The organism is Arthrobacter sp. H5, from assembly GCF_000520595.1.
Lineage (GTDB): Bacteria > Actinomycetota > Actinomycetes > Actinomycetales > Micrococcaceae > Arthrobacter_D.
In genome coordinates, this window is record NZ_KI914978.1 from 262,232 (window position 1) to 319,902 (window position 57,671).

Annotated in this window: 45 protein-coding genes, 1 tRNA gene and 6 pseudogenes (1 of these 52 cut by a window edge); 18 read left to right on the forward strand and 34 right to left on the reverse strand. The window is 62.1% G+C overall.

Annotated features, from left to right (window positions below):
* The 5 genes from uvrC to Y708_RS0103050 form a co-directional block, all read right to left on the reverse strand.
* Positions 1-1,543, reverse strand: a 1,543-nt coding sequence (uvrC, locus tag Y708_RS22490; protein WP_035775033.1) for an excinuclease ABC subunit UvrC, incomplete at its 3' end; no start/stop codon positions are given.
* Positions 1,544-1,580: 37 nt separating this feature from the next.
* Positions 1,581-2,249, reverse strand: coding sequence for a lysophospholipid acyltransferase family protein (locus Y708_RS0103035; protein ID WP_028278784.1), 669 nt, complete (start codon positions 2,247-2,249; stop codon positions 1,581-1,583).
* Positions 2,236-2,946 carry an HAD hydrolase-like protein gene (locus tag Y708_RS0103040; protein WP_028278785.1) on the reverse strand — a complete coding sequence of 237 codons (711 nt, stop codon included), beginning with the start codon at positions 2,944-2,946 and terminating at the stop codon, positions 2,236-2,238. The genes Y708_RS0103035 and Y708_RS0103040 overlap by 14 nt, the downstream gene beginning before the upstream one ends.
* 67 nt (positions 2,947-3,013) lie before the next feature.
* The gene (gene uvrA / locus Y708_RS0103045) at positions 3,014-5,917 is read right to left on the reverse strand and encodes an excinuclease ABC subunit UvrA (RefSeq protein WP_028278786.1); all 2,904 of its coding nucleotides are present in this window, start codon (positions 5,915-5,917) and stop codon (positions 3,014-3,016) included.
* A 74-nt stretch (positions 5,918-5,991) separates the two neighbouring features.
* The gene (locus Y708_RS0103050) at positions 5,992-6,369 is read right to left on the reverse strand and encodes a GntR family transcriptional regulator (RefSeq protein WP_253905663.1); all 378 of its coding nucleotides are present in this window, start codon (positions 6,367-6,369) and stop codon (positions 5,992-5,994) included.
* Positions 6,370-6,466: 97 nt separating this feature from the next.
* On the opposite strand from Y708_RS0103050, the gene Y708_RS0103055 reads away from it, so the two are divergent.
* Positions 6,467-7,105 carry an MBL fold metallo-hydrolase gene (locus Y708_RS0103055; RefSeq protein WP_028278788.1) on the forward strand — a complete coding sequence of 213 codons (639 nt, stop codon included), beginning with the start codon at positions 6,467-6,469 and terminating at the stop codon, positions 7,103-7,105.
* Here Y708_RS0103055 and Y708_RS22495 read toward each other — a convergent pair.
* The gene (locus Y708_RS22495; RefSeq protein WP_035775035.1) at positions 7,091-7,879 is read right to left on the reverse strand and encodes a trans-aconitate 2-methyltransferase; all 789 of its coding nucleotides are present in this window, start codon (positions 7,877-7,879) and stop codon (positions 7,091-7,093) included. The genes Y708_RS0103055 and Y708_RS22495 overlap by 15 nt on opposite strands.
* A 42-nt stretch (positions 7,880-7,921) precedes the next feature.
* Between Y708_RS22495 and Y708_RS0103065 the strand changes: the two genes are divergently transcribed.
* Genes Y708_RS0103065 through Y708_RS0103075 form a run of 3 tightly spaced genes read left to right on the forward strand, consistent with a single transcriptional unit; the run spans position 7,922 to position 12,267 of the window.
* Complete coding sequence (locus tag Y708_RS0103065) at positions 7,922-10,453, forward strand: DEAD/DEAH box helicase (RefSeq protein ID WP_028278789.1); 2,532 nt, start codon at positions 7,922-7,924, stop codon at positions 10,451-10,453.
* Between the two features lie 21 nt (positions 10,454-10,474).
* Positions 10,475-10,957, forward strand: a complete 483-nt coding sequence (locus Y708_RS0103070; RefSeq protein ID WP_028278790.1) for a GNAT family N-acetyltransferase — start codon at positions 10,475-10,477, stop codon at positions 10,955-10,957.
* A gap of 41 nt (positions 10,958-10,998) precedes the next feature.
* Positions 10,999-12,267 carry an alpha/beta fold hydrolase gene (locus Y708_RS0103075; protein ID WP_051478524.1) on the forward strand — a complete coding sequence of 423 codons (1,269 nt, stop codon included), beginning with the start codon at positions 10,999-11,001 and terminating at the stop codon, positions 12,265-12,267.
* Positions 12,268-12,281: 14 nt separating this feature from the next.
* Here Y708_RS0103075 and Y708_RS0103080 read toward each other — a convergent pair whose 3' ends face one another.
* From Y708_RS0103080 to coaE, 4 genes are all read right to left on the reverse strand, one after another.
* The gene (locus Y708_RS0103080) at positions 12,282-13,322 is read right to left on the reverse strand and encodes a TerC family protein (RefSeq protein ID WP_035775112.1); all 1,041 of its coding nucleotides are present in this window, start codon (positions 13,320-13,322) and stop codon (positions 12,282-12,284) included.
* Between the two features lie 131 nt (positions 13,323-13,453).
* Positions 13,454-15,286, reverse strand: a complete 1,833-nt coding sequence (locus Y708_RS0103085; protein WP_028278793.1) for a hypothetical protein — start codon at positions 15,284-15,286, stop codon at positions 13,454-13,456.
* Between the two features lie 5 nt (positions 15,287-15,291).
* A complete protein-coding gene (uvrB, locus tag Y708_RS0103090) occupies positions 15,292-17,370 on the reverse strand; it encodes an excinuclease ABC subunit UvrB (protein ID WP_028278794.1) in 2,079 nt (692 codons plus the stop codon).
* 77 nt (positions 17,371-17,447) lie between these two features.
* Complete coding sequence (coaE, locus tag Y708_RS0103095) at positions 17,448-18,656, reverse strand: dephospho-CoA kinase (protein WP_028278795.1); 1,209 nt, start codon at positions 18,654-18,656, stop codon at positions 17,448-17,450.
* A gap of 44 nt (positions 18,657-18,700) precedes the next feature.
* On the opposite strand from coaE, the gene Y708_RS22500 reads away from it, so the two are divergent.
* Together Y708_RS22500 and Y708_RS0103105 are read left to right on the forward strand one after the other, a co-directional pair.
* On the forward strand, positions 18,701-19,384 hold the full coding sequence (locus Y708_RS22500; RefSeq protein WP_035775036.1) for an IMPACT family protein: 684 nt from the start codon (positions 18,701-18,703) through the stop codon (positions 19,382-19,384).
* Positions 19,377-20,510 carry a class I SAM-dependent methyltransferase gene (locus Y708_RS0103105; protein WP_028278796.1) on the forward strand — a complete coding sequence of 378 codons (1,134 nt, stop codon included), beginning with the start codon at positions 19,377-19,379 and terminating at the stop codon, positions 20,508-20,510. Before Y708_RS22500 ends, Y708_RS0103105 begins: the two co-directional genes overlap by 8 nt.
* Positions 20,511-20,579: 69 nt before the next feature.
* Here Y708_RS0103105 and rpsA read toward each other — a convergent pair whose 3' ends face one another.
* The 3 genes from rpsA to polA form a co-directional block, all read right to left on the reverse strand.
* Positions 20,580-22,070 carry a 30S ribosomal protein S1 gene (gene rpsA, locus Y708_RS0103110; RefSeq protein WP_028278797.1) on the reverse strand — a complete coding sequence of 497 codons (1,491 nt, stop codon included), beginning with the start codon at positions 22,068-22,070 and terminating at the stop codon, positions 20,580-20,582.
* 246 nt (positions 22,071-22,316) lie between these two features.
* Positions 22,317-23,630 carry a GNAT family N-acetyltransferase gene (locus tag Y708_RS0103115; RefSeq protein ID WP_028278798.1) on the reverse strand — a complete coding sequence of 438 codons (1,314 nt, stop codon included), beginning with the start codon at positions 23,628-23,630 and terminating at the stop codon, positions 22,317-22,319.
* Between the two features lie 42 nt (positions 23,631-23,672).
* A complete protein-coding gene (gene polA / locus Y708_RS0103120; protein WP_028278799.1) occupies positions 23,673-26,414 on the reverse strand; it encodes a DNA polymerase I in 2,742 nt (913 codons plus the stop codon).
* A 19-nt stretch (positions 26,415-26,433) separates the two neighbouring features.
* Between polA and Y708_RS0103125 the strand changes: the two genes are divergently transcribed.
* The 3 genes and pseudogenes from Y708_RS0103125 to Y708_RS0103135 all read left to right on the forward strand — a co-directional run bounded on the left by Y708_RS0103125 (position 26,434) and on the right by Y708_RS0103135 (position 28,230).
* Positions 26,434-26,922: a hotdog fold thioesterase gene (locus Y708_RS0103125; protein WP_028278800.1), complete on the forward strand. Its 489-nt coding sequence runs from the start codon at positions 26,434-26,436 to the stop codon at positions 26,920-26,922.
* Positions 26,923-26,949: 27 nt separating this feature from the next.
* Positions 26,950-27,578 (forward strand): annotated as a pseudogene (locus tag Y708_RS22505) (alpha/beta family hydrolase).
* Positions 27,579-27,609: 31 nt separating this feature from the next.
* A complete protein-coding gene (locus tag Y708_RS0103135; RefSeq protein ID WP_028278801.1) occupies positions 27,610-28,230 on the forward strand; it encodes an L-threonylcarbamoyladenylate synthase in 621 nt (206 codons plus the stop codon).
* 40 nt (positions 28,231-28,270) lie between these two features.
* Here the strand turns inward: Y708_RS0103135 and Y708_RS0103140 are convergent, their stop codons facing one another.
* Positions 28,271-29,257, reverse strand: coding sequence for a glycosyltransferase family protein (locus Y708_RS0103140; protein WP_216699713.1), 987 nt, complete (start codon positions 29,255-29,257; stop codon positions 28,271-28,273).
* A 63-nt stretch (positions 29,258-29,320) separates the two neighbouring features.
* Between Y708_RS0103140 and Y708_RS22510 the strand changes: the two genes are divergently transcribed.
* Positions 29,321-29,680, forward strand: coding sequence for a hypothetical protein (locus tag Y708_RS22510; RefSeq protein WP_155853642.1), 360 nt, complete (start codon positions 29,321-29,323; stop codon positions 29,678-29,680).
* Between the two features lie 267 nt (positions 29,681-29,947).
* Here the strand turns inward: Y708_RS22510 and Y708_RS0103145 are convergent, their stop codons facing one another.
* Both Y708_RS0103145 and Y708_RS0103150 read right to left on the reverse strand, forming a co-directional pair.
* Complete coding sequence (locus Y708_RS0103145; protein ID WP_028278803.1) at positions 29,948-31,660, reverse strand: ABC1 kinase family protein; 1,713 nt, start codon at positions 31,658-31,660, stop codon at positions 29,948-29,950.
* Between the two features lie 5 nt (positions 31,661-31,665).
* Positions 31,666-32,208, reverse strand: coding sequence for a PadR family transcriptional regulator (locus tag Y708_RS0103150; protein WP_028278804.1), 543 nt, complete (start codon positions 32,206-32,208; stop codon positions 31,666-31,668).
* Between the two features lie 1,319 nt (positions 32,209-33,527).
* Between Y708_RS0103150 and Y708_RS22515 the strand changes: the two genes are divergently transcribed.
* A complete protein-coding gene (locus Y708_RS22515) occupies positions 33,528-34,739 on the forward strand; it encodes a cation:proton antiporter (protein WP_253905664.1) in 1,212 nt (403 codons plus the stop codon).
* 437 nt (positions 34,740-35,176) lie between these two features.
* Here the strand turns inward: Y708_RS22515 and Y708_RS0103170 are convergent, their stop codons facing one another.
* The 3 genes from Y708_RS0103170 to Y708_RS0103180 form a co-directional block, all read right to left on the reverse strand.
* Positions 35,177-35,545 (reverse strand): type II toxin-antitoxin system death-on-curing family toxin, encoded by a 369-nt coding sequence (locus tag Y708_RS0103170; RefSeq protein WP_028278805.1) that lies wholly within the window; start codon positions 35,543-35,545, stop codon positions 35,177-35,179.
* A complete protein-coding gene (locus Y708_RS0103175; protein ID WP_253905665.1) occupies positions 35,542-35,748 on the reverse strand; it encodes a ribbon-helix-helix protein, CopG family in 207 nt (68 codons plus the stop codon). Before Y708_RS0103175 ends, Y708_RS0103170 begins: the two co-directional genes overlap by 4 nt.
* 74 nt (positions 35,749-35,822) lie before the next feature.
* The gene (locus Y708_RS0103180; protein WP_028278807.1) at positions 35,823-36,110 is read right to left on the reverse strand and encodes a hypothetical protein; all 288 of its coding nucleotides are present in this window, start codon (positions 36,108-36,110) and stop codon (positions 35,823-35,825) included.
* Between the two features lie 1,442 nt (positions 36,111-37,552).
* Between Y708_RS0103180 and Y708_RS0103195 the strand changes: the two genes are divergently transcribed.
* The 3 genes from Y708_RS0103195 to Y708_RS0103205 are packed head-to-tail and all read left to right on the forward strand — an operon-like array spanning position 37,553 to position 39,739.
* Positions 37,553-38,008: a pyridoxal-phosphate dependent enzyme gene (locus Y708_RS0103195; protein WP_216699714.1), complete on the forward strand. Its 456-nt coding sequence runs from the start codon at positions 37,553-37,555 to the stop codon at positions 38,006-38,008.
* Entirely contained in the window at positions 38,001-38,717 is a 717-nt protein-coding gene (locus Y708_RS0103200) for a cysteate racemase (protein WP_035775040.1), read from the forward strand. Before Y708_RS0103195 ends, Y708_RS0103200 begins: the two co-directional genes overlap by 8 nt.
* A 2-nt stretch (positions 38,718-38,719) precedes the next feature.
* Complete coding sequence (locus Y708_RS0103205) at positions 38,720-39,739, forward strand: YeiH family protein (RefSeq protein ID WP_051478501.1); 1,020 nt, start codon at positions 38,720-38,722, stop codon at positions 39,737-39,739.
* Here the strand turns inward: Y708_RS0103205 and Y708_RS28010 are convergent.
* The 3 pseudogenes from Y708_RS28010 to Y708_RS30720 form a co-directional block, all read right to left on the reverse strand.
* Positions 39,723-39,936: pseudogene (locus Y708_RS28010) on the reverse strand (hypothetical protein); the annotation flags it as partial. The gene Y708_RS0103205 and the pseudogene Y708_RS28010 sit on opposite strands and share 17 nt — an antisense overlap.
* A 132-nt stretch (positions 39,937-40,068) precedes the next feature.
* Positions 40,069-40,263 (reverse strand): annotated as a pseudogene (locus tag Y708_RS30715) (transposase); the annotation flags it as partial.
* Between the two features lie 5 nt (positions 40,264-40,268).
* Positions 40,269-40,430, reverse strand: a pseudogene (locus Y708_RS30720) (ISL3 family transposase); the annotation flags it as partial.
* Positions 40,431-40,569: 139 nt separating this feature from the next.
* Here Y708_RS30720 and Y708_RS30305 point away from each other — a divergent pair.
* The 3 genes and pseudogenes from Y708_RS30305 to Y708_RS0103230 form a co-directional block, all read left to right on the forward strand.
* A pseudogene (locus Y708_RS30305) lies at positions 40,570-40,757 on the forward strand (IS256 family transposase); the annotation flags it as partial.
* 52 nt (positions 40,758-40,809) lie between these two features.
* Positions 40,810-41,247 (forward strand): helix-turn-helix domain-containing protein, encoded by a 438-nt coding sequence (locus Y708_RS30310; RefSeq protein ID WP_028278814.1) that lies wholly within the window; start codon positions 40,810-40,812, stop codon positions 41,245-41,247.
* Positions 41,205-41,420 (forward strand): annotated as a pseudogene (locus Y708_RS0103230) (transposase); the annotation flags it as partial. The gene Y708_RS30310 and the pseudogene Y708_RS0103230, both read left to right, overlap by 43 nt.
* 440 nt (positions 41,421-41,860) lie before the next feature.
* Here the strand turns inward: Y708_RS0103230 and Y708_RS0103235 are convergent.
* Positions 41,861-41,942 (reverse strand) — tRNA-Leu (locus Y708_RS0103235).
* Between the two features lie 149 nt (positions 41,943-42,091).
* Here Y708_RS0103235 and Y708_RS0103240 point away from each other — a divergent pair.
* Complete coding sequence (locus tag Y708_RS0103240; RefSeq protein WP_028278816.1) at positions 42,092-42,694, forward strand: ANTAR domain-containing response regulator; 603 nt, start codon at positions 42,092-42,094, stop codon at positions 42,692-42,694.
* A 90-nt stretch (positions 42,695-42,784) separates the two neighbouring features.
* Here the strand turns inward: Y708_RS0103240 and pyk are convergent, their stop codons facing one another.
* The 11 genes from pyk to hisI all read right to left on the reverse strand — a co-directional run.
* Positions 42,785-44,278: a pyruvate kinase gene (gene pyk, locus Y708_RS0103245; protein ID WP_028278817.1), complete on the reverse strand. Its 1,494-nt coding sequence runs from the start codon at positions 44,276-44,278 to the stop codon at positions 42,785-42,787.
* Between the two features lie 73 nt (positions 44,279-44,351).
* Positions 44,352-45,809 carry a glutamate synthase subunit beta gene (locus tag Y708_RS0103250; protein ID WP_028278818.1) on the reverse strand — a complete coding sequence of 486 codons (1,458 nt, stop codon included), beginning with the start codon at positions 45,807-45,809 and terminating at the stop codon, positions 44,352-44,354.
* Positions 45,802-50,397 carry a glutamate synthase large subunit gene (gltB, locus tag Y708_RS0103255; protein WP_028278819.1) on the reverse strand — a complete coding sequence of 1,532 codons (4,596 nt, stop codon included), beginning with the start codon at positions 50,395-50,397 and terminating at the stop codon, positions 45,802-45,804. Before gltB ends, Y708_RS0103250 begins: the two co-directional genes overlap by 8 nt.
* A gap of 269 nt (positions 50,398-50,666) precedes the next feature.
* Positions 50,667-51,806, reverse strand: coding sequence for a prolipoprotein diacylglyceryl transferase (gene lgt / locus Y708_RS22530; protein WP_081746438.1), 1,140 nt, complete (start codon positions 51,804-51,806; stop codon positions 50,667-50,669).
* Positions 51,807-51,808: 2 nt separating this feature from the next.
* Positions 51,809-52,609 (reverse strand): tryptophan synthase subunit alpha, encoded by an 801-nt coding sequence (gene trpA / locus Y708_RS0103265; RefSeq protein ID WP_028278820.1) that lies wholly within the window; start codon positions 52,607-52,609, stop codon positions 51,809-51,811.
* The gene (gene trpB / locus Y708_RS30725) at positions 52,606-53,940 is read right to left on the reverse strand and encodes a tryptophan synthase subunit beta (protein WP_028278821.1); all 1,335 of its coding nucleotides are present in this window, start codon (positions 53,938-53,940) and stop codon (positions 52,606-52,608) included. The genes trpA and trpB overlap by 4 nt, the downstream gene beginning before the upstream one ends.
* Before the next feature lie 60 nt (positions 53,941-54,000).
* Complete coding sequence (trpC, locus tag Y708_RS30730; RefSeq protein WP_028278822.1) at positions 54,001-54,822, reverse strand: indole-3-glycerol phosphate synthase TrpC; 822 nt, start codon at positions 54,820-54,822, stop codon at positions 54,001-54,003.
* A complete protein-coding gene (locus tag Y708_RS0103280; protein WP_028278823.1) occupies positions 54,822-55,130 on the reverse strand; it encodes an HGxxPAAW family protein in 309 nt (102 codons plus the stop codon). Before Y708_RS0103280 ends, trpC begins: the two co-directional genes overlap by 1 nt.
* Before the next feature lie 75 nt (positions 55,131-55,205).
* Positions 55,206-55,805, reverse strand: coding sequence for a Trp biosynthesis-associated membrane protein (locus Y708_RS0103285; protein ID WP_028278824.1), 600 nt, complete (start codon positions 55,803-55,805; stop codon positions 55,206-55,208).
* Positions 55,806-55,807: 2 nt separating this feature from the next.
* Positions 55,808-57,373 (reverse strand): anthranilate synthase component I, encoded by a 1,566-nt coding sequence (locus Y708_RS0103290; RefSeq protein ID WP_028278825.1) that lies wholly within the window; start codon positions 57,371-57,373, stop codon positions 55,808-55,810.
* A gap of 10 nt (positions 57,374-57,383) precedes the next feature.
* Positions 57,384-57,671 carry the 3' portion of a phosphoribosyl-AMP cyclohydrolase gene (gene hisI / locus Y708_RS0103295; RefSeq protein WP_035775042.1) on the reverse strand. Its footprint extends 114 nt past the window's final position, so only the last 288 of its 402 coding nucleotides appear in the window; its start codon lies beyond the right edge, outside the window; the stop codon is at positions 57,384-57,386.

Sequence of the window (57,671 nt, forward strand, 5' to 3'; positions counted from 1 at the left end):
GCGGCTGGCCGCCGTCGACCACCACGAGGTTGGGCGGGTACGCGAACCTGTGCCGCGCCGCGGGCGTGGTGGTGTCGGCGACAGGCGCGCCGCCGTCGTCGTCGTCCGCGTTCTCCGAAGGCCGTGAAACAGGGAGATCGCGCTCGGCCAAGTAGTTGCGGAAGCGGCGGTAAATAACGTCATACATCGAAGCCGTGTCATCGCGCGCAGCCTCGCCGGAGATGGAGAACCTGCGGTAGTCGGCCTTGCGGGGCAGCCCATCCTCCACCACCACCATCGAGGCCACAACGTTGGTGCCCTGCACATGGGAGATGTCGTAGCACTCTATCCGCATCAGCGGAAGAGGCAGCTCCAGTGCCTCCTGGAGCTCCTGCAGCGCGGCGGAGCGGGTGGTGATGTCGCCGGCCCGCCGGCTCTTATGCAGCCGCAGCGAATCCGCCGCATTGTGCTGGACGGTACCGAGCAGGGTTGCCTTGTCACCGCGCTGAGGTACCCGGATGTCCACCCGCGCACCGCGCAGACCACGCAGCCACTGGCGCATCTGCTCATCATTGCTGGGCAGGGTGGGAACCAGGATCTCGCGGGGAATCCGGTTGTTGCTGCTGCTCCCTTCACCATAAACCTGCTGCAGGAGATGTTCCACGAGGTCGGCGGTGCTCATGTCCTCGACCTTCTCAACCACCCAACCGCGCTGACCGCGGATCCTGCCGCCGCGGACGTGGAATACCTGGGCCGCGGCCTCCAGCTCGTCCTCGTCGAGGGCAAAGATGTCCGCATCAGTGTCCTCGCTCAGTACTACGGTATTGCGCTCGAAGACCCGCTTGAGCGCAGCAATATCGTCGCGCGTCCGGGCGGCCGACTCATAGTCGAGCTCCGCCACGGCGTCCGCCATCTGCTCCTCGAGCTGCCGGATGAACCTGCCGGCCTGACCGGACATAAAGTCGCAGAACTCACCTGCGAGTGCCCGGTGGTCCTCGGGCGAGATGCGGCCCACACACGGTGCGGAGCATTTGTCGATGTAGCCGAGCAGGCAGGGGCGGCCCGACCGTTCAGCCCGCTTGAAGACACCGCTACTGCAGGTGCGCACCGGGAACACCCTCAGCAGGGTATCAACGGTTTCACGGATGGCCTTCGCCGGATAAAACGGACCGAAATACCGGGTGTCCTTCCTCCGGTCCCCCCTCATGACCTGCACTCGGGGAAACTTCTCGCCGAGTGTTACGGCCAGATAGGGGTAGGACTTGTCGTCGCGGAACATCACGTTGAAGCGCGGATTGAATTCCTTGATCCAGGTGTATTCCAGCTGGAGCGCCTCAAGCTCGCTGCCCACCACAGTCCACTCGACACCGGCCGCGGTATGAACCATTGCCCGGGTTCGCGGCATCAACCCCTGTGGACTGGCGAAATATGAGCTGAGACGTGAGCGGAGGTTTTTCGCCTTGCCCACGTAGACAACCCGGCCGTGTTCGTCCCGGAACCTGTACACGCCGGGGCCCTGAGGAATTTCACCGGCCTTGGGCCGATAGGTTGCTGGATTTGCCACCCGTCCATCCTATCCGCGCAGGGTGTGTGGGCCCTGACTACTCGATGATCTTGCTCTGGTTGTAGCTGCTGGAACGCTCCTGGCCGGAAAGTTCTGCGATGGCATCCATGATGTGGTCGGTTGCCTGCCGCCGCGCAGGCAGCGAATGGTCGGGACCGGTTTTCGCGAACGTCAGCGGAGTACCGATTTTCATGGTGAAGTGCTGTGGCCTTACCCGGTTTCGTCCGGCCGGCTGAAGGTTCTCCGTTCCGATCAGTCCTACAGGTATCACCGGAGCTCCCGTGGTCAGCGCAAGCCACCCCACACCGGTGCGGCCGCGGTACAGGACCCCGTCCCTGGAACGGGTTCCCTCCGGGTAGATTCCGACCCCGCTTCCCTCCTCGAGCAAGCCGAGCAGCGTTTTCAGCGCCTGGACACTGGCGGCCTGCTGGCCCCGCTCCACGGGAATTGAACCGACGCCCTCGAAGAAGGACCTCATCAACCTGCCCTTGACGCCGGTTCCAGTGAAATACTCTGCCTTGGCGAAGAAGGCGACCGGCCTCGGCATCAGGGCCTGCACTAGTACGCTGTCAAGAAATGACAGATGGTTCGGTGCGACAATAATCGGGCCTGCGGCGGGAACGTTTTCCAACCCCTCGACGGTTGGACGGCACAATCCGGCAATCAGACCGCGCGTGCTGCTCCGTGTGAGGTCATAGACGCCCATGCGCCACCGCCTGTTTGGCGGCGACCGCAGCGGCCGTGGAAACTGCGGACGGCAGTTGGTCAGCGCGGTCGACGACGGCGTCGGCGCCGGCCGCGGTCAGCTCATCGATTGTGCCGAATCCCCAGGTGACCGCCACGCAGGGCAGGCTATTCGCCTTGGCCCCGGCGATGTCGTGCGACCGGTCTCCCACCATGACCGCAGCGTCGAAACGGCCACGGTGTTGGGCCAGGGCAGCGGCAATAATGGTGGTCTTGCCTTGCAAAGCGGCGGCCTCCCGCTCGTCACGGGGAGACCCATGGACCGAGTGGAACAGTTTGGTCATTCCCTGGACATCCAGCAGCTCAAGCGCCAGCCACTCCGGCTTCTGGGTTGCCACGGCAACGGGGTGACCCTGGTTCCGCAGGGCGCCGATCACGTTAATAATCCCAGGGTACGGCCTGCTCGCCGCCATGCCCGTGGACCTGTAATCCTGCCGGTAGAGACCAATCACCTCATCCAGCCGGTCCTCCGGCACTCCCGCAATATCCTTCAGTGAGCGCACCCGCGAGGGCCCCACCATGCGCTGCAGCTCCCGGTCGGCGGGAACGCGGAGTCCGCACGCACGCAGGGCCGCTGAAATTCCACCCGTGATGGCGCCGGCCGGATCGACCAGGGTGCCGTCAAGGTCGAACAAGGTCAGCAGGCGGGAATTCTTCACCGGCCAAGTTTCCCACAGGCGCTGTCCTGGAAAAAACCAGCATGCGCCGTAAGGAATACTTCTCGGCTTATCGACTCAATGTCTCCGCGAGGAATGTGCCCGTGTAACTGCTGCGGGACTTGGCAACCTGCTCGGGTGTCCCCGTCGCTATGATTTCGCCGCCGCCTGAACCGCCGTCCGGGCCCAGGTCAATCACCCAGTCGGCGCTCTTGATGACATCGAGGTTGTGCTCAATGGTGATTACCGTGTTGCCTTTCTCCACGAGGCCCTGCAGCACCAGCAGCAACTTCCGGATGTCCTCAAAATGCAGTCCGGTGGTGGGCTCGTCCAGGACGTAGATGCTCCGGCCATTGGAGCGTTTCTGCAGTTCGCTGGCAAGTTTGACGCGCTGCGCCTCCCCTCCCGACAACGTGGTGGCGGGCTGCCCCAGCCTTACATAGCCCAAGCCAACCTCCACCAGGGTATTGAGATGGCGTGCGATCGGCGTAAAAGCCGCAAAGAATTCCGCACCTTCCTCAATAGGCATATTGAGCACATCCGCAATGGTTTTACCCTTGTAATGGACTTCAAGGGTCTCGCGGTTGTAGCGCGCACCGTGGCACACTTCGCAGGGCACGTAGACGTCCGGCAGGAAGTTCATTTCGATCTTCAAGGTGCCGTCGCCCGAGCACGCTTCGCAGCGGCCGCCCTTGACGTTGAAGGAGAACCTGCCGGGCAGGTATCCACGGACCTTGGCCTCATTGGTTTCCGCGAAGAGCTTCCGGATGTTGTCAAAGACGCCCGTGTACGTGGCGGGGTTCGAGCGGGGCGTCCGGCCGATCGGGCCCTGGTCGACGTGGATGACCTTATCAAGGTGCTCCAGACCGTCGATGCGCTTGTGCCGTCCGGCGACCTGCTTGGCGCCGTTGAGTTTGTTGGCCAGCACCTTGTACAAGATCTCGTTGACCAGGGTCGATTTGCCCGATCCGCTCACTCCAGTGACGGCGGTCAGTACACCAAGAGGAAAGGAAGCGTCCACGCCCTTGAGGTTGTGTTCGCGTGCTCCAACCACCTTCACCTGCCGCGACTTATCGATTTTTCGCCGCTTCGACGGAACGTCGATTGAACGCCGTCCCGACAGATAATCGCCGGTGATGGATCGCTTGTTCTTCAGCAGATCTTCCAGTGACCCTGAATGGACTACTTCGCCGCCGTGTTCGCCGGCTCCCGGGCCGATGTCCACAATCCAGTCGGCTTCCTGAATGGTGTCCTCATCATGCTCGACGACGATCAGCGTGTTGCCGAGGTTCCTCAGCCTGGTGAGGGTCTCGATCAGGCGCCGGTTGTCCCGCTGGTGCAACCCGATGGAGGGTTCATCCAGCACGTAGAGCACACCGACCAGGCCGGAGCCGATTTGGGTGGCCAACCTGATGCGCTGGGCCTCGCCGCCGGACAACGTTCCGGAGGCGCGCTCGAGATTGAGATACTCCAGGCCGACGTCGAGCAGGAACCGAAGGCGTGCCTGGATCTCCTTCAGCACCTGGCTTGCGATGTGCGCTTCACGTCCGGTCAGGACGAGGTTGTTCAGGAAGTCGCTGCACTCGCGCATGGGCATGGCCGCGACCTCTGCGATGGACCGGCCATTGATGAGCACCGACAACGACGCAGGGTTGAGCCGCGCTCCACCGCACTCAGGGCAGGGGATCTGCCGCATGTACTCCTCGTAGCGGTCCCGTGCGTGGTCGGACTCGGTTTCGAGATGCTTGCGGTGAATGTACTGGACAGCACCTTCGAAGCCGGTGCTGTATTTGCGCTCGCGCCCAAACCGGTTGCGGTACTGCACCACCACCTTGTGGTCCCGGCCGTAAAGCGCTGCCTCGCGTGCCCTGTCGGGGAGCTTGCGCCACGGCGCATCCATGGAGAAGTTGAGCTCCTTGGAGAGTCCTTCGAGGAGCCTGGTCCAGTACTCCAGCGTTGCCGTTCCCAGCGACCACGGGGCAATGGCGCCCTCGGCCAGGCTGAGGTCGGGGTTGGGTACCACCAGTTCCTCATCGACCTCCAGTTTGGTGCCGATTCCGGTGCACTTGGGGCAAGCTCCGAAAGGGTTGTTGAACGAAAATGAGCGTGGTTCAATCTCGTCAATGGCAAGGGGGTGTTCATTGGGGCAGGCGAGGTTCTCGGAGAAGGCCCTGATCCGCTTGGAGTCGTCCTCCGGCAGATCGACGAAGTCCGCCAGTACGCGTCCCTCGGCAAGTTTGAGTGCTGTTTCGATCGAGTCGGTCAGCCGTTGCCGCACGCCGTCCTTGACGGCAAGCCGGTCAACAATGACCTCAATGGTGTGTTTGAACTGCTTTTTCAGCTTGGGCGGCTCGGTGAGTTGAACCACTTCTCCGTCCACGCGTGCGCGGGAGTAACCCTTGGCTGAAAGATCCTGAAAGAGGTCAGCGAACTCTCCCTTGCGGCCGCGCACCACCGGGGCAAGAATCTGGAAACGGGTTCCCCCGTCCAACTCCATCAGCTGATCCACAATCTGCTGCGGAGTCTGCCGGGCCACCGGTTCACCACAGACGGGGCAGTGTGGGCGCCCCACACGCGCCCACAACAGACGCATGTAGTCATAGATCTCGGTAATGGTGCCCACTGTGGAGCGGGGGTTCTTATTGGTGGACTTCTGGTCAATGGACACGGCTGGGGACAGCCCCTCGATGAAATCAACATCGGGTTTGTCCACCTGGCCAAGGAACTGCCGGGCGTAGGCGGATAATGACTCCACGTACCGCCGCTGACCCTCGGCGAAGATGGTGTCAAAGGCCAACGATGATTTCCCCGAGCCGGACAGGCCCGTGAAAACGATCATGGCATCGCGCGGCAGATCGAGGTCCACATTGCGGAGGTTGTGCTCGCGCGCTCCCTTGACGATCAGTCGGGAGAGGTCCTGTGGGAGTTTTGCGGGTTCGGAAAAACCGGAATCCAACGAGGTTGCAATAGACACGGATTCACTCTAATGGAAATCCTGTTCGAATACATATTCGATTGCATGTTTCCCGGCGTGTCCCGCCGTGATGTTCACCGTCGGCGCAGCGCCGCCCGCACATACGACACTGCTTCGTCCTCGGTGATTCCGTTGGCCTTGATTAAACGGGCATACTCCGCTGCGCCCTCGGCAGCCTTTCGCCGCGCCTCGTCACCGGCTGCAGCCACGACCGTTCCCGCCCTCGACCGGGTGACCACAATCTGTGCGTGTTCCAACTCCCGGTATGCCCTGGCCACTGTGTTCACCGCGACGCCAAGATGACCGGCGAGGGTCCTTACCGGAGGAAGGCGTGTGCCTACCGGCAAGGACCCGTCATTGGCGGCGTCCAGGATCTGAACCCGCAACTGCTCGTACGGGGGAACGGAGCTGGCCTGGTCAATCCGCAGCCATCTCATCACATCGGTGTTCACGGTGACGCTCCTGGCAACGGCGGACGGGTTCACACATTCTGTCACGCGCCGCGGATGTTCTCTATGGAACGCGTCCGGTTCTGCGTAAACTGGCCGGATGCATGACCTCTCCAGTATCACCATCCGGTCTATCTCGGTAAGCGACATGGACAACAACGTCTACCTCATCACTGCCAAAGCCTCCGGCGCACAGGTACTGATCGACGCTGCCGATAACGCTCCAGCGATTCTTGAGCTGCTGGCCCAGGGTGCGGGCGACACTCAAGCAGACGCGAAACCCGCGCTCATCATCACAACCCACTCGCATTGGGACCATGTGAGGGCGCTGGCCGCCGTCATCGAACACACCGGTGCCCGCACTGCTGCAGGCCTGGCGGACGTGCCGGACATCAATGTGCCAACGGATATTCCGCTTGAGCACGGCGACATCGGCAACTTCGAGGGGTTTGACCTGGAGGCGATAGCGCTGCGCGGCCACACGCCGGGATCCATCGCGCTGCTCTACCGCGACCCTGACGGGCCGGCTCACCTGTTCACCGGTGACTCGCTATTTCCCGGCGGCGTGGGCAACACCAACGGCGATCAGCACCGCTTCGAGTCCCTGTACAACGACGTCGTCGAGCGGCTCTTCAACGTCCTGCCCGATGACACTGTGGTGCACCCCGGCCACGGCAAGCCCACCACGCTCGGCGCCGAACGGCCCTCTTTGGCCGAATGGAAATCACGCGGCTGGTAGGGCTTTGCAGCCAACCGCAAAGATGCGGCGGAACGGGAAGAGGGTTCCCTCCGGCTCCGACGGATAGGCCTCGCTCAACAGCGCTGAGTAGCGGGCTTCAAACTCGGGCGCCTCGGCTGCAGACAGAGCCTCAAGTACGGGACGCAGGCCTGTGCCGCGCACCCACTCCAGTACCGGGTCACTCCCCTGCAGCACGTGCTGGTAGGTCGTTTCCCACGCGTCGGCCTCCAAGCCGGCCGCGCGCATGAGGCGTAGGTAGTCGCCCGGCTCGCTCACGGCGTCGTCGTGCCTTAACACCCCGGCCAGCCGTGGGGCCCAGCGCTCCGACTCCGCAAGTCCGCGCATCAGCGCGTGCGACGGTGACCGGAAATTCCCCGGAACCTGCAGTGCAAGCCAGGCGCCCGGTTCCAGCACCTGCGTCCAGGACTGGATCATCTTCTGGTGCCCGGGCACCCACTGCAGAAGGGCATTGGAGACGACGACGCCGGTGCCCGGTTCGGGCGAATAATCGCCGACATCACCGACAGTGAATGCCAGGTTTGGCGGCGCGTCTTCGAGCGCTTTGGCACGCTCAATCATGTGGGGTGAGGAATCGATGCCCAGCACCTCCGCGTCCGGCCAGCGGCGGGCAAGTACTGCCGTAAGCTCCCCCGGGCCGCAGCCCAAGTCCACTACCTTCGCAGGTGTTGCATGCCCGATCCTCCCTACCAGGTCGAAGAACGGCCTGGACCGGTGATCTGAAAACAGTGCATATTGAGCTGGATCCCATCGCATGATTTCAGCCTAACCAACAGACAGCGGATAGGCTGAAGACACATGAGAATCCAAGAACACCTTCCCCTGTCCGGCGCCGGCGATGAGCAGGCAGACGCCGTCTATGGCGCATTCCTTGAGTGGGCAACCGGAGAGGGCCTCACGTTGTACCCGGCTCAAGATGAAGCCGTGTTGGAGCTGGTTTCCGGCAATAACGTCATCCTCGCCACACCTACGGGATCCGGTAAATCCCTGGTGGCCGTCGCCGCCCATTTCCATGCCGTCGCCCAGGGCCGCCGGAGCTACTACACGGCACCGATCAAGGCCCTGGTCTCCGAAAAGTTCTTTGCCCTGTGCGCGACGTTCGGCGCCGAGAACGTTGGCATGATTACCGGAGACTCAGGCGTCAACCAGGATGCCCCCATCATTTGCTGCACAGCGGAGATCCTCGCCAACATCGCCCTCCGCGAGGGTGCGGCAGCGGACGTGGGCACGGTCATCATGGACGAGTTCCATTTCTATTCAGATCCGCAGCGCGGCTGGGCCTGGCAGGTGCCGCTGCTCGAGCTGCCGCAGGCGCAGTTCCTGATCATGTCCGCAACCCTGGGAGACGTGGAACGGTTCGAGAAGGAACTCAGCGACCGCACCGGGCAGGAAACCAGCACGGTCAGCTCCGCCGAGCGGCCCATTCCCCTGAACTTCTACTATGCCGAAACAACCATCCAGGAAACGCTTGAGGAACTGCTCACCACCCATCAGGCTCCTGTCTATGTGGTGCACTTCAGCCAGGCCGAGGCGATCGAGCGCGCTCAGAACCTCATGAGCGTCAATGTCTGCAGCCGGGAGGAGAAGGACCGGATTGCGGAACTCATTGCCTCCTTCCGGTTCTCCTCCGGATTTGGCAAGACACTGAACCGTCTGGTTCGCCATGGCATCGGCGTACATCATGCCGGCATGCTGCCCAAGTACCGGCGGCTGGTGGAGCAGCTGGCCCAGGCCGGGCTGCTGAAAGTGATCTGCGGAACCGACACGCTGGGCGTCGGCATCAACGTCCCCATCCGCACCGTTTTGATCACCGCGCTGAGCAAGTACGACGGCGTCCGCACCCGCCTGCTCAACGTGAGGGAATTCCATCAGATCGCCGGACGCGCGGGGCGCGCAGGCTACGACACGGCGGGGACCGTCGTCGTGCAGGCACCCGACCACGTAGTGGAGAACACCAAGTCGATGGCTAAGGCCGTTGCCAAGTTCGGCGACGACCAGAAGAAGCTACGGCAGGTGGTCCGGAAGAAGCCGCCCACCGGATTTGTATCGTGGGGGAAGCCAACCTATGACCGGCTGGTTGAAGGTACCCCCGAACCGTTGACCTCCAGCTTCGCCGTGAGCCATTCAATGCTGCTGAACCTGCTGGAGCGGCCCGGCAACCCTTTCTCGGCGGCGCAGCGTCTCCTGAATGAGAACCACGAGCCGCGCTCCTCACAGCTGTCCCTTACCCGCCGGGCGCTTGGCATCTATCGATCGCTGGTCACGGCCGGAATTGTCGAACGTCTTCCTGAACCGGACGCCGATGGCCGCAACATCCGGCTGAAAGTGCATCTCCAGGCAAACTTCGCCCTCAACCAGCCGCTGTCCCCGTTTGCGCTGGCCAGCTTGGAACTGCTTGACCCGGAGAGCCCGTCCTACGCACTCGACGTCGTCTCAGTGGTGGAAGCGACACTGGAGAAACCGCGTCAGGTGCTCAACGCGCAGGAAAAGAAGGCACGCGGCGAAGCGATCGGGGCCATGAAGGCCGACGGCGTCGATTACGACCAGCGGATGGTGCGGCTGGAGGAAATCACCTACCCGCAGCCGCTGGCCGAGCTGTTGTTCCAGGCCTTCGAGACCTACCGGTCGGGGGCGCCCTGGCTTGGCGATTTTGAGTTGAGCCCCAAGTCTGTGGTCCGCGACATGTACGAACGGGCCATGAACTTCGGCGAGTACATCGCTTTCTACGCGCTCTCCCGCTCCGAGGGCATTCTGCTCCGCTACCTGGCGGACTGCTACAAGGCCCTCCGCCAGACCGTTCCCACGGAAGCGCTGCGCGAAGACCTCACCGATATCATCGAGTGGCTCGGCGAACTGATCCGGCAGGTCGACTCCAGCCTCCTGGACGAATGGGAGCAGCTGGCCGCCGGCGTGTCGGCCGGCGACGTGCACGACGTCGACCTGCCGCCTGAACCGGACTCAGTCACCTCCAACGAGAGGGCCTTCCGCGTGATGGTGCGCAACGAAATGTTCCAGCGGGTCAGGCTCTTCGCAGACGAAAAGGACGTCGCGTTGGGAGAGCTCGACGAAGCCTCGGGCTGGAACGCCGACCGCTGGGCGGAAGCGATGGACGGCTATTTCGACGAGCACGAAGACATCGACGACGGACCCGATGCCCGCGGACCCGCCCTCCTGATGATCGAGAAGCTCCCGGGCAGCTGGAAGGTGCGGCAGATCTTCAAGGATCCACGCGCCCACCACGACTGGGGCATCAACGCAGTCATCGACCTCGCGGCCTCCGACGAGGCCAGCGTGCCCGTGGTCACCATCACCGGCGTTGGTGGGCCCTGATCCCTCGATAGTGTTAAGCGCATGACTATCCGTGAAGCCCGTCCCGAAGATCTCCCCGTCATCCTTCAGCTGATCCACGACCTCGCGATCTATGAGAAGGAACCGGACGCAGTCAGAAACACACCCGAGTGTCTCGAACGGGCACTCTTCGGCGCCAATCCCAGCGTCTTCGCCCATGTTGCCGAGACCGGCGAAGGAATCCAGGGGTTTGCCCTCTGGTTCCTGAACTACTCAACCTGGGAGGGCGTCAACGGCATCCACCTTGAAGATCTTTATGTCCGCCCGGAGGGACGCGGCGCCGGCCACGGCAGGGCGCTACTGCAGGAGCTTGCCCGCATCGCCGCCGAACGCGGCTATGCCAGGGTCGAATGGTCGGTGCTGAACTGGAACGAACCCTCCATCGGTTTCTACCGGAGCCTCGGCGCCGCCCCGCAGGATGAGTGGACCACCTACCGGCTGACCGGCGCTGCCCTGGCCGGCTTCGCGGGAACGGCCACGGCGTGAGCGGGCCGTCCGACCTGTACCGCGCGGACCCAACGTATGTGATGCGTGGTGTCCGCACCACCGGTCACCACTTCACGGTGCCTCTGGACCACGCGCGTAAAGAGGGCGGGACGATCGAGGTCTTTGCACGTGAGTACACATCAACCGATCACGACGACGGCGTCCTCCCCGCACTGCCCTGGCTCCTCTTCCTCCAGGGCGGCCCCGGCGGCCGCGGCAACCGGGTCACGCAGCTCACCGGATGGATGAAGGCTGCTGCACGCCACTTCCGCGTACTGATGCTTGACCAGCGTGGAACGGGTTTGTCCACGGCTGCTGACGCGCTCACTCTGGCGGCCCGTGGCGGACCTGAGGAGCAGGCCGCTTACCTCGCCCACTTCCGGGCGGATTCGATTGTCGCCGATGCCGAAATCATCCGGCAATCGCTGGGGTCCCCGCCGTGGACAATCTTCGGACAGAGTTTTGGCGGGTTCTGTGCGCTGAGCTATCTTTCTTTTGCGCCGGAGGGGTTGGCACGGGCACTCATCACAGGCGGTCTGGCACCGTTGAGCGGCTCCCCCGACCGCGTATACCGGGAGACCTTCCAGCGTGTCGCGGCGCGCAACCGGAAGTACTTCGACAAGTATCCCGAGGACCGCCTGGTCGTTAGCCGGATAGCCGGCCATCTGGACAACGTCACAGAAAACCTGCCCACCGGTGAACGGCTGACCACCCGGCGGTTTCAGATGGTTGGGGCCTATCTGGGCGGGAACGCGCGCATCGACGGCCTGCATTACCTCCTGGAGGATGCCTTTGTTGATACTGCAGCCGGGCCGAGGCTCTCACACACCTTCCTGGATCAGGTTGGTGCACTTGTCAGCAGATCCTCCAACCCGTTGTACGCGCTGATGCATGAGTCGATTTACTGTCAGGACCAGGCATCCAACTGGTCGGCCGACCGAGTGCTCCGTGAGTTCCCGGAGTTCCTGCCAACCGCAGCCAGTCCCCTGCTCACCGGCGAAATGGTGTACCCGTGGTACTTCGACGAGGACCCCGCGCTGCTGCCGCTAAAGGAAACCGCTGAGGTTCTGGCCGCAAAGTCGGATTGGGGACCGCTGTACAGTGCAGAGGCGCTGAGACGCAACACCGTTCCAGCGGCAGCAGCCGTCTACACAAATGACATCTACGTGGACCGGGATCTGTCCCTTGAAACTGCAGCTGCGGTCAAGGGCCTGCAGGTCTGGGAGACAGATGAGTTCCACCACGATGGCATCAGCGACGACGGCGAGGCCATCTTCAACCGACTGCTGCGAATGACCGGCTGGCAGTAGACGGGATCCCGGAATCAGCTCTCGACGTCGGCGTCCGAGGCGCGGGACTTCCTGCTATCCTCCGCCAACTGGGCATCGACTGCAGTCTGCTTTGCCTTGGGGCTGAGAAGGCTCGCGACAACCGCGACCACAATGATCCCGATGATGACTCCGAGGGACGTGAACGTGTCAATCACGGGAACCCACTCGATGTGCTCACCGCCGTTGATGAACGGCAGCTCATTCTCATGCATGGCGTGGAAGATGAGCTTGATGCCGATGAATGCCAAGATCAGTGAAAGTGCGTGCTTCAGGTAGATAAGGCGCGTCATCAAACCACCCAGCAGGAAGTACAGCTGGCGCAGTCCCATGAGGGCGAAGATGTTGGCGGTAAAGACAATGAAGGGGCTCTGCGTCAGGCCGAAGATCGCCGGAATCGAGTCGACCGCGAACAGCAGGTCGGTGAGACCAATCGTCACGAAAACGATCAGCATGGGGGTGAAGACCTTCTTGCCGTCCACCACGGTCCGGATCTTGCCGCCGTCGTACTTCTCCGACATTGGCAGCACCCTGCGCAGTCGGGCGATCAGCGCGTTTTCTGTGTGCTCTTCGTCCTCACCGGAGTCCTTGGCCTGCTGGTAGGCCGTCCAGAGCAGGAAAGCACCGAAGATGTAGAAGATCCAGCTGAAGTTGCTGATGAGCGCGGCGCCAAGCAGGATGAAGATTCCGCGCAGAATGAGGGCGATGATGATGCCCACCATGAGAACTTCCTGCTGATACTTCCTTGGCACCGAGAACCGCGCCATGATGATGATGAAGACAAACAGATTATCGATGCTCAGGCTGTATTCGGTCACCCAGCCTGCCACGAACTGTCCACCGAATTCAGCTCCGGTGAAGTAGAACATCAACCCAGCGAAGATCAGCGCCAGGGAGACGTAGAACGTGACCCAGAGTCCGGCTTCTTTCATGGATGGCTCGTGTGGACGCTTCACCACCAGGAGCAGGTCGAAGAGGAGCACAAGTCCGAGGACAATAAAGGTGCCTATTTCAAAGGCAAGGGGTAATTCCAGCACAGGAGGCCTTTCGGAGGGTACGGCGATTGCGCGCAAGTCTCTCCGCCGCTTCCATTGACAGGTGCGACGGCTACGCCCGGCAGATCTTCGATGGCCTGCGTGTTGACGTTCGTAGCGCTGAGGATACTCCCCTACGTCCCGTTCATCTTACCCGTGCTTCGCGTGGATCCGGAAATAGGCTCTTGCCTGGACAATCGGCGAACGTGCTCGACCAGCTTCGGCTCGGTCCAGTAATCCGAGTGGGACCGCACCGTTCCATCCTCCCGCGGATCGTGGAGCCTCCGGTTGTCCGCTCCCGGCACGGGGGTACCGATGGGGTCTGTGGTGCGCCAGAAATTCACCCACGATGCGCTCCCTTCCGCAACCCCCCGGAACAGTGCGGGAGTGAAGGTGTCGGGAAAGAACCGGCGGTAGAGCGAGGACAACGGCGATCCTGCGGTGACGAGGTGCGGCCCTGGCTGCGCGGTCCGGCCATCCTCCCCCGCGTGCGCGATCAGCCAGGCGCAGATCGCTGACCCCTGGCTGTGCGCCACCAGCACCAACCGGTGCGGGGCGTGCCGCGCTGCTACCTGGCCTATACCGGCCACCGCCGCATCACGGTAGGAAGCGCCCGCAAGCGGATGATGCCTGACGGGCCAGAAACCCGCGACGTCCGCCACCTTGCCCAATACCTCCCGCACCGGACGAAGCTGGCCCAGCAGGATCACCAGAATGACTGCGGCACCGGCGAACTGAAGCACAAGAATGGCCAGCGCCAACCATGGGCCGCCCAAACGCCCCTCTCCCAGCACGACGGCGGCGCCCACAGCAGCCGTCGCCAGCCCCGTTGCCACGGGAAGGATGAGGGGGATCAACCGCGGTGCGGCAGCGGCAACGGCATGCCACCAACGTCCGCGGGCAGCTTTGCCCTGCGGCAGTGGAGGCAGCCCGGGAGAGCGGGTGGCCACGAGCACGACGGCGGCTGCCACCACGGTGGTCAGCACCACGATCAGTGCGAGGAAGGGAAAAAGGTCCAGCCTGCTGTCGCCTGCTTCACGTGGATTGTCATACGCAAGCAGGATCCCAACGCCCGCGGCGCGTTCTGTCTGCTCGGCTCCGAACAGTCCTGTCACGTAGCCAAGCATGTTGTCCACGATCATTCTCACGAGCGCTGTGACTGTGTGCATCAGCAGAACCGCAACGATCAGCAGCACCCCACCGGTGACTCCGGGCGCCCGCAGACGCCGCCGCTTCCCGGCGGCGCAGTACCGGACGGCCAGAACAATCGCCGCCATCGTTGCGAGCACCGTACTGGCAGCTATCCACAACGCCATCGCATCAAGGTGGGCTGTCCCGCCGGTCGGGTCAGCCACCGAGGGCCAGCCGTGCCATTGAACGCGGGCGGGTTTCAACCAGGCGAGCAGGCCGCCGGTGATTGCAACAGCCGCGATGTGGGCTGCGAGCAGGGCTAATCCGTCTGTCTGCCCGACCTGCGCCCGCACTACGGTCAACCGCCGATAGACCATCCAGCCGATCAACAGCGACGCCGCGGCAAGGGGAATGAGGCTGTGGCCGGCCGGCAGCGCTGTATACCGAAGGACGGTCTCTACCAGCACCACTATCCAGGCCAGCTGCGAGACTGTGAGGATCAATCCCACAAATACGACGGCGGACCGCAACAGGGCCGAGCCGCCGCCCGGAAGGGACCCTGTCTGGTTGGAGGAGGTCATGTGCCCTGCAACGTTGGCCAGCGTGAAGGGAAAAGCGAAATACCAGAGAAATCCGGCCTGGTTGCGGTTGGACCGTGACCAGTTGATGATCCGCAGCTCGTGGTCGGGCACGGGCGGCGGCTCGGCTACCTGCACCCAGTCGTTGACGGTGCGCTCGGCCGGCAGGCCAAGGCTGGTGGAGTAATCGTGGTCACCCACGCCGTGGACACGGATCTCGGTCAGCGGCGTCGGCCCTTCCGGCCTGGGATCAGTCATCCCGCTCAGGCGTGTCCGGCCGACTGCATCTGCCGAAGTTCCTTTTTCAGATCCCCCACCTCGTCACGGAGCCGCGCAGCCAATTCAAAGTGCAGGTCCGACGCCGCCGAGTGCATTTGGGCCGTCAACTGTTCGATGAGGTCGGTGAGATCCTCCGCCGGAACAGCTGCCAGTCCGTCGTGGCGGACGGGCGTCCGGCCTTTGCCCTTGCGCTTCTTGCCCGACTCCTCCAGCAACGCCCGGGTATCGGCGTCCTCCTGTGCGATGGAGTCGGTGATGTCGGCGATACGCTTCCGCAAAGGCTGGGGATCCACCCCGTGCTTCTGGTTGTACGCCACCTGGATGGCGCGGCGACGGTTGGTCTCATCGATGGCCTTGGCCATGGAATCGGTGATCCGGTCCGCGTACATGTGCACCTCACCGGAGACGTTACGGGCTGCGCGCCCGATGGTCTGGATGAGCGAGGTGGCGCTGCGGAGAAATCCCTCCTTGTCAGCGTCGAGGATGCTCACCAGTGACACCTCGGGCAGGTCCAGGCCTTCACGAAGAAGGTTGATGCCCACCAGGACGTCGAAGGTGCCGAGCCTCAGCTCCCTGAGCAGCTCAACCCGGCGCAGCGTGTCCACATCGGAGTGAAGATACTCCACCTTGACACCGTGCTCCAGCAGGTACCCGGTGAGGTCCTCGGCCATCCGCTTGGTCAGCGTTGTCACGAGCACGCGCTCGTTCTTCTCGACGCGTGTTCGTATTTCCCCCAGGAGATCGTCGATCTGGCCCTTGCTCGGCTTGACGATGACTTCGGGGTCCACCAGGCCCGTGGGCCGAATGATCTGCTGAACGTAACCGTCGGATTTTCCCAGCTCATATTTGCCCGGGGTTGCCGACAGGTAGACCGTCTGACCGATGCGCTCCAGGAACTCATCCCACTTCAACGGACGGTTGTCCATGGCGGAGGGAAGCCGGAAACCGTGATCGACCAAGGTCCGTTTGCGGGACATATCACCCTCATACATGGCGCCGATCTGTGGAATGGTCACGTGTGATTCGTCCACCACCAACAGGAAGTCATCCGGAAAGTAATCGAGTAGGCAGTGGGACGCGGAACCCGAGCCGCGGCCGTCGATGTGGCGCGAGTAGTTCTCGATGCCGTTGCAGAAACCCATCTCCTGCATCATCTCAAGGTCATAGGTGGTGCGCATGCGCAACCGCTGCGCTTCCACAAGCTTATTCTGGGACTCAAGCTCCTGGAGGCGTACCCGCAATTCATCCTCGATCTGCTTGACCGCGCGGTTCATCCGTTCGGGTCCGGCCACGTAGTGGGACGCCGGGAAGACATACATTTCCGTCTCTTCCCGGACAATCTCACCGGTCAGGGGATGGAGGGTGTAGATCTTCTCGACCTCATCGCCGAAAAACTCGATCCGGAGCGCAAGTTCCTCATACATCGGAATGATCTCGACGGTATCTCCGCGCACACGGAAGGTTCCCCGATGGAAGTCCATGTCATTGCGGGTGTACTGCATAGACACAAACTTCCGCAGCAGATCATCCCTGTTCATGGTGTCACCCCGCTTAAGAGTGACCATGCCGGCAACGTACTCCTCGGGAGTTCCCAGGCCATAGATGCAGGAGACAGTGGCCACCACAATGACATCCCTGCGGGTCAGGAGCGCATTAGTTGCAGAGTGCCTTAGCCGCTCAACTTCCTCATTAACGGAGGAGTCCTTTTCGATGAAGGTGTCCGTCTGCGGGACGTAGGCCTCCGGCTGGTAATAGTCGTAATAGGAGACGAAATACTCAACGGCGTTATTAGGCAACAGTTCACGGAATTCGTTGGCCAACTGGGCTGCGAGGGTCTTGTTCTGAACCATGACCAGGGTTGGCCGCTGGATCTGCTCGATCAGCCACGCCGTCGTCGCGCTTTTACCTGTGCCCGTGGCGCCCAGCAACACAACGTCTTTCTCGCCCGCGTTGACGCGCTCGCTGAGTTCGGCGATGGCGGCCGGTTGGTCGCCGGCGGGCTTGAAGTCGCTGATGACCTCGAACGGTGCCACCACACGGTTGATATCCTGCGCAAGACTCATGGATAAAACGTTAGTCCCTTCCGCGGACAGCCAGTGTCCTCAATGGAGGTTATTCTCGCGAAGCGGAACAGCCGCGCCTAATCGCGGGGCGCCATCCAGCCGGTATCGGCGATCCAGCGGGAGAGCCTGGGGTCAGCGAACTCAGTAAACCAGGCTTCCTTGCACGCAGCGTAGCCGGCGGTCCGTGCATCCTGGGCATGCAGGCCGGCACAGCGTTGCTTCTCCGCGAGATACGCCGCCGTCATCCCCGGTGCGGCACGGAGCCAGTCGCGAAAGGACAGCGCGTACCTCCAGCCGGGCGAGTTCAGTACCCGCACGTGCAGGTTCACGGGGCGCCCCGGGTCTGCGTTGCAGTGAAGTCTTTTTCCCCACTCGGACGGATCCGGGTGGGCGGGTTTGGGGTCGTCCCGCCAGATACCGGGCAGCCGGGGAAATCCGGCGCCAGCGAGTGCATTGTCCAGGGCATCGGCGTCCTCCAGGGAAGCAACGGTGAGTTGGAGATCGATCACGTCCTTCGCGGCCAGGTACGGAACCGCCGTGGACCCGATGTGGTCCACCCGCAGCACCCGCTCATCAATCCGCAGCAAGCGGTCCGCGAGCCTCCCGGCTTCCGCGGGCCAGGCTGAAAGCGGTCCCGTGAGGACGGGGCCGCCCGCACGGTCGGCCGGCTTCGCCGTAAGGAGGTTGGCGTTGAAGGGGGCAAGCCGCTCCGCCCACAGCGTGTCCACGGCATCAAAAAGATCGTCCGGTCCGGACGAATTGTCCAGCACCACATCAGCAGCCGCGTTCCGGGTGGCCCGGTCCGTCTGTGCTGCGATCCGGGCACCGGCGTCCTCGGCGCTCATCCCGCGCACGCCGGTCATCCGGGTGATCCGTTGCTCATCCGGTGCGTCGACCACCACCACCAGATGGAACCGGTTGCCCTGCCCGGTCTCAACGAGCAGCGGAATGTCCTGGACCACCACGGCGTCGCGCGGCGCCGCCAATGTCCTTTCCAATGCCAGGGCGCGTACCAGCGGGTGAATGATTCGGTTGAGTCTTTCGCGTTTCTCACTGCTGCCAAAAACCAAAGCTCCCAGCGCCGCACGGTCCAGTCCGCCGTCGTCGTCGTTCACTATTCCGGCTCCGAACTCCTTGGCTACGGCGCGCAGGCCCATCGTGCCGGGCTCCACAACCTCGCGGGCAAGCATGTCCGCGTCAATCACCACCGCACCGAGTTCCTCTAACCGCGTGGCGGCCAGCGATTTTCCTGCGGCTATCCCACCGGTGAGGCCTACTGTCAGCATGGTTCCCAGCCTAAGCCAGACGGACGCGCGGCTACACTTGTGCGGTGACCGGAACCGTCAGCCCGCACGAGTACACAACAGTAAAGTCACCATCAGAGTCCCAACACAGGCGCGAGCTGGAAGTGCGGCGTTCGCGCTTCATCGCGGTGGTTCAACACGTGTCCACCGTTGAAGAGGCCCGCGGTCAGTTGGCGGAACTCCGCCGGGAGTTCCACGACGCCCGGCACCTCTGCAGCGCGTATGTCATCGGTCCCCGTCGGGAGATCCAGCGGTCCCATGATGACGGCGAACCGTCCGGTACTGCGGGAGCACCCATGCTGGAGGCCGTCCTCAAACGTGTTACCCGGGCTGGCAGGACAGATCTCAGCGATGTTGCGGTGGTAGTTGTCCGCTATTTTGGCGGCGTCCTGCTGGGAGCTGGAGGGCTTGTGCGCGCATACTCGGAGTCCGTCTCCCGGGCGCTGGATTCGGCTCCATTTGTCCGGAGGCGGCTTCAACAGGTCTTGGACATCAAGGTCCCGCACGCCGACGCGGGGAGGCTTGAGCACAGCCTCCGTTCGACCGGTATTGAAATCATCGGTCATGCCTACGGTCACTCGGTCACGATCTCAGTCGCTGTCCCTGCGTCCGCGCCCGGGGTCAGCGGATTCGAGGCGCGGCTGGCGTCGTTGACCGCCGGAGCACGGACGGCAGAGCGTACCAGCGTGAGGTGGGTGGACAGTGCCTGATTTTTCCTTCGATTTCCTGCGTCGGCGGCCGGACGTCGAGGCGCTCAACCTGTCTGCCTGGGACGCCGCCGACGAACTCCTGCTCGACACCGCTGCCGGTGCCATTCGTGAGCGGCCGGACGCCGTCGTCGTTATGGGAGACCGCTACGGCGCGCTCACACTTGGCGCTCACGCCCTCCATGGTGCGGTGAGCGTGCGTACGCACCAGGATGGGCTTTCGGGCGTCCTCGCACTGCAGGCCAACGCAGCGGCCATCGGCCTGAGCGGTGAGTATGCGCATCATCCGCTGGGTCCCGGGCTGCTGGAAGACGCGAGGACCGTATTGCTGCAACTCCCCCGCTCGCTCGACGAACTGGACGAGGCCGCCTGGCACATAGCGCGCTGGGCGCATCCCGACGTCACCGTGCTTGCCGGAGGCCGGACCAAGCATATGAACCTATCCATGAACGGTGTCCTTCAGCGGCACTTTGGAACCGTGACCGCAGGACTGGCGCGTAGGAAGGCGCGAATCGTCACCGCACAGATACCGATAACGACGCCGCACAGCGGCTTCCCTGCCACCGCGCGCCATGAGGTGGGGCTGGCAGGACCACTGACACTGTGTGCCTACGGCGGAACGTTTGGCGGGCCGGCGCTCGATCCTGGGACCAGGTTCCTGTTGCCCTTCCTGGCTGGCGCGAAACCGGTGCCCAACGCCATCGATCTGGGTTCCGGCAACGGAACCATTGCGGTGTTCCTGGCACTGAGCCGTCCTGAACTCCGGGTGCGCGCCTCCGACCAATCCGCCTCCGCGGTGCAGTCGACCCGCGCCACCGCTGCCGCGAACGGCGTGGCTGACCGCGTAACAGCCGTGCAGGACGATGCGCTTGCGGGAATGCCCGATGCATCGGCAGGACTGATTGTGCTCAATCCCCCATTTCATCTGGGGAACACGGTGCACGCCGGCATCGCGCACAAACTGTTCGCAGATGCGGGACGGGTCCTGGAGCCCGCAGGGGAATTATGGACCGTATGGAACAGTCTGCTGCGCTATCGGCCGGTCCTCGAAAAGCTGGTCGGACCCACCCGGCAGGTTGGACGAAATCCGAAGTTCACCGTGATGGTGTCAACCAAACCCCCCTTATGATCGCAGGCGCGGACGCGAAAGGACCCCCACCACTGTGGCGGGGGTCCTTTCGGTAAACCGAAGCTGGCCTTAGTTGCCGGTCAGCTTCTCGCGCAGTGCGGCGAGTGCCTCATCGGAAGCAAGCGTTCCCGAGCCGGCGTTATTGTCACTGGTGTTCTCCGCTGCAACAGGCTCCGAGGAGTAGCTGGTGGCATTGGATTCAACCGGCTCGTTGGCGGCAGCGGCGTCGTCGGACGCGTGCTGCACAACCTGCTTCTTGTGGGCTTCCCAACGGGACTGGGCCTCAGCGTACTGAGCTTCCCAGGCGGCGCGCTGAGTGTCGTAGCCTTCAAGCCATTCGTTGGACTCAGGATCGAAGCCCTCGGGGTACTTGTAGTTGCCTTCTTCGTCGTACTCGGCAGCCATACCGTAGAGAGCAGGATCGAACTCGGTGCTGTCGGCGTCGACACCCTCGTTGGCCTGCTTGAGGGACAGCGAGATCCGGCGGCGCTCGAGGTCGATGTCGATGACCTTGACGAACAGTTCGTCTCCAACCGAGACAACCTGTTCTGCCAGCTCCACGTGGCGCACAGCCAGTTCGGAAATGTGCACCAGCCCTTCGATGCCGTCTTCGACGCGGACAAACGCACCGAACGGGACCAGCTTGGTGACCTTACCCGGAACAACCTGACCCAGCGCGTGTGTGCGGGCGAAGGTCTGCCAAGGATCTTCCTGGGTGGCCTTCAGCGACAGCGAAACGCGCTCGCGGTCCAGGTCAACCTCAAGAACCTCGACGGTGACTTCCTGGCCAACTTCGACAACCTCTGACGGGTGGTCGATGTGCTTCCAGGACAGTTCCGAAACGTGGACGAGGCCGTCTACGCCACCAAGGTCCACGAAGGCACCGAAGTTGACGATCGAGGACACAACGCCTGGACGAACCTGTCCTTTTTCCAGCTTATTGAGGAACGTGGAACGAACCTCGGACTGGGTCTGCTCAAGCCAGGCACGGCGGGACAGCACAACGTTGTTGCGGTTCTTGTCCAGCTCGATGATCTTCGCTTCGATCTGCTGGCCGATGTACGGAGCAAGATCGCGTACGCGACGCATTTCCACCAGCGAGGCGGGAAGGAAGCCGCGGAGGCCGATGTCGAGGATAAGTCCACCCTTGACGACCTCGATGACGGTACCGGTGACAACACCGTCTTCTTCCTTGACCTTCTCGATGTCGCCCCAGGCACGCTCGTACTGCGCGCGCTTCTTGGACAGGATCAGGCGGCCTTCTTTGTCTTCCTTGGTGAGTACAAGGGCTTCGACCTGATCGCCGACGGAGACAACGTCTCCGGGATCAACATCGTGCTTGATGGACAGCTCACGGGAAGGAATGACACCCTCGGTCTTGTAACCGATGTCGAGCAGAACTTCGTCGCGGTCAACCTTGACTACCGTTCCTTCAACGAGGTCTCCGTCGTTGAAGTACTTGATGGTGGCGTCAATGGCTGCGAGGAAGTCCTCAGCGGTGCCGATGTCGTTGATCGCGACCTGCGGTGCACCTGGCTTCTCGGTGGTGGTGATGGTCATGTAGTTGGGACTCCGTTGTGGATGTTTAGTTGATCCGGTTCTTCGACTCCGCGCAGATAACACAAAAATATGTGTAAAACCGCATGGAACCTGTCCGGAAGTGGACAAATGGAAACTAATTGAAATATGTGCGCTCCGAGCACGGCATACAGCCTTCCGTGCGCATGACACGCCCGTCCAGTCTAGCCTTTCTGGACAAGCAAGGTCAAAGCTGCCGACAAACCAGGTCGCAGGCCCGGCTCACCGTTAGAAATGAGTGATGCAGTACGGTGCCCGGGCAGCGTTGAACAGTGAGTCCAGCGTTTCCAAAGCCCCGGGTATGGACGGCGTTATGTGGCCCGCAACAGCGAGGGTGGATGCGCTCACACCGCCCAGATACATGGAACCGAGCGCTGCAACGTCCATGGTTGCGTCGGTCGACGAACCCGTGTCGAGCCTGTGGACTGACGCACCGCCATCGGACACCGACAACGTGAAAGCGCCTTCGGAATGAGCCAGTGTGTCCTTAACGGTGAACGATACAGCGCCGTCGACTGCGAAGCCCCGTGCTTCCAGTGCCTTCACCGGATCAAGGATGCGCAGCCACAACACATCCTCATCGCCCGTCACCTTGTGGCTACGCCGGTCAGCCAGCGCCCAGGGCAGCGGGTCATCCGCAGCGGCCAGACCGAAAGTCACGCGCTCCACAAGGTCAATGGAACCGAGGTAACGCCACAGTTCCAGGTAGGCGGCATCGGTCGCTGCCACCAGGTCAACCACCTTCATGGTGTATGGCTGGGTCTCCCAGCCCGCGAATTTGTAGGACACGTAGCCGTCGGGTTGGCCGTCGTCGTCGTAGTGGACCGCCGTCCGTACCGCCTTGTCCTCTTTGGGCCGCTCGTCTCCCCACACGCCGGCCGCCCGGCGCGGATAGGAATACTGGCGGCCGATCGAACCCAGGGTCCGCTCATGGAAGCGGGCAAAAACGTCAGTCGACAGCCCGACGACGGCACTGGCCTCCACCACGTCGATCCGTCCGTAGGCGGGCGGCAGGACAGCGAACCGCTCACGCACGTCCACTTCAACGTTTCGGGTGAGAGTTGCGGCGCCGAAACCGAACCGGCCATAAATCGTGGCCTCCGACGCAGTGAGCGCGGCGATGGCCAGCCCGTTATCCGCGGCGGTCTGCAGGTCCTCCGTCATCATGCGGCGCAGCAGTCCGCGGCGCCGATGAGTGGGCCGAACGGTGACGGCGGTGACCAAATGGGTGTCCACCAGTCTGCCGCGGCCAACGTTGAGGGTGTTGACCATGGTGCCGTAGGTGGCCACCGGCACGTCCACGTCCCAGCGGTGCGGGCCGCCGTCGTCGTCGTACGCGCCCCACAAGGTCCGGTGGTCCGCCGCGTGGGCGGCCGCATAAGCAGGAATGTCTTCCGCTTCGGCACGGGCTTCGTGGAAGCCGAAGCCTACTGCCTCAAACCACTTGGCCAACCGGCCGGTGGCGCTGTGGTCCGTGTCCGGTGCCACGGTGAACTTGTCGATGCGGATGGATGAGCCTGGCTGCAGTATTTCTGTGGTCACAACCCACCAGCCTAGTAGTTTCCCAACCGTTCCGGCTACGCCCTAGTGGGCGGCCTCATGCCAGCTGGCTCCCGTGCCCACCGACACGTCCAGCGGAACCGAAAGCTCCGCAGCTCCAGCCATCTGCGCACGGACCAGCTTCTCCACCGTTTCCCGTTCACCGGCCGCTATTTCGAGGACCAGTTCGTCATGGACCTGCAGCAGCATGCGCGAGGAGAGTCCCTGCGCACGCAATTCACGCTCCACGCCCAGCATTGCCTTCTTGATGATGTCGGCGGCGGACCCCTGGATGGGTGCGTTAAGCGCCGCCCGCTCGGCCATCTCACGGAGCTGCCGGTTGTCGCTGGAAAGGTCCGGGAGATAGCGGCGGCGGCCTTCGATGGTGGAGGTGAAACCGTCCTTGCGCGCCTGCTCGACCACCCCCCGCAGATAGTCACGCACCGAACCGAAACGGTCAAAATACTCGCGCATCAGCGTGCGCGCCTCATCCACTGAAATGGCCAGCTGCTTGGACAGGCCAAACGAGCTCAGTCCATAGACCAGCCCATAGGACATGGCTTTGACCTTGGAACGCATGGCGTTGGTGACATGCTCCGGAGCCACACCGAAGATGTGCGAGCCGACAAAGCGGTGCAGGTCCTCCCCCTCCTTGAAGGCCTGAATCAGGCCGTCATCCCCGGACAGGTGGGCCATGATGCGCATTTCGATCTGCGAATAGTCCGCCGTCATCAGACAGTCGAAACCCGCGCCCACCACAAAAACCTCGCGGATGCGGCGTCCCTCATCCGACCGGACCGGAATGTTCTGCAGATTGGGGTTCATGGACGACAGCCTGCCCGTGGCGGCAATGGTCTGCACATACGTGGTGTGGATGCGGCCATCCTCCGCGACGGATTTGCGCAGGCCCTCGACCGTCTGGCGCAGTTTCGATGCGTCGCGGTGCGCAAGCAACTGCTCCAGGAACGGGTGTCCCGTCTTGACGATGAGGTCCGTCAGCGCATCCGCGTCAGTCGAATAGCCGGTCTTGATCTTTTTAGTCTTGGGGAGCTCCAATTCGTCGAAAAGTACCGCCTGAAGCTGCTTGGGCGACCCCAGGTTGATTTCCTTGCCGATAATCCGGAAGGCTTCGGCGCTGGTTGACGCCATGGTCGCCGAAAAATCGTCGAATAGACGGTCCAGACTGTCTGCCGCGACGGCGATTCCGGTGAGCTCCATCTCTGCCAGCACCTCTGACAAAGGCAGCTCCAGCCCACCGAGCAGCTGGTTGGCTCCGCGTTCCACCAATTGTCCGGCGAAGTGTTCGCTCAATTGCAGGGCGGCAAAGGCCTTAACGACGGCAGGACCGGCAAGGTCCGGCTCCACCAAATCGAGGGCCAACTGGCCGCCAGTGGCGACAGCGGGGCCCGGCACCGTGAGCCGGAGGTGGTACTGACTGAGCTCCGCAAGATCATAACTGCGCCGATCCGGCTGGATCAGATACCCGGAGATGGCTGTGTCATCCACCTCCCCGGCAAGCTTGAACCCACGGGCGGAGAGCAACTTGTAGGACGCTTTGAAGTCGTGGACAACCTTGGGCGCGTCGAGGTCCTCCAGCCAGCCGGCCAGTACCCGCTCCGCCGCGGCGTCAAGTGATTCCAACCGCACATAAGCGGCAGCGGTGGAGGTTACCAAAGCCAGCCCGACGACGTCGTCCGCTCCCGTGGTTGCCTGCGTCACCAGCTGGACGGCCGTCAACGCCTGATTGGTGGTGTTCAGCCAGCTGGTCAGCGCGGCGGCGTCCTCCGGGAAAACATGCTCCGGCGGCGCCAGCTCATCATGGTTGGACTCTTCCTCCGACTCTCCGAAGAGGTCGAACAGTCTTTTGCGCAGGATGGTGAATTGCAGCGCGTCAAAGAGCTCCTCGACAGCATCGCGGTCGGGCTGCCGGAACACCATGGCATCCAGGTCAACCGGAAGCTCCAGATCGGTGAGCAAGTGATTGAGCCGGCGGTTTCGTTTGACGCTGTCGATGTTCTCCCGCAGCGCGTCGCCGACCTTGCCGCCGATGGCATCAAGGTTCTCAAGGATGCCATCCAGGCCACCATAGAGTTTGATCCACTTGGCTGCCGTCTTGGGGCCAACCCCTGGAACGCCCGGCAGGTTGTCAGCGCTCTCCCCCACCAGCGCCGCCAGATCAGAGTACCTGTTGGGTGGAACGAGGTACTTTTCCTCGACCGCCCTTGCATCCATCTGCGGGATGTTGGTGACGCCCTGTTTCGGGTAGAGCACCGTCACCCGGTCATTGACCAGCTGAAACACATCCCGGTCACCGCTGACTAATTGGACGTCCCACTTCTTGTCCGCCGCGCGGCACGCCAGGGTGGCCAGGATGTCATCAGCCTCGTAGCCGTCCATTGAAATGGTTGGAATCTGAAGGGCCTCCATCACCTTGATGATCAGGTCAACCTGGCCGTGGAACTCCTGTGGAGTTTTGGAGCGCCCGGCCTTGTATTCCGTATACTCCACATCGCGGAAGGTGGGCGTATCCAGATCGAAGGCAACTGCGACATGGGTGGGTTCCTGATCCCTGATCAGGTTGATGAGCATTGCGGTGAACCCGTAGACCGCATTGGTGTGCTGACCCGTGTCGGTGGAGAAATTTTCCGGCGGGAGAGCGTAGAAAGCCCTGAACGCCATGGAATGGCCGTCGATCACCAGGAGGCGGCTTTGCTGGCGGCCTTCCGGCGCAGGATCCGTCAGGGTTGCAGTGGATGCCGAGACCTCGGGTTTGGTTGTTTGACTCACAGGTGCCAGCCTAGTTCCCATGAATGACAATTTCACTCCGGACGCCTCCGCTGCGCAGGCCTCCCCCAACCCGTTCACCGATGAACTGCTGGCAGCGGGTGTACCTAAGGAAATGCATGACTGGCTCGCCGGACACGGCATCGGCCGACTTGCAGCCAAAATGGGCATTGTGTTCCAGGAAATGAGCTCCGAAAAGATCGTGGCCACCATGCCCGTGGAAGGCAACGAACAGGTTGCCGGCATACTGCACGGCGGCGCACACCTGGTGCTCGCTGAAACACTCGGCTCATTCGCGGCGGGCATTCATGCCGGCCGGAACCGCCAGGCGCTGGGCATCGAAATCGGAGCTACCCACCACCGGGCAATTTCGTCAGGACTGATCACGGGCACAGCGGTTGCCGTTCACCTCGGACGGACGATGACCACCCACGAAGTGGTGATGACTGATGCGGCGGGAAACCGGCTTTCCACCGCCCGGATCACCAACCTCATCCGGGACATCACATGACACCGAACAATCCGGGCGGGGATTGACATGTCCGCACCGGAGCAGCGGGTCACCATTCCGGTAGCTGACGCCCATGTCTCCGCCGTGTACGCGGAACCGACCAGTCCATGGGCAACGATTGTGGTGGCTCATGGTGCAGGGCTTCACCCGCGCGCTGGGCGGGGAGGGTGTGGCCACGCTCCGCTTTAATTTTCCGTACGTGGAAGCGGGCAGGAAATTCCCCGATCGTCCGCCGGCGGCCATCGAGGCATGGCGTGCCGCTATGGGCTTCGCGGCCGCTCAAGCGGCCGGCCGGCAAGTCCTTCGGCGGGCGCATGGCATCGATGGCCGTCGCGGAGGGCATGGACGCGGCCGGACTGATCTACCTCGGCTACCCACTGCATCCGCCCGGTAAGCCGGAGAAGGTCCGCGCTGACCATCTCTACGGACTGACGCTTCCCATGCTTTTCCTGCAGGGCACCAGGGATCCGCTCGCAACTGGCGTGCTGCTGGAAAAAGTGGTGGCCCGCATAGGAACTACTGCAACCCTGCAGTGGATCGAGGGCGGGGATCATTCCTTTGGCATTCGCGGGGAAAGCCGCAGCGCCACCGACGCCGGGGCGTCCCTGGCCGGTCCGGCGGCCGCATATCTATCCAAGAACAGCCCGCTGAACTGATTATCGGCGTCATCGGACGTAAGCTCTTGGCATGGCGAGATTCTTCGATGTTCATCCCCAAGATCCGCAGCCCCGTGCGATCGGCCAGATTGTGGATCTGGTGAAGTCCGGGGGGCTGATCGCCTACCCCACGGATTCGTGTTACGCGCTCGGAGCTCAGCTTGGCAACAAGGATGCCCTCGACCGCATCCGCTCAATCCGCCGACTCGATAGCAAACACCACTTCACCCTGGTCTGCAAGGACTTCGCTCAGCTGGGGCAGTTTGTGCTCATCGACAACGATGTCTTCCGCAGCATCAAGTCGGTCACGCCGGGCAGTTACACGTTCATCCTGCCTGCCACCAAGGAAGTTCCCCGCCGTCTTCTCCATCCGAAGAAAAAGACGGTGGGCGTGCGTATTCCCGATCACAGAACGGTTCAGGCGCTGCTGGAGGAACTTGGCGAACCGCTGCTCTCCAGCACCCTACTGCTGCCGGACCAGGAGGAGCCACCCACACAGGGGTGGGAGATCAAAGAGCTGCTGGACCATCAGGTGGACGGTGTCGTCGATTCCGGGGAGTGCGGAGCCGAACCCACTACGGTAATAGATTTCTCAAGCGGTTCGGCCGAGATTGTGCGGCGCGGCATGGGCGATCCCTCCCGGTTCGAGTAGTGTCCGACGCCGGAGGGACAGCTGACCGGTTGTCCTACGGTCAGCCCTGGTCGCCTCCGGTCAACGTCGAATACAGTGCCAGCAGAGTGCGCACACCCACACCGGCGTCATGCACCTTGGCGATATAGCCGGGACCATCCTGACGTCTGGAAGCCTGGCGTGGATCCTCAAGGACCCGCACAGCGGCAGCAGCAACGTCAGCAGGCGTCCTGCCGCACAGGTGGCTCAGCTCCGGATACCAGTTGTGATCCGCGCTGCTCACCACGGGAACCCCGGCCGCAAGTGCCTCAAGCTCGCTGGTCGCATAAATGTCAGTCATCTGCCCCACCACTGCCGACGCTGACGCAAGCCAGGTCCTGTAGTCGTCGCGGCTCATCTTCGGGACCAGTGTCACGCCTGCGGCGCGTGCCTCCTCCGTCTGGTCGCCCCAATCGATGCCGAGCAGCTCCGCGCCGGGACGCTCCGCCTTGATTCTCCGTGCGGTGTCGAGCTGTTCCGGGGCGCCCTTGATCTTCTCCCATCGTGAAGCGAAAATGACCCGGTCGGTGACCGGGGACCAGAAGGGTGTCTCATCCAGCCGGACAGTTATCGGCATATACACCGGATCTGAACGCAGCTTCAGGACGTGTGGCAGAAGATCTGGTGTGGCATAAAGGACAGCGGAGGCGTTCGCTGTGCCGTACTGAAGTTTCGGCCGCCACGAGGCCTCATATTGGCGGGTACGGATATCCGTACCATGCAGGTGCAGGACCCATGGCCGGCGGACCCACCGCATGTGTGTGGAAAGGCCTCCAGTGTGGAGATGCACGACGTCGGCGCGCACGCTCTGCAGGGCAAGTGTCGAATCCCACAGCGCCGGCTTTGTTCGTGCGGCAGGATGCTTCAACAAGCCCGTCCACGACCGCCGATAATACCAAGGGATATCGGTCATCTCCCATGGATAATCCATGCTCCGGGCGGTTTCGACCAGATTGCGGCCCACGTGCGCGGCATCATGCACGTGCAGTGCTCTGATCGGGTTGCCCATGTCGCCCAGCATAGTGTGCTGCAAACATGGAAGGTCTGCAACCGCGAAGGACTCGCGGAATCAATGAAGGTCATGCCAAACCAGTCCCCAACACTACGGGTCACGGGCGATGCCATGAGCGGGTGTTGCCGACACGCGGGGTGTGCCAGTATCACAAATACGCCGAATCCGTTGGCGCTGGAGGACCTGCGGGCCTGCCTCACCCACCGTCCGGCAATAACCACGGCTGCGGGTTCAATTGTGTATGCCGACCGGGGTTACGGTGAGCCGCTCCTCGCCGTGCACGGAACTCTCGGGCACTGTGACCAGGAACTTGTTCCCCCTGAATCCTTCCGAGCCAACGGGTTCGCATCATCGCGCCGAACCGCCCGGGTTATTGCGGACGCCGCTGGCCACAAGACGCACGACCGGAGAGCAGGCTGATGCCGTCGCAGCGTTGACGGGGTGCAGATCTTGAATTCAGCTACTGAGTCGTAAAGCTTCTGATCAGTAGGCTGCTTCCTGCCCATTGGGGTGCGTGCAGGAGACAGTCTCGTAGCACTGGAACCGCGGGTAGCTGATGTTCCTCCAACATTGAAACTTCTACCGGCTGTCCGATCCTGCATAACATCCCGTAAAATTCGGCGTAGAACTTACCGACATGGTTCGTGGGCAGCAGGCTTACAACCGAGTCTCGACTCACCAGCTCACTCAAAGACCGCGGCGCCCCACCCATAGCCCATGCAGAAGCGGAACCACCGACACGATCATCAGCACGCTGCCAAGCACCGTGTCGTCCGCCCGGACCACGGAACCGGCGATGAGCAGGGCGCCGAATATCAGTGCCGATGCCGATCGCTGCGCTGTGCGGTCAAGACGTGCCACCTGCCGTTCGAGGCGCGGGTTGGCCATTGACAGCGAACCGTCCTCGATTTGGGTGACAAGCCCATCCAGGCGGTTTGGCAGACGCAGGGCCCTCCCGGCTGCCTCGAGCGCTTGCTGAGCCATATCCTGCACGATATTGCCGCGCTCGTCGCGCAGCAGCTGCGCCGCATAGGGTTCGATCGAGTCCCACAGATTAAATCGGCCATCCAGCGAGCTGCACACACCCGACGTCAGTGACATCGCGCGGATGATGAGAAGGAAATTCTCCGGCAGCTGGAACGGCAACGAGCGAACCAGGTCACCGAACTCCACCGCAAAGTCAATGAACTCCCGCGGGTCCACCTCGCGAAGCTCGGCGAAACCCATCCCGCCGAACCGGGCGAAGAGGTGCGTCATCGCCTGCTCGAGCTCGGCTGTGTCGGCTGAGGGAACCAGCACACCCACATCGCTGATCGCGGTCACCAACCCCTTACCGTCACGCGAGGCGGCGGCGATCAGCAGCTTGCGCAGACCGCTGCGCGTGCTGGGCGGAACATCGCCCATCATGCCGAAGTCGATGAACGTCAGCTTCCAAGGACGCTCTGCGGATGAACCGGGAATCGGAGTGACAAATATATTGCCGGGGTGCGGATCGGCGTGGAAAAAGCCATTCGTGAACATTTGGTCGAACATGACAGACGCGAAAACCGGGGCAACCTTCGCCGGATCGATGCCCGCCTCGCGAAGCGCCTCCGAGTCTGTGATCTTAATCGCCGTGACATCTTCGAGGGTGAGCACGCGGCGGGTGCTCCGCTCCCACACGACGCCAGGCACAGTCACCCTGTCGTCGTTCGCGAAATCAGCGGCAAAACGCTCTGAATTCGCCGCCTCATGCAGGTAGTCGATCTCCGCTAAACTGATCTGCGCAAACTCCTCGACCAGTGCCGGCATGTCAGCACGATCGGACACGAGGCGCATGTGGCTGAGCCAGCCGCCCACTTTGCGCAGCGCGGCCAGATCGACGTCGATAATCGCCTCGATGCCCGGCCGCTGCACCTTCAACACCACGGTGTCGAGCCCGGTGTCGGCAGAATCGGTGTGAAGAAGCTGTGCCCGGTGCGCCTGCCCGAAGGATGCGGCGGCGATTGGCGTCTCCTCGACCGAAGCGAACACCTGGTTCAGCGGCGCACCCAGCTCCGCCTCGGCAAGGGCACGGATTGCGTGGAACGGGACGGGGGGCACCTCGTCCTGCAGCCCTTCCAGTTCAGCGGTGATCTCCGGCGGGAGCACATCGAGCCTGGACGATAGGAACTGACCAACCTTGATCATCAGACCGCCAAGGTCCACCGCAAGGACACGGAAGCGCCGAGCGAAGCCCAGCATCCTCCTTGTGCGGGTGCGCTCGGCAATCCTGTCCAGCCCGATGCGCGGGAGGAACAGCTCAAACCACCAGGTCACCGCGAGATGCCATGCGGCGAACCGCAGGATGCGACGGTAACGGGCACGGGTGTCCACGGCGCCGGGCAACGGATCTGCTCGGTTCCGAAGAACCGACGTCACGCCCGTCAGTCCTGGGCAAGGATCGAGTACAGCCGACGACGTGCATCGTTGAGCACCTTCACGGCCTCCTGCACCTGCTCCGGCGAGCCGGTGCGACCCACCTGCGCTGCCGCCTGCGCGAGCTCGACGCCAGCCTTGGGCAGCGCCGCGAATCCGGTGCCTGATGCCGACCCCGTTGACTCCCATGGCGCTGACGCATCGGCACCCGCTACATCCTCCCGGCCTGCTTCGGTCAGCGAGTAAATCTTGCGGCCGTTGGATTCCTCGGCACTGATGAATCCCTCATCGGCCAGCAGCTGCAGCGTTGGGTAGACGGAGCCGGCGCTCGGCTTCCAACTGCCACCGCTGCGCTCCTCGATTTCGCGGATGATCTGGTAGCCGTGCATAGGCCGCTCCGCGAGCAGGGTCAGCACCGCCGACCGCACCTCGCCTCGACCCGCGCGGGTACCCGCGCGCTTCTCAAACCTTGAACGCAAGTCCTCTACGGCCTGCCACATGCCGTCGATGTTGTTGCCGCCAAATCCGCCCGCCGGGTATGAATTCCGCATCATGTCTCCTTCGTAATTCTCAACGATATATAACGATAGTCAACGATACAGCTCGATACACGCAAAACTCAACAATGCGAGAAGCTGACGGAGAGGTCCGCGATGCACGATCGTATGTGCCAGGGGAGGTATCGGGCCTGGTCGGTCACGCCGAATCCGGGATCTGTCTGGGGGCCGTGGGCTTCACAAGAAGGGGGCAACGCAGCCACAGAAAACGATCACCAGCAACAGAGACACGCACGCACACCTGCAGGCCGTTTGTGCACAGTCAGAGGACCAAAGAGTCCTGGCAATGGGAAACAGGGGTTCTCCTTGATTGAAAGCCGCGACGCCGTTCGTACCGCGGACCAATGCATCTCGCCGGACTTTGAAATGGCCCTGGGGGATAGACGGGCGGTAGTTGCAGAGATAGCGTTGTGAAAATGAGAGATGTCGTTTTCATGGATGGTAAGAGCAGACTGCGGCCGGTTTTAGTGAGGTGCTCGCCGTTCTCTGCGACACCGAACCTATGGATGTAAAGTTCTGCGTTCTCATCACGGATCGCGGAGCAAACTCCATCACCGCTGATCCGAAACTGCACCGACATAGCGCTTCCGGGCTTAGAGCGGCCTTAAGATGAGCGCTCCCCATGGACGCAACGTCTCCAGACAACTGGCAATTTTGAATGTTGCTGCCCGCGCCGAAGGCCTTGGCGCTGAAGAGATCAGGGAAATACTCCAGCAGGAACTGGCACGGCGTAGTGTCCCAGAAGGACCTGGACCGTGGATGGAATCAGTCGTAGCCGCCGCTGCTCTTGGTCATCCATACGTCATCGGCGCTGCAGCGCTGCAAGCAGCCGAGACGGAATTGCGTACGCCGGCAGGGCGCGAATTGCATATCACTACGCATGCCGGCACCGAGGCCTTATCTGATACTCCCCCTGTGCAGGGCTCGCACCCCGCTGACCCCGCACGGGCCTGGTCCCGGTCAGCGATCAGAGGCCTCACCACCGCTCTACGACGCGCCAGGAACCGGTGGGGACAGACCACCACTTCCAGAGCATCGGATCGGACCATCAGGGGACCTTGGACAAGTATGAAGAAGAAAGCAGGGACATTCCAATCATCTGATCGTAGAAGAAATCCGGAAGGGAAATCTCAATGAACGGCATTCCAGAACCAGCCATCGATCCCTATCAGGCAGTCGCCGGCCCTGAGCTCCCTCACCCCGCACAGCGCTGGGACGCCGAATTTGCTCCGCAGCTATGCTGGCTGAAAACCAGGATGAATCAATCCGCACCCCAAGCTTTCATCGTCGCGCAGTAACGCGGATTTCACTCCATGGAAATGCCGGACGCTCTTCTTCTCTCCTTCGCCGTACTGCTGATGATTGGTGTGCTGATCTCCGAGCGCGCCAGCCGGACCGTCCTTTCCACCGCTGTGCTGTTCCTGCTCGGCGGCTTCGCCCTAGGCCAGGGAATGCTCGGGATTATCCCAGTAGAATCCGGGGACCCGCTGGTGGAGACCCTCGCGGAACTAGCCCTATTCTCGGTCCTATTCACCGACGGCATGCGCATAGGACTCAAGGACCTGCGTGCCGCATGGCGGTTGCCCGGACGCGCACTGCTGCTCGGGCTGCCCTTGACCTTGCTGATTACCGCGGTGCTTGCCCATTACGTAGCGGGTCTGCCCTGGCTGGAGTCCTTCCTCCTCGGTGCCATCCTCGCACCGACGGATCCGGTATTCGCTTCCGCGATTGTTGGAAGAGAAGAAGTGCCAGGGCGTCTACGACACCTGCTCAACGTTGAATCCGGTGTCAATGATGGATTGGCGCTGCCGATTGTGCTTATCCTCCTGGCCGCAGCAGGAGGCACCGATGCCGAGGGACCGCAACTCGTCGAAGAGATAGTGTTGGGCATCACAGTGGGAGTCTTTGTTCCGCTGATCGTCCTCGGCCTTGAGAGACTCCCGTTCCTGAAAGCGGAGAAACGGCTACAACCGTTGCTGGCGGTGGCAATTGGTTTGTTGGTGCTTGCCATCTGTACTGCAACCCATGCCAATCTGTTCCTCGGGGCATTCAGTGCCGGAATCACGGTCGCAACATATAGTCCGGAACTCCGGGAGGAATTCGAACAATTTGGAGAACTCGCCACCGAGTTGTTGAAGCTCGCGGCGATACTGGTATTCGGTGCACTAATCACACCAAGCTTCCTGTTCCAAGAAATCCCATTGACCGGATGGGTATTCGCAGTACTGGCCCTCATCGCAGCCCGACCACTGGCCCTGTTGGTATCTTTTCTCGGATCCCGTCTACCTGCACAACAGCGGCTCGCAGCTATGTGGTTCGGTCCGAAAGGATTCGCCTCCGTTGTCTACGGTCTCCTGGTCCTGCAGTCCGACATAGCCCAAGCGAATGAACTCTTTCACCTCACCGCTTTGGTCATCGTCATTTCGATCCTCGCCCACTCCTCAACCGACGTCCTCATCGCCCAGCGATTCGGCGATAAAAACCGCCGGGATGGCTCACCACCCCTTCCTGAAGCTCCACGCTAACTCAGTTGCCTCAGGCGGGGAGATGGCGTCGACGATCAGATTGATGTGGGTAAAAAGGACTCTCTGAAGTGAGTGGGGGTGCGACTATCTCTGGTATCGGAGTTTGGTTTCCACTGGTCCGCAGGCGAGATTGATGAGGGCCGGCGCGGCTTGTGGGTGTGGAATCCGTAGGATCTGCGGGTCATGGTACGCGACCAGAACCGGCACACACGCGCGCACACCTGTAGGCCGTTGTGCACAGTCAGAGGACCAAAGAGCCCCCTGACAAGGGGGAACACGGTGCCCGAAGTGGGACTCGAACCGGCTTCCACCCCTTGCAAACACTGGGAACTCCCGAAAAAATGCCCAATCCGGCGCAGTCTGCACCAGTACAACCCAATCCGAGTCCGAAAGTGTGCACATTGTGCTCACCCCCATTATTGGTGTTCTGGGCAGGCTTAGCGTGGAACCATATGCCGGGAAATCACTAAGGCGGCATCCCGCAATTCCACCTTGCCGGACGCCGCTCCCACGACCAGGTCGAAGCCCTCATCGGTGGTGAAGTCGTGGCGGTATCCGTTGATCCACAGCATCAGCACCATGAGCGTCCACGTTGTTCGCTTGTTCTCATCGACAAGTGGATGGAACCGGGCCACCGACTCCAACACGGCCGCAGCCTTCATAGGCAGCTCGGGATAGACCTCAGCGCCCATGACGGTTGTTCCCGGGCGGGCCAAAGCGGACGCGAGGAGCCCAACATCCCCAATGTGAAACCCATAGCGGTCAACAACCCGCAGTGCGTCCTCAATGGTGAGATACGAACTCATGCATCCTCAAGTCGCGTCAGCAGCTCGGCATCATGGGTCGCAACAAAATCCAACCCCGCGTCGATGTCACGGCCGCGGTCATGGCGCTGGAGAACCAACTCGGCACCTTGGAGAAGCAGCGCTGACTTGGAAGTGTGCACCTCAGCTGCCAGCTCATCGAGCCGGCGGTCGAGATCTTCAGGAACCCGCAAATTCATAGCCATAACCTAATGGTACCAAAACGGTACCCTCGGGCAGTGGCGACAATTCGCTGCTGGCAAAGCCGCCATCAGCCTTGTCAGCTGGGCGTCTCTGCTGGACAGCCGCGCATGGGCCCGCTTTGGTCGCCGCCGTCTTCCGGTGCCTGACCGGGCGGGGCGGTGTGTGGGTGGTTTTGGTCGCCGGAGCCGTTGCCGGGGCGAAGATTCAGCGGATCGCGGCCCGGGGCAGCTTGATGTGCATGGTTTGTGTCGCCGTAGCCGCAGCCTGGTCTCGGTCCCTCGGCGGCGGCGGCCGTTACACCGAATAGGGTGGTGATCAGAGTGGACAGTACGATCAGCGCAGGAGCGAGTGGGCGGATGTTCATTGTGCCTCCGAAGGGAGTAAATCGAGAAGAGTAGCTATTCCGCGTAGAGCTTTTTGGCCGGGCCACCACTGCCCGGCAATCGGTCCGCTAAAAACAGTCTGTTGTGCGGCGGTCATGAGGTTTTCCGGGCGATATGTCGTAGATCTAGGACCCGGCGAATTGTTCATGGCTCAGCCGCACCGACAGCGGCGGCATACACCCAGTCCTCAGCGCTCTCTGCCATCATAGCCTCCGACGAATCCTTAGTGACAGTGATAGTCACGTCATTACATATTGTTAGTACTACTACCACGATGGGGACTGCCCACCCAAGTAAGCTCCTCGCATGGAACGATTGATCACCGCTCTTCCCGAGGTGGAATATCTCGCGCGCATTGGTGAGGTTGCATAGGCCGTCTCCTCTTTGGAGTGGACACTTCTCGGAGACCTGCATCGCCTCGCAGACGGCCTTCCCTCCGATCCCACGCCCAAACGGCTCGAACCGATGACGGCGTCGGGGATTACGAGCGAGGTGCGGGAGGCGGCCAAGAGCACCACCAGGCGGTCCGACGAAGTACTATCCGGCCGCCGTCTATCGCGCGCTATTCGTTGCCGCTGAAATCAGGACTGACGTTCTGCACGCCAGTCCAGCGACGCGCCCAGATGGTGCCGAGAGGCTGCCGAGAGCAGAAACGCAGGACCACCGGCGTTATGAACCGTACCGAGTTTTAGGCCGTCTTCTTGCTGGTCCCACAGGCGTCGACTTCGCCGGGGCGGCGAAGACCACCTGATTGATTGATAGCACCGACTTTCTCAAACTTCAGAGCCTTCCTCCCGGATCATCTTCGTTGGCGGCGGTTTCGTCTCGTTTGAATTCGCTCACAACGCCGCCCGCGCGGGAAGCTCCACGCTCACTGTCGATCGCGGTACCCGCCCGTTGAAAACATTCGACACGGATCTTGTCGAACTACTAATCACGCGGCACGGCGGAAGGAGTCGAAGTACATAGCGGCGCGAGCATCACCAGCATGGTCAGAGCCGGTACCGGACATCAAGTACACGTCGAAAAGGATGGCAGTCCGTCGACAATTGAAGCTGACCTCGTCGTCCACGGCGCCGGCCAGCCCCGAACCTGTCCCGGCTCAATCTCGGAGCGGCACCTCCAGAGCACCACAAATCCTGGCGTCTAAACAGCGGGCGACTCGGCTGACACTCCCGGCATGCCGCTGACCCCTGTCGCTGTAATTGAGGCGAAAGTCAGCAGACGGCGGAACGGCCCTCAGGAAGATGGCCGGAGCTCCTGCCGCTCGTCAGACCGTCGCTTAGGACGGTTCTGCGACGATAACAGTATTTGGTGCTTCCCAGGGGTGGACTATCTGCGTACTTAGCTCGCAGGCACTGGACCTGGACCCCCGGTGCGGTGTTCTTCGCCTATCACGCGGTTCCGGCCCGACAATACGGCGGTGACGCACAGAACGACCATCAATGCGGCGGTGATGGTCAACGAGAGCGTCCAACTGCCGCTGACGTCGCGCAGGGCGCCGAAGGCCACCGGCATTAGCGTTCGAGCCGAGAAGGCGCCCCAGGAAGCTAAAATCCATGCTCTTGCGAATGCGACCTCCGAATTGGCAGGTGCCAACCTTGAGATTCCCTTCGAGGAGATTACGGTCAGAGACGAATTTGTGGGCCCCGGCTACTCGCTTCCTACGACCGAAATGACTGCGGCGATTCAGACTTTCGCACGAGTGGAAGGGATCCTCCTGGACCCCGTCTACACCGGCAAAACCGCAGCCGGCCTCATCGGCCTTATCCGTGAAGGGGCGTTGGAACGGGACAGTAATGTGCTGTTCATCCACACCGGCGGTGCTCCTGCCATTTATGCCTACCCCAATGAAGTGCTCGCCGAGACGAATGCCTAAGCAAGCACAGCCGTCCCGAATTGTCGGAATTTTGGGCGGGATGGGGCCAGCTGCGACGGCCGACTTTTATCAGAAGCTGATTCTGGCGACTCCGGCAACGCGTGATCAGGACCATTTGCGTGTAGTCATGTGGGCGGATCCCACCGTACCGAATAGACAGGAGGCACTCCTGCACAATGGTGCGGATCCGACCCCCTGGCTAGAAGAAGGCGTCGAACACATTCTGCGAAGCGGCGCCGAGATCATCGTCGTCCCTTGCAATACCATTCACGCTTTCCTACCGGGTGTCCTCGAAGGTAAGAGCATCGAGTTCATCAACATCATCGACACAACTATCAAAGCTATTTGCCAGCGCGGACCGGTGACAAAGGTCGGTTTGCTCGCGACCGACGGTGCGCTGGCGTCCGAGGTGTATCAGGCGGCGCTTCAGGCAGCCGGCATCGAACCAATACTCCCGTCGGAATCATCGCAGAAAACGCTGATGAAGCTGGTCTATGGCGTAAAAGCGGGCGAGGTGGGACCAGACGAGCGTGAACAGGTCGGACCATTATTGACTGAATTACAGGCAAACGGAGTATCGACCGTAGTAGTCGGGTGCACAGAAATTTCGGTGCTGCTCGAGGGCCTCAACAGCGAAATGTGCATCATCGATCCGTCCCAGGTATTGGCGCTCAAGACAGTAGAACGGGCGCGCATGTGCGGAGCGTAATCATGCCGGTCAATTTTCTGATAAACCGTGGAACAATATGGACCGGACTGGCATTGTGCACGCTCCTCGGTCTTATCGCTGCCGGCCTTGGAATGTTGGTGCCAGCTATCGGCGGGCCCGTTTTCGGCATCGCACTTGGCGTACTGACACGGCGCTTTCTCGGCGAGCGTCGAAGTCTTGAGCCCGGGATCAAGTTCTCTGCTAAGACGGTCCTTCAAGCTGCTGTAGTCCTTCTCGGTGCCGGGCTGGCGCTGAACCAGATAGCGATCATCGGATGGTCCGCGCTGCCAGTCATGCTCGGCACCTTGACACTCGCCATGGTGGCAGGACCATTTATCGGCAAATGGCTTCGGATCGGCTTTGACACCCGCACATTGATCACCGTTGGCACTGGGATTTGTGGCGCATCAGCCATCGCCACCATCAGCGCTGTCATTGGTGCTTCACAAACCGCGATCGCGATCTCAGTGACGGTAATTTTCGTCTACAACATACTCGCGGTGTTGCTGTTTCCCGCCGTCGGAAACATCTTGGGGATGTCCCAAGAGTCGTTTGGGCTTTGGGCGGGAACTGCGATAAATGACACCTCTTCTGTGGTGGCCGCGGCCACCATCTACGGTGCCATCGCGACGTCACAGGCAGTGGTTGTAAAACTTACAAGAACACTTATGATTATCCCCATTTCCATTGGACATGCCTGGCGCCACTCTCGTACGGCGGAGGCGTCTGATGGCGGTTCGTCCGGTGCGCTGGCTTGGACACGACTTGTGCCGCCATTCCTGCTCTTGTTCCTTCTAGCCGCAGCGCTGAATACGGTGGGGTTCATCCCGGATTTCCTACAAGAACACCTCAACTCATGGGCAGCATTTTTCACCGCGGTTGCTCTGTCCGCCGTCGGCCTGAGTACACCAATCGCAGCGATGCGGGAAGCAGGATGGAGGCCGCTGGCCCTCGGCGGGATTCTGTGGGTGCTTGTTGCCGTCAGCGCTGTCGGAATTCAGCTCCTCACCGGACAGCTGTGACCCAAATATGAGCATCCCCCCGCAGTGACCGCAGGCCGGTCTTGCGGGCCAGGGCAAGATAAATCAGCTCGTCGATTAGCTCGGTGTACCCGATGCCGGACTTGGCCCACATGCGGATACATCGACGTCGGCGTGAAGCCGGGTATGGTGTTAATTTCGTTGATCACCACCCGCCCATCCTTGGTTTAAAAGAAATCCGGCCCTTCGCATTCAAGCATGGGTCGCCGGTTGGTTCGGTAGAGGCGGTGGCCGCCGGCGGCGAGTAGGCATCTGAGTCTGTAGTTGGTGAAGTTGCGGAAGCCTCGGGCGATCCAACGGGTGGTTTCGATGACTCCGTTGATGGCTTCGGTAGGCCCGTCGGTGTCGAAGCAGGCCAGAGTCGCGCTCTTCCAACTGCGCAGGTTCCGGCCGAGGCGGGCGATCTCAGGAATCGGGCAGGTCGGGAAAGCGGTGAGTACCTCGGCGACCAACGCCCTGCCTTTCTCGGGGCCGACGTATAGATCGACCGCAGCTGCTGGTAGCACTGCCAGTCCAGGGTCACTTCATGGCCTGGGTCTCCGGCAGTGGGTTTCGCATTCAGTCGTACGATCTGTTTGTCGGTGAGGTGCTCGGCCCCGGATTGGAGGGTGCGGCGGATGCCGTAAAGCGGATCGCCCTTGCGTCCGCAGTGCCCGAGGGTGTCCTGCTGCACGCGGCGGCGTACCTCATCGACGGCCTACCCACACAACTTCACGACATGGAAGGCATTATGCCGATATCGGTGGGACTGTGGATTGAACGGTGTTTCTGGCCTGACGCGCCGCGTGTGAGCGTGGCGGGAAGGCGCCGTGATGAGGACACTTGATGTTGTGAATCCGGAGAATCAACCGAAGGAAGATCGATCCGCGGAGGCTGCAGCTGAACTCGTGCGCTTGGCCAAAGAACAGGGCCTCGCGTTGACTGGCCCCGATGGTTTGTTGAAGTTGTCACGAAGAATGTGCTCGAGACCGCCCTGAACGAGGAGCTCACTGAGCACCTGGTGCAGCGTGTCGTTGATTCATTTGGGTTTGGTGGGCCGTCAGACTTGAAGCATGGTTGATGTGCCGAAGGCGCTTGTACTGCGTGAGGGTGACCGGAAGCGGCTGGAGGCGCTGACGCAGGGTAAGTCCCACCTCGGCGACGATGGCCCTGCGGGCGAGGACCGTTTTGCTGGCTGCCGACGTGCTGCCGAATGTCCAGATCGAGAAGTCCACCGGATTACCGCCACGACGGTACTGAAGTGGCGTAACCGCTATGCCCGGGATGGGATCGAGGGGCTTAAGGACATGGCCTGTCCGGGCCAGGAACCGGTGATTGATGAGCTGGCGCTGATTGCCGAAACCCTGACCAACGACGGGAAGCCGCCGGCGGAACTGGGAATCTCCCATTGGTCCCCACGCAGATCAGCCGCTGTCCCCGGGCCAATCGCACTGACCCCGACCGCACTTCGGGGAACATCCGGAACGGAACGCGCTCGAAGACCGTGCTGACTGAAGCGACGGGCGAAGCCACCATCGAGGTTCCGAGGGATCGGGACGGTTCATTCGAGCCACAGATCGTGAAGAAGCGCCAACGCCGGCTGAACCGGGTCGAGGAGGCGGTGCTCTCGTTGTACGCGAATGGTCTGACGACCGGTGAGATCAGTGCGCATTTCGCTCAGATCTAGGGACTGCTGAATGTTTGCTTGACACTTTGACCTGTGAGGAAAAGCCGCGCGGTTGGATGGATGTTCATCCTGCCCAGGGCCTTTCCCGAAAAGTTAGTCCCTGCCGTGGTCGCGGTAATCCTCAGGGGCGAAGCACCCGGACCGCGATCGCCGAGAACTCCGGGTTTCCCGAGCAGCATTGCACCTGCAGTTTGCTTCGCCCCCGGGCTGCTTCGCACACAGCGAGGTTCAGGAACACACAATCAGACTTCAACCTAGTCATGGGGCTATGACAACACTCGCCCATGAAATAGTAAGAATCCCCGACCGCGGGCTTCATGAGGAAGAGGAGGCATCCAGCCACAGAAACGACCACCAGTAACCCAAACCAGCACACACAGCTGCAGCCGTTTGTGCACAGCCAGAGGATGAAAGACCTCTGACTTGGGGAAACACGGTGCCCGAAGTGGGACTCGAACCCACACACCTTTCGATACTGCATTTTGAGTGCAGCGCGTCTGCCAATTCCGCCATTCGGGCAATGCCTGCGACCCGAAACGTGAGATACGTGACTCACAGTGGGGCCCAGTGCGCGAATCCACTCTACATGCCGATAGGCTGTTTCAGTCAACCGGCCACGGGCTGTACGCCCGGTCGATGTAGAGACGCATTTCAACAAGGAGCCATCAGTGTCTGAATCCCACGAGTCACCCACTTCGAGCCCGGCACGGCGCGTCATTGTTGCTGAGGATGAGACGCTCATCCGCCTCGACATCGTGGAAATCCTTCGCGGCGAAGGCTACGATGTGGTCGCCGAAGCGGACAATGGCGAGAAGGCCGTGCAACTGGCTAAGGAATACAAGCCGGATCTTGTCCTCATGGACGTGAAGATGCCGGTCATGGACGGCATCACGGCCGCAGAACAGATCGTCAAGGCGCGCATTGCGCCGGTGGTGCTGCTTACAGCCTTCAGTCAGAAGGAACTCGTTGAGCGGGCGCGCGATGCTGGCGCGATGGCCTACGTTGTTAAACCTTTTACCCCGGCCGATCTCATCCCGGCCATTGAAATCGCGCTCTCCCGCCACGAGGAAATCAAGGCGCTTGAGAATGAGGTCTCGGACCTGCAAGAGCAATTCGCCACCCGCAAGCTCGTAGAGCGCGCCAAGAGCCTGCTGACCACCAAAATGGGCCTCACCGAACCGGAAGCCTTCCGCTGGATCCAGAAGACCTCGATGGACCGCCGCCTGAGCATGCGCGAGGTGGCCGAAACCATTATCAACCAGGTGAACTGAGCGGCTCAGCGACATAGCAGAGGGGTCCCGACATAGCAGAAGGGTCCCGCCACTGATGGCGGGACCCTTCTGTCTTACCTGGTGATTTTGCTACTTGTGTTTGGCTTTGACCGGCCAGGGACCGACCTTTTCCTTGTTTGGGGTGTAGCCATCGGGTAGCTGCCCGGCATCGGCAATGTCGCCCACCTTGTGGACCTTGATCGAGTTGGTCGAGCCCGCCTGGCCTGGAGGGGAACCGGCGGCAATGACCACCAAGTCGTCCGGTTCAACCAGGCCCTGTTCAAACAGCACCCGGTCCACCTGGGCAGTCATCTGGTCGGTGTGCTCGGCAAACTCAACGAGCAGCGGCTGAATGCCCCAGATCATGGCCATGGTATTGAGGGTGGACTGCACTGGCGTAAACGCGAACACCGGCTTGGTGGGGCGCAGCCGGGAAAGCCTGCGCGCGGAGTCACCGGACTGCGTGAACGTGCAGATGTACTTGGCATCGAGCTGGTCTGCAATTTCAACTGCCGCCCGCGTGATGGCACCGCCGCGTGTCTTGGGCTTGCTGCCCAGGGGCGGCACACGGTCCAGTCCGTGCTTTTCCGTGGATTCGATGATTTCGGCCATGATGCGGACCGTGTCGATCGGGTACTTTCCGACACTGGTTTCACCGGACAGCATGACGGCGTCAGCACCGTCAAGCACTGCGTTGGCGCAGTCGGAAGCCTCGGCGCGGGTGGGCCTCGGATTCTCGATCATGGATTCCAGTACCTGAGTGGCCACAATAACCGGCTTTGCCCAGCGGCGGGCCAACTCGATGGCGCGCTTCTGAACAATCGGAACATCCTGCAGCGGGAGTTCAACGCCCAGGTCTCCACGGGCCACCATGATGGCGTCAAACGCGTCGATGATTTCCTCTATTGCGTCGACGGCCTGTGGCTTTTCGATTTTGGCGATGACGGGGACCCTGCGGCCCTCTTCGTCCATGATCTCGTGGACGCGCTGAACATCCTCGGCGTTCCGCACGAAGGACAAGGCGACCATGTCCACTCCGCGCTGGATCGCCCAACGCAGGTCGGCCTCATCCTTATCGCTGAGCGCCGGCACGTTTACGGCGACGCCGGGCAGGTTGATGCCCTTGTTGTTCGACACCGCACCGCCAACGGTCACCTCGGTGACCACCTTGACGTCGTCGACTTCAGTTGCACGGAGCGCAACCTTGCCGTCATCGATCAGCAGGCTGTCACCCACCCTGACGTCCTGGGGCAGACCGAGGTGCGTTGTGGAGCAGATCAGCTGGGTGCCCTGAATATCCTCTGTGGTGATGGTGAAAACGTCACCAGGAAGGAGTACGTGGGGCCCGTCGGCAAACCGCCCAAGCCGGATCTTGGGACCCTGGAGGTCGGCGAAGATGCCTACCGGCCGCCCGAGTTCCGCCGCAGCCTTCCGGACAAACTCATACGTCTGGTTGTGCACGGTATGGTCACCGTGGCTCATGTTCATCCGTGCCACGTCAACGCCCGCTTCAAGAACGGCAAGCGTGTTCTCATAACTTGCGATCGCCGGACCGAACGTTGCAACAATTTTTGCGCGTCTCATAAACCTAGCCTAGTCGTGTTGTAGTGTCTGGATTCTGCGGGTCTCAAAGCTGCACGCCTGGCATCTGCAATGTCTACAGCACGTCCATGGCGCGGTCGGTTGGAGCCACCGGTGCAGGCAGCTTGGTCTCCCCCATCAGCCATTGGTCCACCGCCGCCGCGCAGGCGCGGCCCTCTGCGATGGCCCAGACAATGAGTGATTGTCCGCGGCCTGCATCGCCTGCCACGAAGATTCCTGGTGTGTTGGTCATGTAGTAATCGTCCCGACCAACGTTGCCGCGCTCGTCGAACGCTGCGTTGACCTGCTCCGCGATGCCGGCCGGTTCCGCCCCGGTGAATCCCAGCGACAGGAGGACCAGGTCCGCGGGGATCCGCCGCTCGGTACCCGACTTCGGGACGCGGCGTCCATCGACAAATTCCGTTTCGGCGACCTCAATGGCGGTGAGCGTACCGTCCTCTCCTGCAAAGCCGACCGTGGACGCAAGATAGGTGCGTTCACCGCCTTCTTCGTGGGCGCTGGCCACCTCAAACAGAGTTGGGAAGGTTGGCCACGGCTGGTGTGCGGCCCGTTCCGCCGGAGGCTGGTTCCCAATCGCGAGGGTGGTGACGGACGCGGCCTGCTGTCGGTGGGCAGTGCCGAGGCAGTCGGCCCCAGTGTCGCCGCCGCCAAGAATCACCACATGCTTTCCGCGCGCATCGATCTGATTCTCGACGGTCTCTCCGGCAGAAGCGCGGTTGGCCTGCACCAGGTAGTCCATCGCGAAGTGAACCCCCTGAAGCTCCCGCCCGGGGATAGGCAGGTCGCGGGGCACTGTGGCACCCGTAGCGACGACGACGGCGTCGTACCTGCGCCGCAGCTGGTCCCAGCTGATATCCCTGCCCACGTCCACACCGGCCCGGAACCGGGTACCTTCGGAGCGCATCTGGTCCAGCCTGCGGTCCAGCAGTTCCTTCTCCATCTTGAAATCGGGGATGCCATATCGCAGCAGGCCGCCGATTTTGTCGTCGCGCTCGTAGACGGCAACGGTGTGGCCGGTTCTGGTCAGTTGCTGGGCGACAGCGAGTCCCGCAGGACCGGATCCGACGACGGCGATGGTCTTGTCTGTCAGCCTCTCCGGCGGATGGGCGTGCACCCAGTTGTTCTCAAAGGCCTCGTCGATGATCGAAACTTCGACCTGCTTGATCGTGACCGGCGGCTGGTTGATACCCAGCACGCAGGACGCTTCGCACGGGGCCGGGCACAGCCGTCCAGTGAACTCCGGAAAGTTATTGGTGGCGTGCAGCCGGTCAATCGCTTCGCGGCCCTTGTCCCGACGCACCAGGTCATTCCATTCCGGGATCAGGTTTCCAAGCGGGCAGCCCTGGTGGCAGAACGGGATTCCGCAGTCCATGCATCGCCCGGCCTGGCTCTTGAGAACACCCTTTTCCTGCGCCTCGTACACTTCCTTCCAGTCCATGATGCGCACTGGAACCGGGCGGCGCGGCTGGGTCTGACGTTCGCGTACCTTCATGAATCCGCGTGGATCAGCCACCGGTAACCTCCAAAATCCTCGTCCAGACTTCTTCACCATCGGGGTCAAGCCCCTCGTCGATGGCAGCGGCCCTGGCATCCACCACGGCGGCAAAATCCCGGGGCAGCACCTTGGTGAGGCGGTTCACCGTACCCTCGAAATCCTCAAGGAGTTTTGCAGCAAGGGTCGATTCGGTTTCCTCAAGATCCCGGATCAGCAGCTGACGGACAATCTCCACGTCCTCGGCATCGAGCTCCACGAGCTTGAGCTCACCGCTGTCCAGGGCCTGGACGTTGACCTTCTCGCGGTCCAGATCAATCACATAGGCGGTTCCTCCGGACATGCCGGCGCCAAAGTTTCGTCCGGTCCGCCCAAGGATGAGCGCCTGGCCACCCGTCATGTACTCGCAGCCGTGATCACCAATACCTTCCACAACCGCTGTTGCACCGGAGTTCCGGACCAGGAAGCGTTCGCCGACCTGTCCGCGGAGGAAGATCTCCCCGCTGGTGGCCCCGTAGCCAATGACGTTGCCTGCAATCACATTCCGGTCGGCTGCAAAGATGTTGGAGCGGTCCGGCCGGACGATGATCCGACCACCGGAGAGCCCCTTGCCCACGTAGTCGTTCGAGTCGCCGAACAAACGCAGGGTGATACCGGCCGGAAGGAACGCCCCGAGCGATTGACCGGCCTGCCCCGTGAGGGTCACATCGATGGTATCGGTGGCCAGCGTATCCACGCCGAACCGGCGGGTCACCTCGTGGCCAAGCATGGTGCCCACGGAGCGGTCGGTATTCACGACGTCCACCGAGATGCGGACCGGTGCGCGGTGGAACAGCGCGTCGGCGCTCATCTCGATGAGCTTGTTGTCGAAGTGCTGGTCAAGCTCATGGTTCTGCTTGTTCATATTGCGCAACGGCTCGTCCTGGCCAAACTCGTTGCCGCGCAAAATCGGATCGAGGTCCAGTCCGTCGGCTTTCCAGTGGTCAATCGCCTTCTTGGCGTCGAGGAACTCGCTGTGCCCGATCGCCTCGTCCAGCGAGCGGAACCCGAGCCCGGCCAGGATTTCCCGGACCTCCTCCGCCAGGAACTCGAAGAAGTTGACGACAAATTCCGGCTTTCCACTGAACCGGCTACGCAATTCGGGATTCTGGGTGGCCACGCCCACCGGACAGGTGTCCAAATGGCATACCCGCATCATGATGCAGCCTGAAACAACCAGCGGGGCTGTGGCGAAGCCAAACTCCTCGCCGCCGAGCAGGGCAGCAATTACCACGTCGCGGCCAGTCTTCAGCTGACCATCGACCTGCACCACCACGCGGTCGCGGAGACCATTGAGCATCAGCGTCTGCTGCGTCTCGGCAAGTCCCAGTTCCCAGGGAACGCCCGCGTGCTTCAGTGAGTTGAGCGGGCTGGCGCCCGTACCGCCGTCGTGCCCGGAAATGAGTACGACGTCGGCCTTCGCCTTGGTCACGCCCGCTGCCACCGTGCCGATCCCCACTTCAGAGACCAGCTTGACGTGCACGCGGGCGGAAGGATTGGCACGCTTCAGATCGTAAATAAGCTGTGCGAGGTCCTCGATGGAGTAGATGTCATGGTGCGGTGGCGGCGAAATGAGTGCAACGCCCGGGGTGGAATGCCGGGTGCGGGCAACCCACGGGTAGACCTTCTGACTCATCAACTGGCCGCCCTCGCCGGGCTTGGCACCCTGGGCCATCTTGATCTGGATATCCTCGGCGTTGGTGAGGTACAGGCTGGTGACGCCAAACCTGCCCGAGGCAACCTGCTTGATCGCGGAACACCGCTCCGGGTCAAGAAGCCGGTCAACATCCTCGCCACCCTCGCCGGTGTTGGATTTCGCGCCCAGCCGGTTCATCGCGATCGCGAGGGTCTCATGGGCTTCCTTGGAGATTGAGCCATAGCTCATGGCACCGGTGGAGAACCGCTTCACGATGCTCGACACCGGCTCCACCTCATCCAGCGGCACTGCCGGGCGCAGTCCCTCCGTGAATTTGAGCAGCCCTCGGAGAGTCATTAAGTCCTTGGACTGGTCATCCACGCCTTTGGTGTAGGCCTTGAAGATGTCATACCGGCGCTCGCGCGTGGCGTGCTGCAGCCGGAAAACCGTCTCCGGATTGAACAAGTGCGGAGGGCCCTCCCTGCGCCACTGGTACTCCCCGCCGTTGTCGAGGCTGCGGTGCGGATCTTCGATGCCGTCCTGCGGGTAGGCACTCTCGTGCCGCGCGGCAGCCTCGGCCGCCACGACGTCGAGCCCCACACCGCCGAGCTGAGTCTGGGTGCCGTGGAAGTATTCGTCCACCAGCTCCTGTGCCAGGCCCAGTGCTTCGAAGGTCTGCGCACCACAGTAGGAGCCCACCGTGGAGATGCCCATCTTGGACATGATTTTCAGGACACCCTTGCCGAGGCCCTTGATGAGGTTGCCCACTGCCTGCTCGGCGCTGACCCCAACAACGTCGCCGTTGCGGACCAGTTCCTCGCAGCTCTCCATAGCAAGGTACGGGTTGACGGCCGAGGCCCCGTAGCCGATCAATACGGCCACGTGGTGTACTTCACGCACGTCACCTGCTTCAACCACCAGGGAGGTCTTCGTCCGGTTGGCGCTCTTCAGCAGGTGATGATGCACGGCGCTGGTCAGCAGCAGGGACGGGATGGGGGCCCATTGGGCGTTGGAGTCACGGTCGGAAAGAACCACGTACTGAATCCCGCGGTTGATCGCGCTGGAAACCTGTTCGCAGATCTCGGCCAGCCGGGCGCGAAGGGACGGTTCACCGCCGTCCACACGGTATAGTCCGCGGACCTTGATGCTGACGCGGTCGCCGTCGTCGTTCCTGAGGTTGGCGATCTTGGCCAACTCGTCGTTGTTGATGACCGGGAAGGCGAGGCCCACCTGCTTGGCGTGCACCTGCTTCGCCGACAGCAGGTTGCCGTTGGGGCCGATGGATGCCCGCATTGAAGTCACCAGCTCTTCACGGATCGCGTCAAGCGGCGGATTGGTCACCTGGGCGAAGGACTGGATGAAATAGTCGAACAGGAGGCGCGGCCGCTTCGAGAGGACAGCGACCGGTGTGTCGGAACCCATCGCTCCGAGTGGTTCGGCACCGGCCTTGGCCATGGGGCCCAGCAGGATGCGCAATTCCTCCTGGGTGTAGCCGAAGGTGCGCTGTCTGCGGTTGATGGAGGCCTTGGTGTGGACCACATGCTCACGGTCAGGCAGGTCTTCCAGATGAAAGAGGTTTTCCTTGACCCATTCACCCCACGGGTTGGCCGATGCGATCTCCGCCTTGACCTCCTGGTCCTCGATCAGGCGGCCATCCTCGGTGTCCACCAGGAACATCTTGCCGGGCGAGACCCGGCCTTTGCGGACCACCTTGGAGGGTTCGATGTCGATGACGCCCACTTCGGAGGCGAGCACCACGAGGCCGTCTTCCATCACCCAGTAACGGGCGGGGCGCAATCCGTTGCGGTCAAGAACGGCTCCAACGAGCCTGCCGTCGGTGAAAGAAACCGCGGCCGGGCCGTCCCATGGCTCCATCAGCATGGAGTGGTACTGGTAAAAGGCCCGCCGGGCAGAGTCCATGGACGTGTGGTTCTCCCACGCCTCCGGGATCATCATCATGATGGCGTGCGTGATCGGGCGGCCGGACAGCATCAGCAGCTCGGCCACTTCATCGAACGACGCTGAATCGGAAGCGCCGGGAGTGCAGATGGGGAACAGTTCCTCGGGCGCGTCTCCGAGGAGGGGATGCGACAGCTGGGACTGGCGGGCCCGCATCCAGTTGCGGTTTCCCTTGACAGTGTTGATCTCGCCATTATGGGCAATGGCGCGGAAGGGCTGAGCCAGCGGCCACGAGGGGAAGGTGTTGGTGGAGAAACGCGAGTGGACAATGCCTAGTTTGGTCTTGAATCGGGGATCGGACAGGTCCGGGTAGAAGGGCTCCAGCTGCGCCGTGGTGAGCATTCCCTTGTAAACCATGGTCTTGGATGACAGCGAGGGGAAGTACACGCCGTGCTTATTCTGCGCCCGCTTCCTCACGCGAAAGGCCTTGGCATCGAGATCTGCGGCGTTGCCGTCAACAGGGCTGAGGAAGAGCTGGACAAAGTGCGGCATACACGCGCGGGCCATGGCACCCACAAGATCGGCCGTGATGGGAACCTCACGCCATCCAAGGACCTGGAGGCCCTCCGACTCGGCGATCGATTCCACGCCTGCGCGGGCGGTGAATTCCTCACCCTTTTCAGCCGGGAGGAAGGCTGTGCCGACGGCGTAGGAGCCTGCGGCCGGAAGTTCGAAGTCGACAACTGCCCGGAAGAACTCGTCGGGAACCTGGGTCAGGAGACCTGCACCGTCTCCGGTGCCTTCATCAGCGCCCACGGCTCCCCGGTGCTCAAGGTTGCGGAGAGCAGTCAATGCGGCGTCAACGATGTCATGGCCTGGTTCACCGCGCAGCGTGGCAATGACGGCCAGCCCGCAGGCGTCTTTTTCATTCTCCGGGTTATAGAGCCCTGAAGCCTCCGGGTATGCCGCGAAACGTGAAAACGGCGATTCAATCCCGGAGCGGTCCGGCGTAGTGCCGGTATTGGGTGCAGTCATAGGTAGAGTCCTTCCCCCAAAGTGGAGCGGTGGGAGGGGACAGCCTTGGCCCCGGGCGTGACCTACGGGAGGAACACGCCGAAATTCCTAATGCAAATTGTATGGCTGGACAGACCGCCACCAACATCCGTTGCGGGCAACAATTCAGTGACAGTGATCACTGATCAGTCCAAAAGCCGGCGCTGAAGACAAACCGGTAAGTTGCCTTTGCACCGAAGGGAGCCACGTCTCTGTGACAGCGAGTCCTTGGTGGGCGGTGGCCCAGAGAACTACTTGCGGGAATCTGTTTCCCGTGGCTCAGCGGCGTTGGATGTCCGGGAACCGGAGTCGCCTGAAGTGCCCTTTGTTTCTGAGAGGTTACCACGATCGCGTTCATTGGAGACTGATTCGTCCGGCTGATGGACGTCCTTGGCCGATCCGTGACCTTCGGTGTCCTCGGTCAGGTGTTTTGGCGAGGCGGCATCTTCGTCACCCCCGATCGGTGATTCCCTGTCCGGCTTTCCGTCCTTCTCCGTATCGGTTTCCTCCTCGTCGACTGCAGGCTCCCTACCGGGAAGGTAGACGGATGGGCGGTCCATGCCGCGCTGCTTCACCGTCAGGTAGAGGAAAACCGCAACGGCCACCAGCAACACGACAATGCTCGTCCAGACGTTGAGCCGCTGGGTGACGCCAAAGAAAGTGATCATCTCGGCGTCGTCGATCCGCAGTGCTTCGATCCAGACTCTTCCGAGGGTGTAATACGCCGCGTAGAGCCAGAACATACGCCCACCCCGGAGGCTGAACTTCCTGCCAAGAAGCAGCAGGATCGCTACTCCGGCAAGGTTCCACAGAGATTCGTAGAGAAATGTCGGGTGGAAGAGTGTGTCAGCCGGAAGATCCGCTGGGAAGCTTGCGTTGCCTGGATCTATTTCGAGACCCCACGGCAAGGTGGTGGGACTGCCGAAGAGTTCCTGGTTGAACCAGTTACCCCAGCGGCCAATGGCCTGCGCAAGCAACACGCCGGGTGCCGCGGCATCCGCAAACGCATCGAGGCGCACGCCCGCACGGCGGCAGCCGATCCAGGCTCCAACAGCACCAAGGGCGATCGCACCCCAGATGCCCAGCCCGCCTTCCCAGATCCTGGGAATACGGGAAAGATCCCCGTCAGGACCAAAGTAGGCATCGGGCGACGAAAACACATGGTAAAGGCGTCCGCCGATAATCCCGAAGGGCACGGCCCAGATGGCGATGTCCCAGATGGCGTCCGGATCTCCCCCGAATCGCTTCCAGCGTGCGGAAGTCAACAGCAGCGCAACGATAATCCCAAGCAGAATGCAGAGCGCGTACGCCTGGATGGTCACCGGTCCAAGGCTGAAGCTCGCCCACTCCGGCGGAGGGCTGGGGATACTGGCAGGCAGTGAAGTCAACATTGTCAGCTCTTTCGGGTTCCGGTACTGAGGTCTTGGATCAGCGCGGCCAGCGCAGGCACTCCGCCGTCGCGCAATGCTGCGACCAGTGCGGTTCCGACGATGACGCCGTCGGCATACTCCGCGATTTCACGGACGTGGTCCGCCGTGGAGACGCCCAGTCCCACACAGGCCCGCTCGGCGCCGGCCTCATGGGCGGCAGCGACAACTTCGCGAGCTGCCGTGCTTACCGATGTCCGAGCACCGGTGATACCCATGATGGATACCGCATAAACGAATCCGCGGCTCGCTTCAACAGTCACCTGCATGCGCTCGGCACTGGTGGAAGGCGCCACGAGGAACACACGATCCAGGCCGAATTCGTCGGAGGCGGCAATCCATTCCCCGGCCTCATCCGGCGTCAGGTCAGGGGTGATGAGTCCCGCGCCGCCTGCTTCGGAGAGCCTGCGGGAGAATTCCGGTACGCCCATCCTCATGACTGGGTTCCAATACGTCATGACCAGTACCGCCGCATCAGTCCGCGCAGTTATTCCGGCCACAACATCGAAGACCTGATTGACGGTGAAGCCATTGGCCAGCGCCTCGACGGTTGCTTCCTGGATCACCTGACCATCCATGACGGGATCCGAGTACGGGATACCGATTTCGATCAGATCCACACCGTTTTCCGCCATCGCGACACCGGCCTCGATGGTGGTTTCCACATCGGGAAAGCCTGCCGGCAGATACCCGATGAGGGCCGCCCTGCCTTCAGAGAGTGCCCTGTCAATGGCTACGGCGGACTTGCTCGGCAATGCCGTGCTCACAGTTGCTCACCTTCCTGACCGATCTCAGCTTCGGGACTGTCCTCGGGGAGAAGGTCAAACCACTCCGCGGCAGTAGCCACGTCCTTGTCCCCCCGGCCGGACAGGTTGACGAGCACCAGGCACTGGGAAGGATCGGCTGCGTCTGCTGCCAGCCGCTGCCCTACCTTGATGGCCCCTGCCAGGGCATGCGCGGATTCTATGGCCGGGATGATGCCCTCGGTGCGGCACAGCAGACGAAATGCTTCCATCGCCTCGGCATCGGTGATGGGCTCGTACGCAACCCGCCCAATGTCGGCAAGGTACGAGTGTTCCGGTCCCACCCCCGGGTAATCGAGTCCGGCGGAAATGGAGTGGGACTCGATGGTCTGGCCGTCGTCGTCCTGCATCAGGTAGGACCGCGCGCCATGAAGCACACCGGGCCGGCCGAGCGTAATGGTGGCCGCGTGCCGCCCGGTGTCAACGCCGTCGCCCCCGGCTTCAAAGCCATACAGCGCCACGCCGCGGTCGTCGAGGAAGCCGTGGAAGATGCCGATCGCGTTTGAGCCGCCGCCAATGCATGCGCAGACCGCGTCCGGAAGCCGCCCCGTCTGATCGAGAATCTGTTCCCTGGCCTCTTCGCCTATGACCTCGTGGAAGTAGCGGACCATCGCCGGGAAGGGGTGCGCCCCGGCAGCGGTACCGAGCAGGTAGTGGGTGGTGTCCACATTGGCCACCCAGTCCCTCAGCGCGTCGTTGATGGCGTCCTTGAGGGTCTGTGAGCCGTTGGTGACGGGAATGACCTCGGCGCCGAGCAACTGCATGCGGGCGACATTGAGCGACTGCCGTCGGCAGTCCTCCGCTCCCATGTAAACAACGCATTCGAGCCCCAGCAGGGCGGCCGCCGTTGCACTGGCTACGCCGTGCTGGCCCGCACCGGTTTCCGCGATGACCCGCGTCTTCCCCATGCGCTTGGCCAACAGCGCCTGGCCCAGGACATTGTTGATCTTGTGTGAGCCGGTGTGGTTGAGATCCTCCCGCTTGAGGAAGATCCGGACGCCTCCCGCATGGACTGCGAACCGGCTTGCCTCAGTCAGCAGTGACGGCCTGCCGGAATAGTTTCGATTGAGCTCAGCCACCTGCGCGGTGAAGTCCGGGTCGGCCTTCGCCTTCTCGAAGGTGTCCTCGAGTTCGTCCAAGGCGGCGATCAGTGACTCAGGCATCCACCTGCCACCGTAGGCGCCAAAGTAGGGACCGCCCGCGTGGCGCAGGCTTTCCCCGTTGAGGAATGCGTCAGCTGTGTTGTCGGCTGTCTGTCCGGGGCGTGCCGCCTCCGGCGGTTGGGTGTCAGTCATGAACCTGCTTGTCCTTAGTGGGCTGATCGGCTGCGGATCGCGGTCACCGCTGCCTATGGGCTACCTGGAGTTCTTGAGCAATGCCGTGCGCACCATGCTGGCGGCGGCGGTAAATTCCGCGACGGTCGCTTCCGGATTGTTATGCCGGACAAGCGCCTCGCCCACGAGTACGGCGGAGGCGCCGTCGGAGGCGAACTGCTCGACGTCGGCCCGGTCCCGGACGCCTGATTCGGCAACAATCACGGCATCTGTGGGAATCCCGGAGACCAGGCGGGAGAACACCGACCTGTCAATACCGAGCGTCAGCAGGTTCCTGACGTTGACCCCGATAATGCGGGCGCCAACCCGGACAGCCCGCTCCACTTCCTGCGCGGTGTGGGCCTCCACCAGGGCGTTCATCCCCAGTTGGTGCGTTAGGTCCAGGAACCGGATGAGGTCCTCGTCCGACAGCGCGGCGACAATCAGCAGCACCAGGTCGGCGCCATGGGCGCGGGCCTCCCAGATCTGGTACTCGTCAACCGTGAAATCTTTGCGCAGGATCGGGAGCTCAACTGCGGAACGGACGGCGTCGAGGTCGGCCAGGGACCCGCCAAAGCGGCGCTCCTCAGTGAGTACGCTGACGACGGCGGCGCCTCCGCGCTCGTACGCCGCGGCAAGCTCCGCAGGATCGGCGATCTCGGAGAGGCTCCCCTTGGAAGGACTCCGGCGCTTGACTTCAGCAATCAGTGAGACCCTTGTGCCGTCGGAACGCAGGGCCGCCAAGGCGTCCCGGGGTGCTGCGGCGGCGTCCGCCAGCGGGCGTAGTTTTTCTATGGGAAGTGCGCGCCTACGGACCTCAAGGTCCTCCCGGACGCCAACAATGATGTCGTCGAGGACACTCACTAGTGGCTGGGGTTCTTCAGTTTGTGTCCGCCGACGCCATAGCCGACCCTTTTCAGCACGAAGCCCACGACGAGCCCCATGAGCATCACCGCGATTCCCACCCAGAACAGAACTGTCCCGGCCGCGAAGTTACCCTCGGTGCTGGAGAAGATGTAGGCAAACGATGACAGTGCACCACCACCCAGCATCACAAATACGCAGGTCCATGCGGCGGGGCTGTTGCCGTGGCCGATGGTCTCATCATGCATCGCTGAATGGCTGGCCATCTGATCGTCAGTGGCATTCTGTGCGGGCGCCGTTTTGGCCATGGTGATTCTCCTTGAAACTGGTCTGTTGACCATTCTGCCATTAGTTAAGTGGAAGAGCTGCCCGTGTTGCGGCTGCTAACGGGTGGGGTCCTCTCCCTTGCTCAAACTATCCCAGCTGTCGATTTCATCGGCATGTGCGGTGGTTTCGCTGGCGGAGGCCGGCGCTACGGCGGCGGACTCGTAGCGTCGTGACCGACCCCAGTTCCTGCCGGCCGCAACCATCCATGCCGCTGCTGCGATGAGTAAGACGCCGGCGGCGACAGCCACCCAGGGCATCGGGGTCAGGGCAACCACGGCGGCGCCGGCGCTGCTGATTCCAATGGTTTCGCCGATCACCGGAACGGCGGCGGCAGTTGGATCAGCCAGGATGCCTGCACTTGTCCAGACGATCCCGACCCCGGCAGCCGTCAGGATCACGGCAACAACCCAACGTGCCACCCGGCCAGAAATGGATCCCGCCAAGGCCGCCGCCAGCGCGACCAGCGCAAAGGCGGTGACGGACGTGGCGGCGTCGGACCCCGGGACCTGCTGGACCGGAGTCTGGACGGCGTCCTGCGGAAGCCGCACCGAAAGCCAGGTTTGAGTGGTGCTGCCGAACGCGGCAAGCGCAACCAGCACTGTGGCGAGAACCACAGTGCCTTTCCGCTGTCGGCGTGGCGTACTGCTCTCAGCCATCCTTACGTCCGTCCCTGCACTGTTGTTGGGGTCACTGTCTTCAGGCTGGAGGCGATCAGTGCCGCGCGCAGCGGTGCCGCTGCCTTGTTCACTGTCTCCTGCGCCTCAGCGCGGGGGTCGGAGTCGGCAACAATTCCTCCGCCTGCCTGAACATACGCATGCCCGTCGCGCAACAGTGCGGAGCGAATGGCGATCGCCATGTCCATGTCGCCGGCGAAGTCGAGGTAACCCACCACACCGCCATAGATTCCGCGCCGATGAGGCTCCAGTTCGTCCAGGAGCCTCAATGCCCGGGGCTTCGGAGCGCCTGACAGAGTCCCAGCCGGGAAGGTTGCAGCAAGCACATCGTAGGCCGATTTGGAAGGCTCCAACTGCCCGACTACGGTGGAGACCAGGTGCATGATGTGGCTGAACCGCTCCACCTCCATGAACTGGGTCACATCCACCGTACCGGGGGTGCAGACTTTTGAGATGTCATTGCGGGCAAGGTCCACCAGCATGAGATGCTCGGCGCGTTCCTTCTCGTCCGCCAGCAGTTCCTCCGCCAACGCACGGTCATGCTCCACGGTCTTTCCCCGCGGGCGGGACCCTGCAATGGGATGCGTGATGACCTCATCGCCGTTGACGGTCACCAGCGCTTCGGGTGAGGACCCCACAATCGAGTATTCCCTTCCACCGGCGTCGGCCATGCTGAACAGATACATATAAGGACTGGGGTTCGTGTTACGCAGTACCCGGTAGACGTCCAGCGCCGATGCATCGCAGTCGATTTCAAAGCGGCGCGAGATGACCACCTGGAACACCTCACCGTCCACGATGGCCTCCTTGCCGCGATCGATGGCCGCGAGGTACTGGTCCTCATTCCACCGTTCGCGGACGGTGGACATGAGTGCATTGCTGTCCACTGTGCCGTTCTTCAGGATTGAGACGGGTTGCTCGGCCGCGGCGCCGAGACGCTCAAGCATCGCTGTGACACGTTCGACGGCGTCATGCCAGGCCTGATCGGCGCGCTCGGGTGAATCGTCAAAGTTAATGGCGTTCGCCACCAACGTGACGGTGCCCTCCGAATTGTCATGAATGGCCATGTCGGCGACAACGCTCATGGCCAGTTCGGGCAGGTCCAGGTCATCCTCCGGCGGAGAAGTGAGCCGCTCCCAGTGGCGCACGGATTCCCAGCCGATGAACCCCACCATGCCGGAGGTGAACGGTGGAAGCTCCTCAAAGCGCCGGGTGCGCAGCGCCTCCACCGTAAGCCGCAGCGCTTCGACGGGGTTGCCGTCAACAGGCACGCCTGCCGGCGGCTCACCCAACCAGTGCGCCTCGCCGTTCAGGGTGGTCAGGGTTGCGCGTGAGTTTGCGCCGATAAACGAGTAGCGCGACCATACACCGCCTACTGCCGCGGATTCCATCAGGAAGGTTCCCGGGTGACCATCCGCCAATTTCCGGTAGATCCCTATGGGCGTGTGGGCGTCGGCGAGCACCTTCAAGTGCACCGGAACCACCCTCCGCTCCCGCGCGAGTTCCCGGAATTCGTCGAGACCCGGGCTGATTACTCCAAGCTCCTGCATTTACGCTTTCCTACTCTCCACCGACGACGGCGGGCAGCCCGCGGCCGTCGAAACAAGTGCGTGTTCCCGTATGGCAGGCCGCACCCACCTGATCCACGCGCACCAGCAGCGCGTCGCCGTCGCAGTCAAGAGCAACGGATTTCACCCACTGAACATGCCCTGAGGTGTCGCCTTTGCGCCAATATTCGCTACGCGACCGCGAGTAAAAGGTCACGCGGCCGGTTGTGAGCGTTCTGTGCAGCGCCTCGTCGTCCATCCAGCCGAGCATGAGGACTTCCCCCGAATCGTGCTGTTGAAC

What these genes read in the sequence shown, in the direction of transcription:
- Y708_RS22510 (WP_155853642.1), top strand. Translation starts at nt 29,321, where the DNA reads ATGAAGGTCATGCCAAACCAGTCCCCAACACTACGGGTCACGGGCGAT.
- Y708_RS0103135 (WP_028278801.1), top strand. Translation starts at nt 27,610, where the DNA reads ATGGCGAGATTCTTCGATGTTCATCCCCAAGATCCGCAGCCCCGTGCG.
- Y708_RS0103170 (WP_028278805.1), bottom strand. Translation starts at nt 35,545, where the DNA reads ATGAGTTCGTATCTCACCATTGAGGACGCACTGCGGGTTGTTGACCGC.
- Y708_RS0103280 (WP_028278823.1), bottom strand. Translation starts at nt 55,130, where the DNA reads ATGGCCAAAACGGCGCCCGCACAGAATGCCACTGACGATCAGATGGCC.
- Y708_RS0103285 (WP_028278824.1), bottom strand. Translation starts at nt 55,805, where the DNA reads ATGGCTGAGAGCAGTACGCCACGCCGACAGCGGAAAGGCACTGTGGTT.
- Y708_RS0103180 (WP_028278807.1), bottom strand. Translation starts at nt 36,110, where the DNA reads ATGAACATCCGCCCACTCGCTCCTGCGCTGATCGTACTGTCCACTCTG.
- Y708_RS30310 (WP_028278814.1), top strand. Translation starts at nt 40,810, where the DNA reads ATGGTTGATGTGCCGAAGGCGCTTGTACTGCGTGAGGGTGACCGGAAG.
- gltB (WP_028278819.1), bottom strand. Translation starts at nt 50,397, where the DNA reads ATGACTGCACCCAATACCGGCACTACGCCGGACCGCTCCGGGATTGAA.
- trpB (WP_028278821.1), bottom strand. Translation starts at nt 53,940, where the DNA reads ATGACTGACACCCAACCGCCGGAGGCGGCACGCCCCGGACAGACAGCC.
- Y708_RS0103035 (WP_028278784.1), bottom strand. Translation starts at nt 2,249, where the DNA reads ATGGGCGTCTATGACCTCACACGGAGCAGCACGCGCGGTCTGATTGCC.
- Y708_RS0103205 (WP_051478501.1), top strand. Translation starts at nt 38,720, where the DNA reads ATGCCGGTCAATTTTCTGATAAACCGTGGAACAATATGGACCGGACTG.
- lgt (WP_081746438.1), bottom strand. Translation starts at nt 51,806, where the DNA reads ATGTTGACTTCACTGCCTGCCAGTATCCCCAGCCCTCCGCCGGAGTGG.
- Y708_RS0103125 (WP_028278800.1), top strand. Translation starts at nt 26,434, where the DNA reads ATGAATGACAATTTCACTCCGGACGCCTCCGCTGCGCAGGCCTCCCCC.
- rpsA (WP_028278797.1), bottom strand. Translation starts at nt 22,070, where the DNA reads ATGACCATCACCACCACCGAGAAGCCAGGTGCACCGCAGGTCGCGATC.
- Y708_RS0103055 (WP_028278788.1), top strand. Translation starts at nt 6,467, where the DNA reads ATGCATGACCTCTCCAGTATCACCATCCGGTCTATCTCGGTAAGCGAC.
- Y708_RS22495 (WP_035775035.1), bottom strand. Translation starts at nt 7,879, where the DNA reads ATGCGATGGGATCCAGCTCAATATGCACTGTTTTCAGATCACCGGTCC.
- Y708_RS0103175 (WP_253905665.1), bottom strand. Translation starts at nt 35,748, where the DNA reads ATGGCTATGAATTTGCGGGTTCCTGAAGATCTCGACCGCCGGCTCGAT.
- Y708_RS0103085 (WP_028278793.1), bottom strand. Translation starts at nt 15,286, where the DNA reads ATGACTGATCCCAGGCCGGAAGGGCCGACGCCGCTGACCGAGATCCGT.
- Y708_RS0103150 (WP_028278804.1), bottom strand. Translation starts at nt 32,208, where the DNA reads ATGCGGAATTCATACCCGGCGGGCGGATTTGGCGGCAACAACATCGAC.
- Y708_RS0103290 (WP_028278825.1), bottom strand. Translation starts at nt 57,373, where the DNA reads ATGCAGGAGCTTGGAGTAATCAGCCCGGGTCTCGACGAATTCCGGGAA.
- Y708_RS22515 (WP_253905664.1), top strand. Translation starts at nt 33,528, where the DNA reads ATGGAAATGCCGGACGCTCTTCTTCTCTCCTTCGCCGTACTGCTGATG.
- Y708_RS0103070 (WP_028278790.1), top strand. Translation starts at nt 10,475, where the DNA reads ATGACTATCCGTGAAGCCCGTCCCGAAGATCTCCCCGTCATCCTTCAG.
- coaE (WP_028278795.1), bottom strand. Translation starts at nt 18,656, where the DNA reads ATGCTGACAGTAGGCCTCACCGGTGGGATAGCCGCAGGAAAATCGCTG.
- uvrB (WP_028278794.1), bottom strand. Translation starts at nt 17,370, where the DNA reads ATGAGTCTTGCGCAGGATATCAACCGTGTGGTGGCACCGTTCGAGGTC.
- Y708_RS0103140 (WP_216699713.1), bottom strand. Translation starts at nt 29,257, where the DNA reads ATGGGCAACCCGATCAGAGCACTGCACGTGCATGATGCCGCGCACGTG.
- Y708_RS0103065 (WP_028278789.1), top strand. Translation starts at nt 7,922, where the DNA reads ATGAGAATCCAAGAACACCTTCCCCTGTCCGGCGCCGGCGATGAGCAG.
- pyk (WP_028278817.1), bottom strand. Translation starts at nt 44,278, where the DNA reads ATGAGACGCGCAAAAATTGTTGCAACGTTCGGTCCGGCGATCGCAAGT.
- Y708_RS0103075 (WP_051478524.1), top strand. Translation starts at nt 10,999, where the DNA reads ATGCGTGGTGTCCGCACCACCGGTCACCACTTCACGGTGCCTCTGGAC.
- Y708_RS0103200 (WP_035775040.1), top strand. Translation starts at nt 38,001, where the DNA reads ATGCCTAAGCAAGCACAGCCGTCCCGAATTGTCGGAATTTTGGGCGGG.